This is a genomic window from Marinobacter sp. SS8-8, from assembly GCF_030540945.1.
GTDB lineage: Bacteria > Pseudomonadota > Gammaproteobacteria > Pseudomonadales > Oleiphilaceae > Marinobacter.
In genome coordinates this window covers 1-52,314 of the sequence record NZ_JASSVN010000023.1, presented here as the reverse complement: position 1 = coordinate 52,314, position 52,314 = coordinate 1, and the positions used below count along the sequence as shown (strand labels likewise).

Annotated in this window: 51 protein-coding genes; 10 read left to right on the top strand and 41 right to left on the bottom strand. The window is 59.0% G+C overall.

The window, feature by feature from the left end; all coding sequences use genetic code 11:
* Positions 1-518 precede the first annotated feature (518 nt).
* The 15 genes from QPL96_RS17460 to flhA form a co-directional block, all read right to left on the bottom strand.
* Positions 519-881 (bottom strand): DUF86 domain-containing protein, encoded by a 363-nt coding sequence (locus QPL96_RS17460; protein ID WP_303288597.1) that lies wholly within the window; start codon positions 879-881, stop codon positions 519-521.
* Positions 882-1,241: 360 nt separating this feature from the next.
* Positions 1,242-1,634 (bottom strand): DUF2802 domain-containing protein, encoded by a 393-nt coding sequence (locus tag QPL96_RS17455; RefSeq protein WP_303288596.1) that lies wholly within the window; start codon positions 1,632-1,634, stop codon positions 1,242-1,244.
* Positions 1,635-1,701: 67 nt separating this feature from the next.
* A complete protein-coding gene (locus QPL96_RS17450) occupies positions 1,702-2,190 on the bottom strand; it encodes a chemotaxis protein CheW (RefSeq protein WP_303288595.1) in 489 nt (162 codons plus the stop codon).
* Between the two features lie 147 nt (positions 2,191-2,337).
* Positions 2,338-3,087 carry a chemotaxis protein CheW gene (locus QPL96_RS17445; protein WP_303288594.1) on the bottom strand — a complete coding sequence of 250 codons (750 nt, stop codon included), beginning with the start codon at positions 3,085-3,087 and terminating at the stop codon, positions 2,338-2,340.
* On the bottom strand, positions 3,080-3,877 hold the full coding sequence (locus QPL96_RS17440; RefSeq protein WP_303288593.1) for a ParA family protein: 798 nt from the start codon (positions 3,875-3,877) through the stop codon (positions 3,080-3,082). Before QPL96_RS17440 ends, QPL96_RS17445 begins: the two co-directional genes overlap by 8 nt.
* Positions 3,878-4,071: 194 nt before the next feature.
* On the bottom strand, positions 4,072-4,854 hold the full coding sequence (motD, locus tag QPL96_RS17435) for a flagellar motor protein MotD (RefSeq protein WP_303288592.1): 783 nt from the start codon (positions 4,852-4,854) through the stop codon (positions 4,072-4,074).
* An 18-nt stretch (positions 4,855-4,872) separates the two neighbouring features.
* Entirely contained in the window at positions 4,873-5,613 is a 741-nt protein-coding gene (locus tag QPL96_RS17430; RefSeq protein WP_303288591.1) for a flagellar motor protein, read from the bottom strand.
* A complete protein-coding gene (locus QPL96_RS17425; protein ID WP_303288590.1) occupies positions 5,613-6,782 on the bottom strand; it encodes a chemotaxis response regulator protein-glutamate methylesterase in 1,170 nt (389 codons plus the stop codon). Before QPL96_RS17425 ends, QPL96_RS17430 begins: the two co-directional genes overlap by 1 nt.
* A gap of 42 nt (positions 6,783-6,824) precedes the next feature.
* On the bottom strand, positions 6,825-8,936 hold the full coding sequence (locus tag QPL96_RS17420; protein WP_303288589.1) for a chemotaxis protein CheA: 2,112 nt from the start codon (positions 8,934-8,936) through the stop codon (positions 6,825-6,827).
* 16 nt (positions 8,937-8,952) lie between these two features.
* A complete protein-coding gene (locus QPL96_RS17415; RefSeq protein WP_303288588.1) occupies positions 8,953-9,738 on the bottom strand; it encodes a protein phosphatase CheZ in 786 nt (261 codons plus the stop codon).
* A gap of 20 nt (positions 9,739-9,758) precedes the next feature.
* Complete coding sequence (gene cheY / locus QPL96_RS17410; protein WP_008173086.1) at positions 9,759-10,142, bottom strand: chemotaxis response regulator CheY; 384 nt, start codon at positions 10,140-10,142, stop codon at positions 9,759-9,761.
* 155 nt (positions 10,143-10,297) lie between these two features.
* A complete protein-coding gene (locus QPL96_RS17405; RefSeq protein WP_303288587.1) occupies positions 10,298-11,041 on the bottom strand; it encodes an RNA polymerase sigma factor FliA in 744 nt (247 codons plus the stop codon).
* 31 nt (positions 11,042-11,072) lie between these two features.
* Entirely contained in the window at positions 11,073-11,885 is an 813-nt protein-coding gene (locus QPL96_RS17400) for a MinD/ParA family protein (RefSeq protein ID WP_303288586.1), read from the bottom strand.
* Positions 11,886-11,984: 99 nt separating this feature from the next.
* Positions 11,985-13,277, bottom strand: a complete 1,293-nt coding sequence (gene flhF / locus QPL96_RS17395) for a flagellar biosynthesis protein FlhF (protein ID WP_303288585.1) — start codon at positions 13,275-13,277, stop codon at positions 11,985-11,987.
* A gap of 60 nt (positions 13,278-13,337) precedes the next feature.
* Positions 13,338-15,512 (bottom strand): flagellar biosynthesis protein FlhA, encoded by a 2,175-nt coding sequence (gene flhA / locus QPL96_RS17390; protein WP_303288584.1) that lies wholly within the window; start codon positions 15,510-15,512, stop codon positions 13,338-13,340.
* Between the two features lie 218 nt (positions 15,513-15,730).
* Between flhA and upp the strand changes: the two genes are divergently transcribed.
* Genes upp through QPL96_RS17375 form a run of 3 tightly spaced genes read left to right on the top strand, consistent with a single transcriptional unit; the run spans position 15,731 to position 18,118 of the window.
* A complete protein-coding gene (gene upp, locus QPL96_RS17385) occupies positions 15,731-16,369 on the top strand; it encodes a uracil phosphoribosyltransferase (RefSeq protein WP_303288583.1) in 639 nt (212 codons plus the stop codon).
* A 2-nt stretch (positions 16,370-16,371) separates the two neighbouring features.
* The gene (locus tag QPL96_RS17380) at positions 16,372-17,628 is read left to right on the top strand and encodes a uracil-xanthine permease family protein (protein WP_303288582.1); all 1,257 of its coding nucleotides are present in this window, start codon (positions 16,372-16,374) and stop codon (positions 17,626-17,628) included.
* Entirely contained in the window at positions 17,609-18,118 is a 510-nt protein-coding gene (locus tag QPL96_RS17375) for a hypothetical protein (RefSeq protein WP_303288581.1), read from the top strand. Before QPL96_RS17380 ends, QPL96_RS17375 begins: the two co-directional genes overlap by 20 nt.
* A gap of 246 nt (positions 18,119-18,364) precedes the next feature.
* On the opposite strand, the gene flhB is transcribed toward QPL96_RS17375, so the two are convergent.
* From flhB to QPL96_RS17265, 22 genes are all read right to left on the bottom strand, one after another.
* Positions 18,365-19,501 carry a flagellar biosynthesis protein FlhB gene (gene flhB, locus QPL96_RS17370; protein ID WP_303288580.1) on the bottom strand — a complete coding sequence of 379 codons (1,137 nt, stop codon included), beginning with the start codon at positions 19,499-19,501 and terminating at the stop codon, positions 18,365-18,367.
* A gap of 181 nt (positions 19,502-19,682) precedes the next feature.
* Positions 19,683-20,468 carry a flagellar biosynthetic protein FliR gene (gene fliR, locus QPL96_RS17365; RefSeq protein WP_303288579.1) on the bottom strand — a complete coding sequence of 262 codons (786 nt, stop codon included), beginning with the start codon at positions 20,466-20,468 and terminating at the stop codon, positions 19,683-19,685.
* A 3-nt stretch (positions 20,469-20,471) separates the two neighbouring features.
* Positions 20,472-20,741, bottom strand: a complete 270-nt coding sequence (gene fliQ, locus QPL96_RS17360) for a flagellar biosynthesis protein FliQ (RefSeq protein WP_303288578.1) — start codon at positions 20,739-20,741, stop codon at positions 20,472-20,474.
* A gap of 8 nt (positions 20,742-20,749) precedes the next feature.
* Positions 20,750-21,526 (bottom strand): flagellar type III secretion system pore protein FliP, encoded by a 777-nt coding sequence (gene fliP / locus QPL96_RS17355; protein ID WP_303288577.1) that lies wholly within the window; start codon positions 21,524-21,526, stop codon positions 20,750-20,752.
* 4 nt (positions 21,527-21,530) lie between these two features.
* Entirely contained in the window at positions 21,531-21,980 is a 450-nt protein-coding gene (fliO, locus tag QPL96_RS17350; RefSeq protein ID WP_303288576.1) for a flagellar biosynthetic protein FliO, read from the bottom strand.
* A 1-nt stretch (position 21,981) separates the two neighbouring features.
* Complete coding sequence (fliN, locus tag QPL96_RS17345) at positions 21,982-22,473, bottom strand: flagellar motor switch protein FliN (protein ID WP_303288575.1); 492 nt, start codon at positions 22,471-22,473, stop codon at positions 21,982-21,984.
* Entirely contained in the window at positions 22,466-23,464 is a 999-nt protein-coding gene (fliM, locus tag QPL96_RS17340) for a flagellar motor switch protein FliM (protein WP_303288574.1), read from the bottom strand. The genes fliN and fliM overlap by 8 nt, the downstream gene beginning before the upstream one ends.
* A gap of 35 nt (positions 23,465-23,499) precedes the next feature.
* Positions 23,500-24,009 (bottom strand): flagellar basal body-associated FliL family protein, encoded by a 510-nt coding sequence (locus QPL96_RS17335; RefSeq protein WP_303288573.1) that lies wholly within the window; start codon positions 24,007-24,009, stop codon positions 23,500-23,502.
* A gap of 165 nt (positions 24,010-24,174) precedes the next feature.
* Positions 24,175-25,368, bottom strand: coding sequence for a flagellar hook-length control protein FliK (locus tag QPL96_RS17330; RefSeq protein ID WP_303288572.1), 1,194 nt, complete (start codon positions 25,366-25,368; stop codon positions 24,175-24,177).
* A 170-nt stretch (positions 25,369-25,538) separates the two neighbouring features.
* Entirely contained in the window at positions 25,539-25,886 is a 348-nt protein-coding gene (locus QPL96_RS17325; RefSeq protein ID WP_303288571.1) for an Hpt domain-containing protein, read from the bottom strand.
* 33 nt (positions 25,887-25,919) lie between these two features.
* Positions 25,920-27,683 carry a PP2C family protein-serine/threonine phosphatase gene (locus QPL96_RS17320; protein WP_303288570.1) on the bottom strand — a complete coding sequence of 588 codons (1,764 nt, stop codon included), beginning with the start codon at positions 27,681-27,683 and terminating at the stop codon, positions 25,920-25,922.
* A gap of 24 nt (positions 27,684-27,707) precedes the next feature.
* Positions 27,708-28,013, bottom strand: a complete 306-nt coding sequence (locus QPL96_RS17315; protein WP_303288569.1) for an STAS domain-containing protein — start codon at positions 28,011-28,013, stop codon at positions 27,708-27,710.
* Positions 28,014-28,135: 122 nt separating this feature from the next.
* Positions 28,136-28,579 carry a flagellar export protein FliJ gene (gene fliJ, locus QPL96_RS17310; RefSeq protein ID WP_303288568.1) on the bottom strand — a complete coding sequence of 148 codons (444 nt, stop codon included), beginning with the start codon at positions 28,577-28,579 and terminating at the stop codon, positions 28,136-28,138.
* Entirely contained in the window at positions 28,579-29,979 is a 1,401-nt protein-coding gene (gene fliI, locus QPL96_RS17305) for a flagellar protein export ATPase FliI (protein WP_303288567.1), read from the bottom strand. Before fliI ends, fliJ begins: the two co-directional genes overlap by 1 nt.
* Entirely contained in the window at positions 29,951-30,844 is an 894-nt protein-coding gene (locus tag QPL96_RS17300) for a flagellar assembly protein FliH (protein ID WP_303288566.1), read from the bottom strand. Before QPL96_RS17300 ends, fliI begins: the two co-directional genes overlap by 29 nt.
* Positions 30,844-31,887, bottom strand: a complete 1,044-nt coding sequence (gene fliG, locus QPL96_RS17295; protein WP_303288565.1) for a flagellar motor switch protein FliG — start codon at positions 31,885-31,887, stop codon at positions 30,844-30,846. The genes QPL96_RS17300 and fliG overlap by 1 nt, the downstream gene beginning before the upstream one ends.
* Complete coding sequence (gene fliF / locus QPL96_RS17290) at positions 31,880-33,586, bottom strand: flagellar basal-body MS-ring/collar protein FliF (protein WP_303288564.1); 1,707 nt, start codon at positions 33,584-33,586, stop codon at positions 31,880-31,882. Before fliF ends, fliG begins: the two co-directional genes overlap by 8 nt.
* Before the next feature lie 15 nt (positions 33,587-33,601).
* Positions 33,602-33,970, bottom strand: a complete 369-nt coding sequence (gene fliE, locus QPL96_RS17285; RefSeq protein WP_303288563.1) for a flagellar hook-basal body complex protein FliE — start codon at positions 33,968-33,970, stop codon at positions 33,602-33,604.
* 248 nt (positions 33,971-34,218) lie between these two features.
* Entirely contained in the window at positions 34,219-35,664 is a 1,446-nt protein-coding gene (locus QPL96_RS17280) for a sigma-54 dependent transcriptional regulator (RefSeq protein ID WP_303288562.1), read from the bottom strand.
* 12 nt (positions 35,665-35,676) lie between these two features.
* A complete protein-coding gene (locus tag QPL96_RS17275; RefSeq protein ID WP_303288561.1) occupies positions 35,677-36,912 on the bottom strand; it encodes a PAS domain-containing sensor histidine kinase in 1,236 nt (411 codons plus the stop codon).
* A gap of 230 nt (positions 36,913-37,142) precedes the next feature.
* Entirely contained in the window at positions 37,143-38,594 is a 1,452-nt protein-coding gene (locus QPL96_RS17270) for a sigma-54 dependent transcriptional regulator (RefSeq protein WP_303288560.1), read from the bottom strand.
* Between the two features lie 70 nt (positions 38,595-38,664).
* Positions 38,665-38,994, bottom strand: coding sequence for an SOS cell division inhibitor (locus tag QPL96_RS17265; protein ID WP_303288559.1), 330 nt, complete (start codon positions 38,992-38,994; stop codon positions 38,665-38,667).
* A 251-nt stretch (positions 38,995-39,245) separates the two neighbouring features.
* Between QPL96_RS17265 and QPL96_RS17260 the strand changes: the two genes are divergently transcribed.
* Positions 39,246-39,758 (top strand): DUF6586 family protein, encoded by a 513-nt coding sequence (locus QPL96_RS17260; RefSeq protein WP_303288558.1) that lies wholly within the window; start codon positions 39,246-39,248, stop codon positions 39,756-39,758.
* 51 nt (positions 39,759-39,809) lie between these two features.
* On the top strand, positions 39,810-40,070 hold the full coding sequence (locus QPL96_RS17255; RefSeq protein WP_303288557.1) for a hypothetical protein: 261 nt from the start codon (positions 39,810-39,812) through the stop codon (positions 40,068-40,070).
* A 4-nt stretch (positions 40,071-40,074) separates the two neighbouring features.
* Here QPL96_RS17255 and QPL96_RS17250 read toward each other — a convergent pair whose 3' ends face one another.
* Together QPL96_RS17250 and lexA are read right to left on the bottom strand one after the other, a co-directional pair.
* Entirely contained in the window at positions 40,075-40,566 is a 492-nt protein-coding gene (locus QPL96_RS17250) for a cell division inhibitor SulA (RefSeq protein ID WP_303288556.1), read from the bottom strand.
* Positions 40,567-40,608: 42 nt separating this feature from the next.
* Complete coding sequence (gene lexA / locus QPL96_RS17245; protein ID WP_303288555.1) at positions 40,609-41,217, bottom strand: transcriptional repressor LexA; 609 nt, start codon at positions 41,215-41,217, stop codon at positions 40,609-40,611.
* A 217-nt stretch (positions 41,218-41,434) separates the two neighbouring features.
* Here lexA and QPL96_RS17240 point away from each other — a divergent pair, with 217 nt between their 5' ends.
* Genes QPL96_RS17240 through QPL96_RS17230 form a run of 3 tightly spaced genes read left to right on the top strand, consistent with a single transcriptional unit; the run spans position 41,435 to position 43,887 of the window.
* Positions 41,435-42,445 (top strand): amidoligase family protein, encoded by a 1,011-nt coding sequence (locus QPL96_RS17240; RefSeq protein ID WP_303288554.1) that lies wholly within the window; start codon positions 41,435-41,437, stop codon positions 42,443-42,445.
* On the top strand, positions 42,429-43,169 hold the full coding sequence (locus QPL96_RS17235; RefSeq protein WP_303288553.1) for a gamma-glutamyl-gamma-aminobutyrate hydrolase family protein: 741 nt from the start codon (positions 42,429-42,431) through the stop codon (positions 43,167-43,169). The genes QPL96_RS17240 and QPL96_RS17235 overlap by 17 nt, the downstream gene beginning before the upstream one ends.
* A 31-nt stretch (positions 43,170-43,200) precedes the next feature.
* Positions 43,201-43,887 carry an SIMPL domain-containing protein gene (locus tag QPL96_RS17230; RefSeq protein WP_303288552.1) on the top strand — a complete coding sequence of 229 codons (687 nt, stop codon included), beginning with the start codon at positions 43,201-43,203 and terminating at the stop codon, positions 43,885-43,887.
* A gap of 2 nt (positions 43,888-43,889) precedes the next feature.
* Here the strand turns inward: QPL96_RS17230 and QPL96_RS17225 are convergent, their stop codons facing one another.
* Complete coding sequence (locus tag QPL96_RS17225) at positions 43,890-47,651, bottom strand: translocation/assembly module TamB domain-containing protein (RefSeq protein WP_303288551.1); 3,762 nt, start codon at positions 47,649-47,651, stop codon at positions 43,890-43,892.
* Positions 47,648-49,297 carry an autotransporter assembly complex family protein gene (locus QPL96_RS17220; RefSeq protein ID WP_303288550.1) on the bottom strand — a complete coding sequence of 550 codons (1,650 nt, stop codon included), beginning with the start codon at positions 49,295-49,297 and terminating at the stop codon, positions 47,648-47,650. Before QPL96_RS17220 ends, QPL96_RS17225 begins: the two co-directional genes overlap by 4 nt.
* Positions 49,298-49,588: 291 nt before the next feature.
* Here QPL96_RS17220 and QPL96_RS17215 point away from each other — a divergent pair, with 291 nt between their 5' ends.
* On the top strand, positions 49,589-50,596 hold the full coding sequence (locus QPL96_RS17215) for a hypothetical protein (protein ID WP_303288549.1): 1,008 nt from the start codon (positions 49,589-49,591) through the stop codon (positions 50,594-50,596).
* A gap of 48 nt (positions 50,597-50,644) precedes the next feature.
* Positions 50,645-52,132 (top strand): amidase, encoded by a 1,488-nt coding sequence (locus QPL96_RS17210; protein WP_303288548.1) that lies wholly within the window; start codon positions 50,645-50,647, stop codon positions 52,130-52,132.
* The last annotated feature ends 182 nt before the right edge of the window (positions 52,133-52,314 follow it).

Below are 52,314 nucleotides of genomic sequence, written 5' to 3'. Positions count from 1 at the left end.
CTGCGAGTTCGGAGTAAGAAGAGAAACCCCGCGTCGCTACGCTCCGATGGGTGGCAGCCTTGCTCCGGTCCGGGTGGCAGGCTTCACGTGGAATGGGTGGCAACCTTCAGCGGTTTACGCAGTCAAGCACTTTTTGAGAAAAAGTGAGCTGAATAGTTACGAACACACAAGGTAAAGACACCCGCTTGGTTGCGCGGGAACAGCACCAGATGCTTGAAGGTCAGGTGGCAGTGGCGGGTGAAATCCTGGGGGCGCTGACGGTGTTGGGCGATAAAGGCGGGGTCATCAAGTGGATTGGTTATTTTATGTACAACTTTTGATCAGGACCTGGCCGGGGTGTCAACCGTTGGCTTTTGTGGGTGCTTCATAAGGCGTTTTTCTCAGCAGTGTGTTAGTGGTAATTGCATGATATTTATCGATAAAAGTCACTAATTCAATGACGTTGGTCCCTGTCCTGACGCCGAACTCTCTTTGAAGGGACTCTGGCAGAATGTCGTCATTATCGGTTTCCCATCGAATTAGTTTGACGAAGGGCCAGGCTCCGGCCCTTCGCGTAAATTGTTGAGCAAGGTTTCCGCCTGCTGGTTCAGCGCAGGAATCGCACTGGTCACGGTCTGCCAGACAAAACCGTGAGCAATCCTGTTCCTCATGCCACGCATTTGCGACCAGGGCAGTCCATCATTCTGAGCAACAAAATCTGGATCACTTGCCGAAATCTTCGTAGCCGCTTCCCCGATCTCAATAAGGCTCATGACAACAGCTTTCTGAGTGCGAAGGTCGGCCTTGAATGCCTCCAGCGAGAAGCCCTTTGTGAAACTCAAAATATCCCCCGAGGAATCGACAATGTGCTCAGGGTAATCCTCTGTTCTAAGTTCTTTCATACCGGCTTAGCCTCGCTGATTACAGAGTCCCTGAAACGTGGAGGGAGGTCACCAGGAGTACAGTTACAGATTCACTTTAACTCGTGAATAGATTGCCTTGAATACTTTGTCCAGATTCTGAATCGCTGGCCGGGAGTGTCAAGATCCGAAAGAAGTCACCGGACTGGTCCATCACATCTTCCACTCTCAGCAGGCTCAGCTCGTAAGGAGCGAGCCCCCAATACAAGGCGCCCATAATTAGGGCGCTGTTGCGCTTCCCAAATGGCGGTGCCGCATTCATATCGATCAGCCGCTGAACATCGCCTTCGTTAAACAGTCTTTCAATTGACTCTCTTCAGCAGCGTCCGTAACAGCTTTGTATCAGGCCGCCTGACGTTTTCTGAGTGCTGACACCAGTTCGGCCTCGGGACGGGAAATTCCGCAGGTGTTCATAAGATCGTCGATATCGGCACCGAGATCAACCAGCCGTGAGGCTTCATCGTAGGAGATTCGCAGCGGATCGTTCTGGCGCATTTCATCCAGCGTAGTCCGCAGCTCATGCAATTGCCGTTCGCAGGTGACCAGCCGCTGCCCTACACCCATGCTGCCACTGGTGGTGGCATGAAGCTCCCGGCCAAGGGTATCGCAACGTTCTTTCAGCGTTGCCCTCAGGCTACGTACCTGGTGTCCGAGAACCAGGCCCTGAACAAGAACCAGAGACAAGGCGACAACAGTCAGCGCCCAGGGAAGATAGGAAGGAATTTCTGCAAACATGAGGGATATCTCCCGTTAATTGCCACGGAAGGCATCCATCATCTGGCCTGTAACGGAGTGCTCCGGTTTACAGTGCCGCGATTTCCGCCCACTCGTGGTCTGACAGCATCTTGTCGAACTCGACCAGTATGATCAGTTCGCCATCCTTGTTGCACACGCCCTGGATAAACCTGGCACTTTCCTCGTTACCCACGTTCGGTGCAGTCTCAATTTCACTGGCTTTCAGGTAAACCACCTCGGCCACCGAATCCACCAGGATACCCATCACCTGATTGGCTGATTCCATCACTACAATCCGGGTGGCGTCGGTCACTTCCGCATCCGCGAGGCCAAAACGCCGGCGGGTGTCGATGACCGTAACCACGTTACCCCGAAGGTTGATGATGCCGAGCACGTAATCCGGAGCCCCCGGAACCGGCGCAATCTCCGTGTATCTCAGTACTTCCTGGATCTGCATGACGTTCAGACCGTAAGTCTCATCATCCAGCCGGAAAGTAACGTATTGCAGTACCTGATTACCCTGGGCCTGATTGGTTTGTCCGCTCGGGGATGCCATAGCGATGTGTCTCCTCTTGGGCTGCCCGGCGGGCAACCTGATCGTCAAAAAAATACCGTCAGTGCCCAATACTATAGTTAAGGGCACAAACCGTGCCAGCATGGCTCGGTTTCATTCAGTAACCGTTGTTTGCGCCAGCTGTTTGCGTCAGCTCAGATCCAGATGGTGCTCACGCTCGGCCTGTACCAGCAGGTCTGCCATGGTACGTACATCAATAAGCGCACACATCTGGTCAATCACGGTTCCCGCCAGCCAGGGGCGCTTGCTGCGAGCTGTTCGCCAGCGCACTTCATCGGGCCGGAGTGTAAAGGACTGGGCAACGCCATCACAGGCCAGTCCCCAGTCGCTGTTATCAAGCCGGATCACGAACCGGTAGTTGTCACGGGCACCGGGTGGTACCCGCCCTGCCATAATCCATTCCGCGGTATCCACCACCCGGAGATTCTGGTCCCGGTCGGGCCGGATGCCCATGTACCAGCGTGGGCTTCCGGGTATCGGCCGGATCTCTTCCTCAATCCGGTGGATGGCGCCGAGCAGAATCAGCGGTACCGCCAGTTGCAGCCCGGCGACGGTGAAAATAAGGCATTCAAAAGGCTGCCCGGACCATTCGGGGCGCGACGGTGGCGCGGCCGGCTCTGGTTCAGGCGTGGCAACGACTTTTGGTTCCGGCACGGAGGTTTCCGGTGCCTGACGAACCACTGGCCGGACAGCCTCGGCGGGCTTCGCTCGCAAAGATTTGGGCGGCTCGGGTCGAGCTGCCGGTTTTTCGGCGGTTTTCTCCGGAGCAACAACGTCCTCTCGCAACGCCGTATCGGTCGCCATATGCAGCAACTCGTCAAGATAACTGGCGATTGCGGCTTCAGGGCTCGCCAGCCTTGTCAATTTCCCGTCAGCCATGCTGACGCTCCTTCACGGACCCTACCCGGGCCATCAGGTCGTCAAGCAGATGGCTGTACGCCCGGACACCGTGAGTCTCGGCGTCCAGAGCAGAAGGAATCAAACCGGCCTGGCTGGCATCCCGGAATTTGGTATCCACGGGAATGGCAAACTGCCACAGGGATTGCCGATAGGTTTTGCGTAGCACATTGAGGCTTTTCACCGAAGCCTGGGTGCGCCGGTCATAGAGTGTCGGCACGATGGTGTAAGCCAGCTCGTTCTTCTGGGAACGCATGATCATCTTGAGCGTGTGGAGCATTCGCTCAAGGCCCTTGATGGCAAGAAATTCGGTTTGCACCGGAATGATCAGGTGCTGGGCGGCGGCCAGGGCATTGACCATCAGCACGCCAAGCGACGGCGTGTTATCCAGAAGCACATAATCAAAGTCATCCCAGAGCTGGGTCAGGGCCCGGGAGACAATCAGCCCCATGCCTTCCACGCCGATCATCCGGCGCTCCAGGGTTGCCAGTGCGGCACTGGCCGGCAGCAGGGACAGCCCCCGGCAACCGGTTTCAGTAATCAGCTGGGCCGGCAGCCCCTCGGGAACTTTGCCCTGGTGCTGGAACAGATCGAACACACTGTGGGCGATGGTGTCCGGATCGCACCCGAACCAGCTGGTCAGCGAGCCATGGGGGTCCAGATCGACAACAAGAACGCGCTTGCCCCGCTCAGCGAGCAAGCCGCCCAGCGCAACAACGGATGTGGTTTTGCCGACACCACCTTTCTGATTGGCTACTGCCCAGATTCGCACGCTTTGACTCTCCAGAGAACACATCGGTATGGCCGGATTCACAGGGGCCACAGTCCCGTTTATCGGCAGCCCCCCGGGCAACTTGAACGAATAGCAGGGGGATTTCCGGCAAGCTCTTGCCGTCGCCTTTTATGACCGGGAATAAATACACGAACCGTGCCAACGGAACCATACGCATCTGCCGACGAACGGTATTATCGCATGGCACCCCGGATACTGGCGTCGCGGGAAATCAGCAACACCACCCGCCGGTTTCTGCGCCGTCCCTCTTCCGTGTCATTCCGCGCAACCGGCTGATACTGGCCGTAACCGACCGCGGCAAGGCGCTCCGGCTCAATGCCTTCCATGACCAGCATCCGAACAACGGCTGCCGCGCGGGCGGCGGACAGTTCCCAGTTGGAGGGAAAGCGGGAGGTACTAATGGGCCGATTGTCGGTGAAGCCCTCGACTTTGACGGCGTTGTCCCGATTGTTAAGAACGGTGGCGATTTTATCAATAACTTCAAAAGCATCGTAGTGAGGCTCTGCATCGCCACTACCAAAAAGCAGGCTGTTCGGCAGATTCAGTTCCAGCCATTTGTCGCTGGTTTCCAGTGTCACAACCCCCTGGTTGATCAGTTCATCGAACTCCATGGTCAACTGGTCAGCCATGGCACGCAGGGCCTCGGTCCGGGCCTGGGCGTCCATTTCAGGGTTTCGGGGAGCTTCGGTGACTGCCGGGGGTATCACGTTTTCAGCGGGCGCGCTCAGGGACTGCTGAGGCTGCTCGCCGATCTCGATGGGTTGGAAGGACCGCTGGGGCGCGTTGAAAACCCCGGTCAGGGTTTCGGACAACACCTTGTACTTGCCTTCGTTCACGGACGAAACCGAGTACATCACCACAAAAAAGGCGAACAGCAGGGTGATGAAGTCGGCATAGGAAATCAGCCAACGCTCTTTATTGTGCAGATCGTCCTTGGGTTGCCTACGGCGCCGCATAGTCTGGCCTGCGCATGCCTACTGCAGGAAGCCCCGCAGCCGCAATTCGATGGATTTCGGGTTTTCACCCTCGGCGATGGCAATAATGCCGTCAATCATCATATCCTCGTAGCGGGTCCGCTCCCGCACGATACCACGCATCTTGTTGGCCACCGGGAAAAACAGCAGATTCGCCAGGGCGACACCGTAAATGGTCGCAACAAAGGCCGTGGCAATACCGCTACCGAGTGACTGAGGATCTTCCAGGTTGGTCATCACCTGGATCAGACCCATAACCGCACCGATAATCCCGATGGTCGGGGAATAGCCGCCCATGGCCTCAAACACCTTGGCAGATTCGAGATCCCTCTGTTCACGGGATTCCAGATCCACCTCCATAACGCCCCGGATGGTTTCCGTTTCCGCACCGTCCACCAGCAATTGCAGCCCTTTCCTGGCAAACGGTTCCGGCTCTCTCTCTGCCAGCCCTTCAAGGCCAAGAAGCCCCTGCTTGCGGGCCTTCACGCTCCAGTCAATGACTTTCCCCAAGCCATCTTCCATGTTGATAAACGGCGGAACAAAAACCCAGCGCACCTGAGTAAAGGCTCTTTTAAGCATGGACCACGAGGTCTGGAGAATCGTCGCGGCAAATGTGCCACCAATCACAATCACCGCCGCGGGACCATTAAAGAGCGAGCCCAGCGCCCCGCCTTCCAACAGGTTGCCGCCCAGTATGGCGGCAAATGCGAGAACAACCCCGAGAAGGCTGAGGATATCCATCAGCTGACACCTTCCACCAGCCGCGGTCCGATTTCGTCCAGTGACAGGACTTCATCGGTCAGTCCTGCCTTGGCAACGGCCATGGGCATTCCGTAAATGACCGAGGATTTTTCGTCCTGGGACCAGATATCCGAGCCACTCTGCTTCATCATCCGGCAGCCCTCCTTGCCGTCAGAGCCCATGCCGGTAAGGATCACGCCCAGGGTCTTGCCCGGGAAACTCCGGGCCAGTGAACCAAAGGTCACGTCTACGCAAGGCTTGTAATTGAGCCGCTCGTCACCTGGCAGGATCCGGACCCGGGCCTGTCCGCCCCGGTTCTCAATCATCATCTGTTTGCCGCCGGGCGCCAGTAAGGCAAGTCCCGGGCGAAGCACGTCGCCATCTTCTGCTTGCCGAACTTCTATGCGGCAGAGTTTGTTCAGCCGCTCGGCAAACGCCGGCGTAAAACTGGCCGGCATGTGCTGGACCAGCACCAGTGGCGCCGGGAACGACGCAGGCAAGGCGGTCAGTACCCGCTGCAGCGCCACCGGCCCGCCCGTTGAGGTACCAATGCCGACCACCGCGTAATGTTTGGCGGGGCCCCGGCGGGCATGACGCCTCGGGACTTCAGCCTCGCCTGTAGCTCCCACACCCGGGGCCCGCTCCTGAATGCCGTGGCGCTGACGCAGGATTGATTCAGGCCGGGAGCGAACCGGTGCCGCATCAATGGGCGCCCGCGCGGCAGGAGGTGGCGCTCCGTCCCGGAACGGAGCGACCGGACGGGCGCCGGGTCGGCTGCGGGCGACATCCAGAACCCGGTCGATCAGGATTTTCTGGAGCTGGCTGTTATCCCTGGCAATTTCCTCGAAGTTCTTCGGCAGAAAGTCAACGGCGCCGGCTTCCAGGGCATCCAGAGTCACTCGCGCACCTTCGTAGGTGAGCGAGGAAAACATGAGGACAGGCACCGGATGCTTGCGCATGATTTCGCGCACGGCAGAAATACCGTCCATAACCGGCATCTCGTAATCCATGGTAATCACGTCCGGACGCAGCCTCTCGGCAAGCTCCACGCCCTCCCGGCCGTTGGTGGCAGCGCCAACGACCTTGATCTGGCCGGAGCTGGTCAGGATTTCCGTCAGCCGTTTTCGAAAAAACCCTGAATCGTCAACGACCAGGACAGAAACTGTCATCCACTTCTCCTACCCATTCCATTGTCACCTGCCGGTCACGGCTTAACCGTAGTGTTGCAGCAGGCTGGGAACATCAATAATCAGCGCGATTCGGCCATCACCGGTGATCGTGGCGCCGGCCATGCCCGGAGTACCCTGGAGTGCACGACCCAGTGGTTTGATCACCACCTCTTCCTGCCCGACCAACTGGTCGACCACAAAGCCTACCTGTTTGGTACCCATGGCAACGATCACGACGTGGGCATTCTCCGGCACTTCCCGGGATCCGTTGTCACGCACCAGCCAGCGTTTGATGTGGAACAGCGGGAACACTTTTTCCCGAACCACAATGCATTCCCGACCGTCGACAACGTTGGTTTTGGTGAGATCCAGATGGAAAATCTCGACCACATTCACCAGCGGCAAGGCAAAGGACTGGTCGCCGAGCATGATCATCAGGGTGGGCATGATCGCGAGCGTCAGCGGAACCTTGATGATAATCCGCGACCCCTTGCCCAGCTCAGACTCAACACTCAATTGACCATTGAGCTGACCAATCTTGGTCTTGACCACATCCATGCCGACACCACGGCCGGAGACATCGGAAATCTGATCCTTGGTCGAAAAGCCTGCGGCAAAGATCAGGTTGTAGCACTCGGTATTGGTCAGACGATCAGCTGCATCCTGGTCGTAAATGCCTTTTTCCACCGCCTTGCGCCGCAGCACCTCGGGGTTCATGCCGGCGCCGTCGTCATCAATGGACAGCAGGATATGATCGCCTTCCTGTTCCGCCGACAGCGTAACCGTGCCCTGGCGCGGCTTGCCGGCTTTTTCCCGGACATCCGGCGCCTCGATACCGTGATCGACGGAGTTACGGACCAGATGCACCAGTGGATCGGATAGCGCCTCCACCAGGTTCTTGTCGAGGTCGGTATCCTCGCCATGCATGACCAGGTTCACCTCTTTCTTGAGGCTTCTGGCAAGGTCCCGGACCACCCGCGGGAAACGGCCGAACACTTTCTTGATCGGCTGCATGCGGGTCTGCATCACAGCAGACTGAAGATCGGTCGTTACTACATCCAGGTTCGAGACCGCCTTGTGCATGTGTTCGTCTTCGCTTGCCGCACCGAGGCGCTGCAAACGGTTCCGAACCAGCACCAGTTCACCCACCATGTTCATGATGTCGTCCAGGCGCTTGGTGTCGACGCGCACGGTGGTTTCTGCGGCCGGGGCATGCTCCCTGGATGGCATGGCCGGTGCGGCGCCGCCTTTGGTGCCCGGTCTGTCAGCGGATTTCGGTTCTTCCTTCGGTTTTTCCGCCTTGGGTGGCTCGGCTTTTGGCCTCGCCTGTTTTTGCGGCGAAGCCGGCTGGCCGCTGACCGCAGGGCTTCCGCCCTTGCCGTGGAGATCGTCCAGCAGCTTCTCGAATTCATCGTCTGTGATCAGGTCATCGCTGCCGCCGGTTTCAGTCTTCGGGGACTGTTTTTCGTCTTTCCTGCCGGGAGTCCCAGCGGCAGGCGCACCCGCAAACTGACCCTTGCCATGCAGCTGGTCCAGAAGCGCCTCAAACTCATCATCGCTGATCTCGTCATCACCGGAACTCTCGTTGTTGCCGGCTCCGGCATCGGGGCTGGACAGCGATGAGGGTTCGCCGGATGGATCGTCATGCAATGCATCCAGCAACTTCTCGAATTCGTCGTCGGTGATATCGCCCCCGCCTTCTGTCGCGTCGTCTTCCGTCGTTTGTTCCTGCTGTGGGGTGGCGGCCGGGGCGGCGCTTCCGACCTCAGGCTGTGCCAGGGCGTCGAGCGCTGTGATCAATTCGTCGGGGGCGGGCGTCAGTTCTTCGTGGTTACGGACCTGCTCAAACATCGCGTTGACGTTATCGAGGGCCTCCAGAACCACATCCATCAGCTCTGAATCCACCTTGCGCTTGTGATTGCGCAGAATATCGAACACGTTCTCCGCGGAATGGCAGCAATTTACCAAAGCATCAAGCTGCAGGAAGCCTGCCCCGCCCTTGACAGTGTGGAAACCACGGAAGATGGCGTTGAGCAGATCACTGTCATCAGGATGTTGCTCAAGGTCTACCAACTGCTCTGACAGCTTTTCGAGTATTTCGCCGGCCTCTACCAGGAAGTCCTGCAAAATCTCGTCATCAGCATCAAACGCCATGCGTTACCCTCTTCATTCAGAAACCGAGACTGGACAACAGGTCATCCACATCGTCCTGTCCCGAGACTACATCTTCACGCTCATCGGCCTTGATCTGGGGCCCGACGCCCTTTTCCGCAGATTCTTCCGTTTCCTCAATCTGGTGCACGGTGCCCGTCAGTTGATCGACGTGACTGGCCATCACCACCAGGCAGAGCATCTGTTCCTCAACCTCTTTCACCAGTGTGGTGACTTTCTGGATGACCTGCCCGGTGAGATCCTGGAAATCCTGGGCCAGCAGTATTTCCGAGAGATTGTTGTACATGGTCTCCGCGTCCGCGGTCATGCCGGCAAAGAACTTGTCGATCCGGCCATACAACTGGCGAAATTCCGCCGGCTGCATTTCCCTGCGGCGCAAGCGTTGCCACTCGTCCCGCAAGGCTGCCGCCTCGTCTCTCAATGCATTGGCCACTGGCATGGTTGCCTCGACCAGGTCCATGGTCCGGTTGGCCGCCTCACCGGTCATGTGTACCACGTACTCGAGACGGTCAGAGGCATCTGTCATTTTTGACAGCACTTCCTGTTGTTCCGCGTTTCGGGGATCTATCTGAAAGTTCCGGATCGCTTCGTGCAGGCTTCGGGTCAGTCGCCCGACTTCGCGATACAGGCTTTGATCCCTGACTTCGCTGAGCTCATTGATCAGGGTCATGGCTTTGGCATATTCACCGGCATCAACGCTTTCAGCCAGTTCGGCTGCCTGACGCCGGAGCTTTTCCGTCACCTCTGGCTCAAGGCCCCGATGATTCTTTTTGCTATCGCTCATGAGAGCCATCCGATCTCTGGTTACTGGATTCTTTCAAAGATTTTTTCAATTTTTTCCTTGAGCACCGCAGCAGTAAACGGCTTGACAACATAGCCATTGACGCCTGCCTGGGCAGCGGCAACAATCTGGTCCCGCTTGGCCTCTGCGGTCACCATCAGCACCGGCAGGGTTTTCAGGTTCTCGTCAGCCCTCACGGCCTTGAGCAGATCGAAACCGGACATGCCCGGCATATTCCAGTCAGTTACCAGAAAATCATATTTCCCGCTTTTGAGCATCGGCAGCGCCGTGTTGCCGTCATCGGCTTCATCGGTATTGGTGAAACCAAGATCACGTAGCAGGTTCTTGATAATCCGTCGCATTGTGGAAAAATCATCCACAATGAGAATTTTCATGTTCTTGTCCAATGGGACCTCCAGTTAGTAACACCCGGAATTCGTTTGACCTTTCGAGTCTAGCAGGCCGCTGTTTCAACCGCTTATTGTCTGATCTTTGCTTCGGTTGTAAAGCATCGGTTACCAAAAACTACAGTCTGCCCCGCCGCGGACACACAAAACAGTGATCAGTTGCCCGTATCCTGGCGCCAGTCCGATAAACGCCCCCGAAGTCGCAAGGCCGCCTGGCTGTGAATCTGGCTGACCCGGCTTTCACTGACGCCGAGCACCGCACCGATTTCCTTGAGGTTCAGCTCGTCCTGGTAATACAGGCTCAACACCAGTTTTTCCCGCTCCGGCAGTTCCTCTATAGCCTCGGCGAGACTGCGGCGGAACGCGTCGGACGAGAGCCCTTCGAGCGGATTATCCCGTGGCTCTGTCTGTTCTATCGGCAGTTCGCCGGATTCATTGAGCTCATCGAGACTAAAAAGCCGGCCGCTGTTGGAGTCAGAGAGGTAGGTATGGTACTCGGCCAGCCCCATGCCCAGTTCTTCAGCCACTTCCAGATCCTGGGCCTCCCGGCCGAGACGATCTTCAACGGCCTTGATAGCCTGGGAAATACGACGGGCATTGCGGTGCACGGAACGGGGAACCCAGTCGCCCTTGCGGATCTCATCCACCATGGCGCCACGAATCCGGATGCCCGCGTAGGTCTCGAAGGTTGCACCCCTGGTGGCGCTGTAGCGTTGAGCCGCCTCGAGCAGGCCGATCATTCCGGCCTGCATCAGGTCATCAAGCTGCACAGAGGCTGGTAGCCGGGCCATCAGATGAAGGGCAATTTTCTTGACCAGGGGCGCGTGCTCCTCAACGAGCTGGGAAGGCTTCTGCGCGCCTGACTGGTTATAGATTCCGAGGTTTTTCGCCAATGTCATGTATCCGGTTTTTTGTTTGACTGGATCTGATTCAGACTTCGACGAGCCGCTCCACAAAGAATTCCAGGTGCCCGCGGGGAGAGGAAGGCAGCGGCCAGTTGTCAACTTTTTCCGCCAGCGCCTTGATCGCCAGGGAGGCTTTTGCCCTGGGATAGGCATCCAGCACTGCCCGCTGCCGCTGAACCGCTTTTTTCACGGCTTCATCGTAAGGCACCATACCGACATATTGTAGTGCCACATCCAGGAAGCGCTCGGTGACCCGGGTCAGTTTTTCAAACAGGTGCCGGCCTTCCTGCTCATTTCTCACCTGATTGGCAAGAATGCGGAAACGGTTGGTGCCGTAATCACGGTTCATAAGTTTGATCAGGGCATAACAGTCGGTGATGGAGGTGGGCTCGTCGCACACCACCAGGAGCAGCTCCTGGGAGGCTCTCAGAAAGCTCACCACCGATTCGGAAATGCCCGCGGCGGTGTCTACGATCAGAACATCGATCTGGTCACCGAGTTCGCTGAACGCGTTGATCAGCCCGGCATGCTCCATGGGGCTGAGCTGGGTCATTCGCTGGGTACCGGAGGACGCCGGTACAATCTTGATGCCACCGGGGCCATCGACCAGAACGTCCTTGAGATCACAGTCACCCGCCAGCACATCCTGAAGGTTCCGGTTGGCGGTAATGCCGAGCAGTACATCGATATTGGCCAGCCCGAGGTCGGCATCAAGAAGCACGACCCTCCGGCCTTTCTGGGCCAGGGCAATCCCGAGGTTAACCGACACGTTACTCTTGCCGACTCCACCTTTTCCGCCGGAAACTGCAATCACCTGTACCGGTTGCGCTTTGCTCATACTGTTTTTTGTCTCTCGCCACGTTTAGCCAGGTGCTGTCTTTTCGGACACTCTCTGCCGGTCTGCCCGGTATCACTGTCCGGTCCCAGGCGCGCTCTGTCAGGCCCCTTCTGCGACCGCCTGCTGTTTCTGGAGGATTTTAAGCCGCTCCACGGCCAGCCGCACCAGCGGAACCGCTTCTGCGTGGTGCAGGTCTTCGGGAATCTTCTGCCCGTCTGTGTAATAGGCTACCGACAGGCCGGTTTCCATCACAAAGCCGAGAGACTCGCCAAGTGTCAGGGCCTCGTCGACCTTGGTCATCACGCAGCCCGCAAGATTTGCCATCTTATAGCAATGCCAGACGGATTTCATGATGCGCGGCTGACTGGTGGCCGAAACGACCAGGTGCGTCTTTATATTGTGATGGCTGCGCGCCAGTTCCGCCAGTTGTTCCTGGTAGCCTTTGTCCGCACTGGTCAGGCCGGCAGTATCAATCAGTACCAGATGGCGGCCTGACAACTCGTCCAGGATATCATCCAGGCTGTGGCTCTCGTCGACGACCCGCACTGGAACGTTCAGAATGCGACCGAAGACAAACAACTGCTCATGCGCCGCTACCCGATAACGGTCAGTGGTGACCAGGGCCACAGAATCGGCACCATGGCTGAGCACATACCGCGCCGCGAGCTTGCCAATGGTGGTGGTTTTACCCGAGCCAGTTGGCCCCACCAGGGCAAAGACGCCGCCCTGATCCAGCCATTCCAGGCGGGAAGTCCGTACGCCGGTGCACAACATTTTAAGGGATTGCTTCCAGCCATCCTCCAGGCGCCCGGCCTTGTGGCGGCGGGAAATTGACCCCGCCAGATCGCTACCGAGACCGAACTCCTGAAGCCGCTCGGCCAGTCTCTGCTGAACCGCACTGGTTGCCGGCACCTCAGGCTCCGGCTTACGGCCCTGCATCAGGTTCTTCAGGGAACGGATCTCCGCGCGCATCTGGGCCAGCTCATCGGAATAACCTTGCCGTGGCGCTTGCACCAACGGCTCAGGCTCATCAAAGCCGGCACCCAACGATTCCTGCACCGCAGAAAACGACGTACCTGCATAGCCGGCCCCCTGGGCGGCCCGCTTTTCCCGAACCTCGCGGATTCGCTCCCGGGACCGGCCGAGCTCGTCCTCAAGACGACGCTGCTGGTCCGCCTGCATCTCTGCCAGGCGGGAGCCGTTGGTGGCCTCCTGCGCCTGGTCGCCCAGTCGCTGGCGCGCCATGTTTTCGTCATAGTCCAGCGCCGTCACAATTTCGATGCCACCGTCAACCCGGCGGTTGGAAAGGATTACGGCGTCCGGCCCCATCTGTTCGCTGACCTGCTTGAGTGCCTCTGCCATGGTCCTGGCAAAAAACCGTTTTACTTTCATAATGCCTCTTCCTCCACCGGCAACGCCGTGCCGGCGCTGTCCGCTCTGTCATCCGCGCCGTTACTGGCCAACGGACGCCACGATTGTGATCTGTTTGTTATCCGGGATTTCCTGGTACGAGAGCACATGCAGGCGCTCTACCCCGTAGCTGGCAAATTTCGCCAGCACCGGGCGCAGAGGCCCGGAGACCAGCAGAATGGCCGGCTTTCCCAGCATTTCCTGGCGCTGGACGCTCTCCTTAAGGGAGCGCTGGAGCTTTTCAACCATGTTCGGCTCCAGAACCAGGCCGATGTCTTCCTGTCCGCCGGATTGTTGACTCTGCTGAACAGACTTCAGCAATAACTGTTCCAGATCCGGGTCCAGGGTGATTACCGGTATCTCCGATTCGTTGCCGCAAATGCTCTGGACGATCATCCTGCGCAGGGACTGGCGGGCGGCCGTGGTCAGCAGCTTCGGATCCTGGTTCTTGGGGTGCACGTTCACGATGGCCTCGGCGATAGACCGCATATCCCGAACCGGAACCTCCTCCTTCAGGAGGTTCTGCAGCACTTTCAGCAACAAGCTGATGGAAACAGTCGTGGGTACCAGCTCTTCGGCGAGCTTGGGCGAAATCTTTTCCAACTGGTCCAGCCACTTCTGGACTTCTTCGTGCCCCAGCAATTCGTGGGCATGCTTCTGTAGCACCTGATTCAGGTGGGTAGCCACGACCGTGCTGGCGTCCACAACCGTATAGCCGAGGGTCTGGGCCTGATCCTTCTTGTCCGGCTCGATCCAGCTGGCATCCAGGCCAAACGCCGGATCCTTGCCTTCAATCCCTTCCACTTTTCCGAATACCTGCCCGGGATCAATGGCAAGCTCCCGGTCCGGGTGAATTTCCGCCTCGGCAATGGTCACACCCATCAGCGTGATGCGGTAGACGTTGGGCATCAGATCGAGATTGTCGCGAATGTGAACCGAGGGCATCAGAAAGCCCAGATCCTGGGACAGCTTTTTACGCACACCCTTGATGCGGCTGAGCAGTTGGCCACCCTGGGACTTGTCCACCAGCGGAATAAGCCGATACCCCACCTCCAGGCCCACGATGTCCACAGTGGCCACATCGTCCCAGCCCAGCTCTTTGGTTTCACCCGGCGCCGGCAGTTGACGGCCCTGGTCGGAACCGGCGTCACCGCCCGGCGGAAGATCGCGGCCAGCCGGACGAGGCGCACCCCCGGCCCGCCCCGGATATACGCCTTCGTCTTCTACCGTCTGGCGCTGATGTTTCCAGATATACCAGGCGGCACCCGCGGCCAGGGCACCCAGGCCCAGGAAGGCTACGTGGGGCATGCCCGGAATCAGGCCAAGGATGATCAGGATGGCGGCGGCAATTGACAGTGCCTTGGGCGCACTGAACATCTGCTGAAGGATCTGCCCACCCATATCCTGGCTGGAAGTAACCCGGGTAACCATGATGGCGGCAGAGGTAGACAGCAGCAGCGACGGGATCTGCGCCACTAGGCCGTCACCGATGGTCAGCAGCGCATACCGCTCCATGGCCAGGCCAAAATCCAGGCCGTGCTGGAGCATGCCAATGGCGACCCCGCCAATTATGTTAATCGCAAGAATCAGCAGGCCGGCAATGGCGTCGCCTTTCACAAACTTGGAGGCACCGTCCATGGAACCATAGAAATCAGCCTCCTGGGCGATCTCCGCCCGGCGATGCTTGGCCTCCTCCTGATTGATCAGACCGGCGTTCAGGTCAGCATCAATCGCCATCTGTTTGCCAGGCATGGCATCCAGCGTAAAGCGGGCGCTCACCTCGGACACCCGTCCGGCGCCCTTGGTCACCACCAGGAAGTTGATGATCATCAGGATCGCAAACACCACCAGACCAACGGCATAGTTACCGCCAATCAATACCGCGCCAAAGGATTCAATAACCTTACCGGCGGCATCCCCCCCCTCGTGGCCGTTCAACAGCACGATCCGGGTAGACGCCACGTTCAAGGCCAGGCGCAACAGAGTCGCCACAAGCAGCACGGTCGGGAAAGACGCAAACTCCATGGGCCGGAGGGCGTAGACACACACCAGCAGGATGACGATCGACAGGGTGATATTAAAGGTAAAGAACACGTCCAGCAGGAAGGCGGGCATGGGTAGAATCATCATGCCCAGCAACCCCATCAACATGACGGGCACGCCCAGATTGCCCCGCGTCAGGGTTTTGACGTTATTAAGGACCAAAGCTCTGTCCATACCGGAAACTTCTCCGTTTAACTGCGCCTGCAAGCGGTATAAGGTCGGGATTCTGACGCCGGGGCGTCGTTCGTGAGGGTTACCGCAAGATCCGTACCACGGCCGGGGGAATTTCACGCTAAGCATTGCTCCGCCGCCTGACTCGCCTAGCCAGATACGGTATCCTTGCGCCATTTAATTGAGACACCGAAACCACAATCAGACACACAGGTGACCCCATGCCAATCCACGAGGTAAAACACCCGCTTATCCGCCACAAGCTCGGCCTGATGCGCCGCGCGGATATCAGCACCAAGAATTTTCGTGAGCTGGCACAGGAAGTCGGTGCCCTGCTGACCTATGAAGCCACCAAGGATTTCAACCTCCAGGAAAAGACCATCAATGGCTGGGCCGGCCCGGTGACGGTGGAACAGATCCATGGCAAGAAAATCACCATTGTTCCGATTCTTCGTGCGGGCCTTGGCATGCTCGACGGTGTACTCAGCCTGATCCCGGTCGCCCGGGTAAGCGTTGTCGGCCAGATCCGAGACGAGGAAACCCTGGAAGCCAGCACCTATCTGGAAAAACTGGTTGGTGAGCTCGACCAGCGCATGGCACTGATTGTCGACCCGATGCTGGCGACCGGCGGCTCCATGATTTCCACCATCGACCTGCTCAAGAAGGCGGGCAGCACCGAGATTCGGGCCCTGGTTCTGGTCGCCGCTCCAGAGGGTATTGAAAAGGTCCTGGAGAAACACCCGGATGTGTCTGTCTACACGGCCTCAGTTGACGAACGCCTGAACGAGAAAGGCTATATCCTTCCGGGTCTCGGCGATGCCGGCGACAAGATCTTCGGCACCAAGCAGAAGGACGCTTGAGCATGCAGGGCCCTATCAACGATCCGGTCTGGAAACAGGTGATCGCGGGTTCCCAGATGCTGTTGGTGGCCTTCGGCGCCCTGGTTCTCATGCCACTGATTACCGGGCTGGACCCCAACGTTGCCCTGTTCACCGCCGGTCTGGGCACCCTGATTTTCCACCTGGTCACCGGCGGCCAGATTCCCATCTTCCTGGCCTCCTCCTTCGCCTTTATCGCGCCGGTTATTGCCTCCAAGGGCCGGTTTGGCATGGAACAAACCCTCGGCGGGCTGATGGCTGCGGGCATCCTCTACATTATCCTGAGCGGGCTGGTTCGCCTCAGGGGCACCGGCTTTGTACGCCGTCTTTTGCCTCCGGTCGTTATCGGCCCTGTGATCATGACCATCGGTCTCGGCCTGGCGCCGGTTGCCGTTCACATGGCCTCCGGGCGCACCGGTGATGGCGCTACCCAGCTGATTCCGCACGACACCGCCATCTGGATCGCCATGATTTCCCTGGCGGTGACCATTATCATGTCGGTGTGGGCCCGGGGCATCTTCCGGCTGATTCCGATCATGTTCGGGGTCATTACCGGTTATATCCTCTCCGCCTTCGCCGGCATCGTCGATACCACACCGATTCAGGAAGCGGCCTGGTTTGCCGTCCCCAACTTTGTTGCGCCGGCGTTCAGTTGGGGTGCTGTTCTGTTCATGATTCCGGTTGCCATCGCCCCGGCCATCGAACACATCGGCGACGTACTGGCCATCGGCAACGTCACCCGCAAGAACTACCTGGAAACACCCGGCCTGCACCGCACCCTGCTGGGTGACGGCCTGGCCACCAGCGCCGCTTCCCTGCTCGGCGGCCCGCCCAACACGACCTACTCGGAAGTCACCGGCGCGGTCATGCTGACCAGGAACTTCAACCCGAAGGTGATGTGGTGGGCCGCCTGCATTGCCATCGCCCTGGCCTTCATGGGCAAGTTCGGCGCAGCCCTGCAGAGTATTCCGGTGCCGGTCATGGGTGGTATCCTGTGCCTGCTGTTCGGTTCCATCGCGGTGGTTGGCCTTAACACACTGATCCGCCATCAGGTGGACCTGTCACAGTCCCGCAACCTGGTTATCGTGGGTGTCACCCTGGTGTTCGGTATTGGCGGCATGGTTCTGGGGAATCTGGAAGGCATTGCGCTGAGCGCGGTGGCTGCCACCACCCTGAACCTGGTGCTGCCCGGCAGCCACGAGGCCTGGGGAAGAGCCATTTATGAGCAGAAGACCGACTGACAGCTCCGGCATCAGCTTCACTGCCCTGTATACCGGTGCCGTCTGGCACCGGCACGGGCTCTCTGACGACACCCTCGCCACCAGGAAGGGCCGCTGGCTGTACCGACTGATGACCCCGTTCGAGGCCGCCATTGGCGGCAACATCCGGACATTCCTGCTCCAGCGCCACCTGATCCTGGATCATCTGATTGACCAGGTGATCCAGGATCAGGGCATTACCCAGGTTCTGGAAATCGCCTGTGGCGCCGAGGGGAGCCGATGGTTCGGGTTATCGAGACTAGCTGCTGAGTTTGACGGCGGGTTTGTTCACCTAGCCTGCCAGATTTTGGGGGTGGCGGGTGTACGGGAAGACTTTCCAAAACCCGCTCCTTGCGGCACATCCCTGTGGCGCTTGAGCTCCGCCATCCATGGCTCCGCACAGTTTTGGAAAGCCTTCCCGCACACCCGCCGTCAAACTTCAGAGATATATTCACACATCGCAACACTTTGACTCTAAAGACGTAGGTTGAGGACCGAACAAAATGGTGGGATTACGACTTCGCCTAACCCTACGACTCTAACGATATCCGAAGGGTTCAAACGTGGGTTTGCGGGCGGGCCTCCCAAAAATGTTGGAGGCCAAGGATGGCCGGAAACAAGCGCACATGGACGTGCTCGTAGCGGTTTTTGGGAGGCCTGCCCGCAAACCCACAAACCCACAAACACCATAATCCTCAGGCTACTAAACGAACCAAACTCAAACATCCCGCCTTAAGTCAGAAGGAATCGGAAAATCAGGCATACCGGGCTTCGGTCCACGCCCCTTACGGAACTGACGAAGCTGGAAGACATAGGCGAGCACCTGGGCAATCGCCATATAAAGGCCGTCGGGAATCTCCTCGCCGATATCGGTGTTGTGGAAAACCGCCCGGGTCAGCGGGGGCGTGCGCAGGATTTCGACTTTGTTCTCGCGGGCGATTTCCATGATCTTGAAGGCAATCTCGTCGGCGCCCTTGGCCACCACTACCGGAGCGCCCATCGCCTTCTGATCGTATTTCAGGGCCACCGCATAATGGGTCGGGTTGGTGATCACCACGTCTGCCGAGGGCACGTCCTGCATCATCCGGCGCTGGGCCATCTCGCGCTGGAGCTGGCGAATCTTGCCCTTGACTTCCGGCTTACCCTCAGTGTCCTTATGCTCATCCTTCACTTCCTGCTTGGTCATCCGGAGTTTTTTCTGGTGATCGAAGATCTGGAAAGGCACGTCAATCATCGCAATGATGATGGTGGCGCAGGACAACAGGAAGAAACTCCAGCCAAGGGTCCAGAGCACGTGCTCCATCGCCGGCACCACCGACTCTTCGGAAATACTGAGCAGGTCTTCGGTGCGCAGGTTGAGGATCAGGATGGCCACGGCCATGACCAGGCCGACTTTGGCAATGGCTTTGACCAGCTCGATCAGGGAACGCATGGAAAACATGCGACCCAGGCCCTTGACGGGGTCCATGCGATTGAGTTTTGGCGCTACCGCTTTGCCGCTGATCAGCAAACCGCCAATGCCGATGGAGCCGAACACGGCGGCAATCAGGAGCATGACCAGGATGGGTGCGAGCGCCCAGGCGGCTTCCTTGGCGGAAGCCAGCAGTTCGACGCTCATGTGCCGGGTGTCAAAAATGGCGGAGCGTTCGATAACGAAGCTGTCGCGCATGATGGCTTCCAGTGAGGCGCCGAGGCTGGCGCCGAACATGAGCAGGCCGCCGGCGCCGGCCAGGAGCACGGCCATGGTGGCCAGCTCCTTGGAACGGGCGGTCTGGCCCTCCTCCCGGGCTTTTTCCAGCCTTCGGGGGGTGGCCTCTTCCGTTTTTTCCTGACTGTTGTCGTTGTCTTCGGCCATTCTCTTAATCCAGCTTGTGCCGTATCGGCAGGCGGGTCAGGCTGTCCAAAACACGCTGTGAATACGTCCCTGTACGCTTGGCTCCGCCATCCCTGGCTCCGCACAGTTTTGGACAGCCTGACCCGCCTGCCTCCGCCTATTCATCGAGGGGAGTCTGCATTCGTCTCGCCTTAACCATTTCCTAAGGCTGCCCTTGCAGCCCCCGCATGAAGTCAAAGGTCTCTCTTGTGTACTGATCAAAGTGTGGCAGAAAATTGGCGTGCAGCACCCATATGGCAAACAAGCCAAAAATCAGGCCAATCGGGAAACCAAGGGCGAAGATGTTCATCTGGGGCGCGGCACGGGTCATGACGCCGAAGGAGATGTTGACAATGAGCACGGCGGTCACGGCTGGCAGCGCCAGGAGCAAGGCGGAGGCAAACATCCAGCTGATCCGGTGGGCAAGTTCCCAGACGCCGGTCTGGCCCAGGCCCTCCATGCCAACGGGCAGGGTCCGGAAGCTTTCGATGAAGACTTCGAAGGCCACCAGGTGTCCGTTCATGGCCAGGAACAGCAGGGTGATTGTGATGGTGTAGATCTGGGACAGCACCGGCACGTTAATGCCGTTGGCCGGGTCGACCATGGAGGCGAAGCCGAGGCCCATCTGCATGGCGATCATCTGGCCGGTAACGACAAAGAGCTGCCACAGGGCGGTCAGCGCGAAGCCCATGCCGACACCAATCAGGATCTGTTGCAGGGTAATTACCACGGCGTCGGCACTGAGGGCCTCAACCCGGGGCACGGCCGGGATCATGGGTACGATAAGCACGGTCATCAGCAGCGCCAGGCCCAGGCGCACCCGGGCCGGCACCAACTGGCTGCCGAAGATGGGAATAACCATAAGAAAGCTGGCCATGCGGAACAGGGGCCAGAGGTGCTGGCCTACCCATTGGCCTATGATGTCCGCGCTGATGTCTGCCGGTATCATCCGTCAGCCGATCAGGTAAGGGATGCTGGAGATCAGGCGGTTGGCATGGTCCAGCAACTGGGTCAGCATCCAGGGCCCCCAGACGATGATAACGACAAGCGTGACCAGCAGGCGAGGCAGGAAGCTCAGGGTCTGCTCGTTTATCTGGGTCGCCGCCTGGAAGGTGCTGACAACCAGACCGATAATCAGACCCGGGCCGATGATTACGGACGACAGCAGGACTATCAGCCAGAGTGCTTCGCGCAGGATGTCGATAACCGTTTCCGGAGTCATAAGGCCCCCTATATTCCGTAACTGGCAGCCAGGGTGCCCATGACCAGGGCCCAGCCGTCCACCAGCACAAACAGCATGATCTTGAAAGGCAGGGAGATGATGATGGGCGACAACATCAGCATACCCATCGCCATGAGGACACTGGCCACTACCATGTCGATAATCAGGAACGGGATGAACAGGATAAATCCGATCTGGAAGGCGGTCTTGAGCTCACTGGTGACAAACGCCGGCATCAGGACCCAGAAGGAAACGTCCTGTGGGGTGTCGTACTGCACGTCGGAAATTCGCATGAACAGGGCCAGATCGCTTTCCCGGGTCTGTTCCAGCATGAATTTTTTGAAGGGCTGGCTGGCCTGCTCAACCGCCTCAAGAGACGTGACTTCTTCCTGCAGATAGGGCTGCAAACCCACCCGGTTGGCCTCTTCCAGTACCGGTTTCATGATGAAGATACTGAGAAACAGCGCCAGCCCCAGCAAAATCTGGTTTGACGGTGTGGACTGCAGGCCGATGGCCTGGCGAAGGATCGCAAACACCACGATGATACGGGTAAATGAGGTCATCATCATGAGCATCGCCGGCAGGAAGGTGAGCGCGGTCATCAGCGCCAGTATCTGCAGGGTCACCGAATATTCCTGCACTCCCTCGCCTTCCCCCGGCGTGACCGTAAACGCGGGAATGCCTGGAATACCGGTAGATTCCTGAGCCAGTGCCAGTGGCGCCCAGGCCAGGCCGGCGAGCACAATCAAGGTCGGGATCAGTTGCTTGAGAGTCGCGGCGCGCATGGGCCTAGTCGTTCCTCGTCGGGGCGGTCCAGGATTTGCCCATCATGGTGTGCAGACGGCGGGCAAACTCACCGGAACTGGCATTGCCGGCATCGACGACGGGCTCGTCAAACACGTGCAGGGTTCTTATCGCCGAGGGCGTAACCCCTAACAGGATCTGCTGGCCACCCACCTCAATCAGGGCGATGCGCTCCCGTGTTCCGATGGCCATGACCGAAACCACCTTGATGGCGTTGTTGTTCATGCCGGTCATGCCGTTCATGCGGCGGATGATCCAGGCACAGCCATAGATCACCGCAATTACGGCGACAAGGCCCAGACCAAGGCTGACGATGGTGCCAAGGGTATCCGGCGACCTGATCGGAGAAGTCGGAGTTTCAGTGCTGGCCGTTTCCTGGGCCAGGGCCGGAGCCACCAGCACCAATAATGAAATGCCCGGGAGCCTTGACCACATATTACTTCTGCAACCGCTTGATTCGTTCGCCCGGGCTGATCACATCGGTCAGACGAATGCCGAACTTTTCGTTCACCATCACAACCTCGCCGTGAGCGATCAGGGTACCGTTCACCAGAACATCCAGTGGTTCACCCGCCAGCCGGTCCAGTTCGATCACCGAGCCCTGGTTCAACTGGAGCAGGTTGCGTATCGGAATCTGGGTGTTGCCTACTTCCATTGATATGGTGACCGGAATATCCAGGATAACGTCGATATCCGGTGACAGGCCATTGCCCCGGGCGGGCTCGGTTCCCGTGTCGAATTCCTCCATGGGGGCCGTCTGAACGCCATTGCCGGCTGCCCCGGATTCACCGGCCTCGGCCATGGCAGCCGACCACTCGTCCTCACGGCCGCCTTCATCGCCGGATTCTTCCATGGCTGCTTCCCACTCGGCAGCCAGCTTTTCATCTTCGCTGAGTTCCTGCTCATCGTTCTTGTCGTCGTCAGCCATTGCGTCCCACCTTCAGTTGTTTCTTGACTTTGGGCAGCGTTGCCCGCTCGTGAATTCTCAGCGCCAGTTTGCCGTCACGGGTCCCCATCGTGGCTTTGTAGATGGGAATGCCGTTAGCGGTAACGGTCAGGTGCTCCGGCATCTCCACGGGGATGATGTCTCCAGCCTTCATTCTTGCGATGTCCCTCAAGGAAATCCGCCGGCGACAGACCGTGGTGTTGATCGGCACGTTCACCTCCTTGATGTCTTCCTGGAGCGCGTTGACCCACCGCTCATCCACATCATCGATATCACTCTGTACCCCAGCGTCCAGCACGTCGCGGATAGGTTCTATCATGGAATAGGGCAAGGCGAAGTGGAGTTCTCCGCCGCCACCGTCCAGTTCGATATGGAAGGTGCTGACCACCACCACTTCGCTGGGGCTGACGATGTTGGCCATAGCCGGATTTACTTCCGAACTGAGGTACTCGAAATCGACCTTGAGCACCGCATGCCAGGCTTCTTTCATATCCTCAAATACCTGATTCAGAACCATCTGGACGATGCGGGTCTCGGTTGGGGTGAATTCCCGGCCTTCGATCTTGGCATGGCGCCCTTCCCCGCCGAAAAAATTGTCCACCAGCTTGAACACCAGCTTGGCGTCCAGCACGAACAGGGAGGTGCCCCGCAACGGGCGCACCTTGCACAGGTTAAGGCTGGTGGGCACATACAGCGTGTGAATGTACTCACCAAATTTCATGATCTTGACGCCGCCGGTGGAAACGTCGGCGTTGCGGCGCATGAGGTTGAACAGACTGATTCGGGTATAGCGGGCAAACCGCTCATTGATCATTTCCAGGGTCGGCATGCGACCACGGACGATGCGGTCCTGACTGGAGAGATCGTAGGGCTTTATGCCGGAATCGTCGGCTTCTTCGTAGGTGTCAATGTCACCGTCATCCACCCCATGGAGGAGGGCATCGATTTCATCCTGTGACAACAAGTCCTGCATACTTAACCCTGCCCCTGATAGGCTTCGCCCATGCCCTATTGCACCACAAAATTCCTGAACAACACCCGTTTGACGGCGGGCTCACCCTCCTGTTCCAGCACCTGGTTCACGGTCGCCAGCATTCGCTCGGCCAGGCCCCGGCGCCCATCGGGTGTCTGCAACTCATTGAAATCACTGTTACCAAGAACCATGACCAACTGGCTGCGAATCAGTGGCAAGTGCAGCTGGGCCGCTGCCAGAGCCTGCGCATCAGTCGCTTCCAGCGCCAGGTAAACCTGGGCATAACGCTGGCGCCCCTGGGCTTGCACCGTCGTAACCAGAGCCTTGTCAATCAGAAGGTAGGTGCTGGGAACAAAGCTTTCTTCCGCAGTTTCGCCCGCCTCCCCATCGTCTTCGCCCATGCCTGGCAAACCAGCACCGAGAAACCACAGGGTGCCCACGACAGACAGCGCAATCGCCAGAATAATGCCAACCACCAGCATGATGATCAGCTTCAGTTTGCCTTTTTTGGCGGGAGCCGTTTCAGATGCGTTATTGTCAGCCATAGTGTTCGCTTTGCCAGAAATTCGTCAGAGGGAGGGTTTTTCCGTGACTTTTTCAGATTGGATGCAAAGGATGGGCCAGAAACCCTAACCTTCCCGTTCAGGACAGCAGTTTAGCGTTGCCGGGAAGGATGGGCAAAAGAGATTGGAAGGGAATGTCGGGAGCCGTCAGGCAAAGATGTCCACTTCGCCTTTCCAGCTCAGGTCAAGGTTAACCGAGTTCAGGCTGTCGTCATCCTGTTCGGTATCGGTACGTGGCGACGCCATGGCCGTACCGGAGGCATGGCTGTCGCCGGTTCCCTGGTCACCGGTCTGCTGCCGGGGCGAGTCAGAAACATCGAATCCGGCCAGAGACAGGCCCTGCTCTCCCAGCATGTCCCGCAACCGGTGGGAATGCAGTTCCAACTGGTCACGCACCACAGGGTTGGCAGAAAGAACGGTGATGTTCGCCTGCTCATTCTGAACCCGGACCTTGACCTCCATCGGCCCCATGTCGGGCGGAGTCAGGTAAATTTCCGCCACCGACATGTTCCGGGCAGTCAGCCAACTGAGTTTGCCGACCAGTTTGTCACCCCATTCAGCGCTGCCAACCGGTACATCAATGGAGGTGGCGTAACTCCTCAGCGGGCCTGCCGTCTCGGCAGCCAGCTTCGCAGCGGCACTGGTGCCGCTTGCCCCTTGCTGCGACACCAGGTCAAGGGCCGACTGGAAACGACCGGAGGTAAGTGCGGTACCCGGATCCGCGCTCCGGCCAGGGTCCGTGAGCGCCGCAGCTTTCATGGCTTCTGTCATCGTTGCATCCGATGCAGCACCGGCAGGAATCTTGCCTTTCTGACCGGGAACGTTCGACAGGAGCCCGTTGAACGGTCCATTGCCCGGTGTCAGTTGGCCCGCCACTCCGGCCGACGCCCCGGACCCGGTTTGGGGTGCGGCTGTATACGGACCGGCCTCGCCCGAACGACCGGATTGTGGGCTCAGCCAGGCCTGCAATTCGGCAAAGGTAAGCGGCAGCGCGGGAGCCTCCAGGTTTGTTCCATCCTCGTCGACTTCAGCCTCAGCAGAGGTTGAGCTCGCCGCCTCAGAGGACCCGACGGCTTCTTCATCACCTTTCACGACAGTGTCTTTGGCGCCGGAAGCCTCACGCTGGCCGGCGTCAGATTGGGCAGTCTGTTGCACATCGGTGGAATCTGCCTTGTCGTTTGGCTCCGCCTTCTGGCGATTCAGACGTTTTTGCTCCGCCTGTGACACCGACTCAAAATCGCATTTTCTTTCAGCCGTATCGCCAGGGTTGGCGGATCTGGAAGGACCGGACTCCTTCTGAATCCCGGGCGCGGGAGTTTGGGGAAGAACCATTTGGGCCATGGCAACCTCTTGCCGCTTTTGTCTCGTTGGCGCCCTCACCTTGCCGGACTCTGGCCGATGCGCGGGCGATTGTTCCACTATTGCAAAAGGCCAAGCAAATGCGGTGCCAGGGCACTCTTGTTTTATAAAGCCAGGTTGTAAAAAGCCGGGGTTGATAAAGCGGACGCCGATTAACCTACCAGCAGACTCTCCAGCCTTTGGGTTACCTGACGAAATTCCTCATCAATGGCATCCAGCAATGCCTGAGCCTCTTCCAGACGAGACTCTTTTCCGGCCATTTCAGCATTCAGGCTCAGTTCGCCGAGCCGGGGAGCACCGATATTGACACAACTGCCCTTGAAACTATGGGCTGTCTTGATGAAGGCATCGCTGTCATTGGCCTTCAGCGCCTCCCGCAAACTCCGGATCCTGTCCCGGGAATCCGCAAGATAGGTCTGTATCAAGACGTCAAATTCGTCTTCCATGACATCCTGAAGCTCAGCCAGCGCTTCCTCGTCAAGGTGTGGCTTATCACTCATGACCAACCCCCTGGTACGTTTGATGACATTTAACTAACGGGCCACATCGCCCGGGTTTGCTGCGGCGCCACTGACGTGCCAATCATAGACAATTTCAACATGATTACCCCGCTCATGAAAGCTGACGGACTCAGAAAGGCGCTTCAACAGCAGCAGACCCCGCCCGGCATATCGCTTACGCCCCTCGGGGTGAGCGCCGGATGTGGCACCCGGATGGCATTGGACATCAAATCCCTGTCCGCTGTCCTCACATTCCACACGCAGCCGGCCGCCACCCGGTTTCAGGGAATGATGAAGGGTGAAACGAATATAATGGCCCTCGACATTGCCCAGACGCCGCTTACGCTCGAGATAGTAGCGGCCAAACCCTTCCGGGGAACGCTTCCACTCCGACGGCAACTCCAGCACCCCATGTTCGAGGGCGTTGTTGTAGAGCTCCGCCAGCAGCGTATAGATCTCCCCGCTTCGCCGGCGAAGGCCCGGGACCTCCATGCAGATATGCAGAAGCAGCGGCAGCGGATTGAACTCCCCAAGGGTCTGCTCCCGGATTTCATAACTGCAACGCCACTCCGCAGGACCGGCAAGCGAGGAAGGCACCGTCCGGTCCGGCAAAGCGGAAAAGCCTGCCTGGTTGCTCATTTCCAGGCAACAGAGCGTCAGATCGTCGCCATCTTTGACCCCCCCGGTAAACTGGTAAACCGCCGACATCATGGCATCAAACGGGTGCTCACTGTTGCCGGGATGTGCCAGAGCATCCGCCACACCCTGCTCGCCAAACACGTTTCCGCTGCTGTCCGCGGCTTCCAGAAACCCGTCGGTCATCATCATCAGGCAGTCGCCGGGGCCGGCACCAAATCTCTGGAATTCCGCATTGAACCGGTCCGACGCGAGGATACCGAGGGGCAGGTGCTGGGATGGCAGCGCCAGCCGGTCACCCGAAGAGCGAATCAGCCAGCCGTCCGGCAAACCGCCGTTCCAGACCTGAATCTGATTGCGCTTGAAATCCGCCTCTATCATGGCACCGCAACAGAACATACCGGTGGGAAGAATGCGCCTGAGTTTCTGGTTGATCTCCCGCAACACATCCTGGCCGTTGAAGCCTTTGCTGGCCATGCCGTAAAAGATTTCCGCAACCGGCATGGCGCCAATGGCGGCCGGCAAGCCATGGCCGGTAAAGTCTCCCATGAAAATGAGCATGCCGCCGGCCGGTCTCGGAGACGCAAACAACACGTCGCCATTAAAAATGGAGTGCGGCGACGCATGGTAGCGAATGTTGCTCGCGTCCAGGCAACCGGAGTGGGCAACGTTGTCGAATACCCGCTTGGCAATTTCCTGCTCTTCGGTCAATTGCCGGTTTCGCTCCCGGATCAGGTCCCGCTGGTCAGACAGGGCCTGGTGCATCAGCCGCATCCGGTTGAATGCGTTGATCTTCGCTTCGATAATGGTCCGGTTGTAGGGTTTTTCCAGAAAGTCATCGCCGCCGGCCTCCAGGCACCGGGCCAGCGCCCCGGCCTCCGACAGGGACGTCAGGAAGATCAGCGGAACCAGCCGTTCGCCAGCCAGGGATTTGATCTGCCGGGCAGCCTCCATACCATCCATCACCGGCATCAAGGCATCCAGTAGCACGAGATCCGGCGCATCCTGCCGGAACAGGGACACGGCATCGAGGCCATTCGAGGCATCCAGGACTTCGTGGCCCAGGCGCTTCAGAAGGGTTTTAAGGATGAGGCGATCACTGTCCGAATCATCGGCGATCAGGATTCTGAGTGGGCGGTGTTCTGCAACGGCATCATCCATGAGAGCTCCGGCGGTTCGCACGCATCAGCGAATATTGAACAGTTGCTCGAAATTGGAGATGGAGAGGATTCGCCGGACGTCGTTATTGCAGTTCTCAATTACAATGCGGGCGCTGTCGCCGCCGGCGTAATCCCTGAGCAACAACAGCATACCCAGCGCCGAGCTATCCAGGTAGGTTGTATCCGACAGGTCTACGACATAACTCCGGATGTCTGGGTCGCCGTGCTCGTAGGCATTCCGGAACGCCTGGTGGGTACTGAAGTCAAAGCGCCCCTCAATTCTGATAACAAGGGTCCGGCCGCTTTGATCGCGGCGCGTCTGAATCGACATTCCAAAACCTCCAAAGGCGTCAAGAGCAGCATTTAACCGGCCCTACCCACCGGATCTTCCTCGATTAAGGATAGCTGAGTAACCTGAAATTGCATCCGCATTTGCTTGATGCAGGACAAAATTCAGCGCTGCCGCCGGCTAAAGGCCCGGCCTGCCGCCTCATCCGAGAGCTTCTGGTCACGAAGGTCCTGTTCTGCGCGTTCCTGTTGTCGGCAGGTGTCGATGTATTTTTCCATGCCCCGGCGCCGTTCCCAGGCTTGCCGCCATTCCTGCCTGCGCACTTCAAACACTTTCTCCGCTTGATCCAACTGCACCTGCTGCTGCCGGATCACCTGGTCAAGTTGCGCAATGAAGGCCTGCCAGGCCTGCAGGCGAGCCACCTGCACCACCCCTTGCTGGCTGTTCCTGATCTGCTGGCGATACTCCTGCTGGTAGCGGTTCAGGTTTTCCACCCGTTCGCGCTGCTGGTCAACCAGCTTGCGGGCTTCACCCATCCGCTCCAGCGCCTCCTGCTCTTTGCGCGCCTCGAGGGAAAGAACCACTGCCAGCCGCTGTGACCTCAGCATCAGCCGTCACCTGCACCGCTGGCGGGATTCGGTACGGCAGATTTGCGCCGCTCAGGTGACCGGCGCTCCGGCACAACCGCCAGCAACTGTTCGATACTGTCTTTCAGCGGTGCGCTCTCGTTCAGCCCCTGCTGCAGAAACTGTCGCATATTGCCGATGTGGGTAATGGCAAAATCGGTTTCCGGATCGGAACCTTTGACGTAGGCACCAACGGATATAAGGTCCCTGGCCTGCTGATAGCGGGAATACACCTGTTTGAAGCGCTGGGCCCGGGCAAAATGCTCGGTGTCTGTGACCTGGGGCATCACCCGGCTGATCGAGGCTTCCACATCGATTGCCGGGTAATGGCCCTCTTCCGCCAGCCGGCGGGACAGCACAATATGGCCATCGAGAATTGCACGGGCGGCATCGGCGATCGGGTCCTGCTGGTCGTCGCCTTCGGTCAGTACGGTATAGAACGCGGTGATGGACCCACCACCGGGGCGGCCATTACCGGTTCGTTCCACGAGCTGCGGTAATTTGGCAAACACGGATGGCGGGTAACCCTTGGTCGCAGGGGGCTCACCAACGGCCAGCGCGATTTCCCGCTGCGCCTGGGCGTACCGGGTCAGGGAATCCATCAAAAGAAGCACTCGTTTGCCCTGATCCCGGTAATACTCGGCAATCCGCGTGGTCAGCATGGCCGCGCGCAGGCGCATCAGCGGCGAATCGTCCGCCGGCGAGGCCACCACCACCGAGCGCAAAAGCCCTTCCTCGCCAAGGATGTCCTCAATGAACTCCTTGACCTCACGACCCCGCTCGCCAATCAGGCCGACCACCGTGATGTCGGCATCGGTAAACCGGGTCATCATGCCCAGCAGCATACTCTTGCCCACGCCACTGCCGGCAAACAGGCCCAAACGCTGCCCCTGGCCAACGGTCAGCAAGGCATTGACGGCGCGAATACCGACATCCATGGACTGGCGCACCGGCGCACGGTTCAGGGGGTTGATAATATCGCCAGCCAGGGGTACCCGCGCTTCCGCCTGTAAGGGCCCCTTTCCGTCAAGGGGCTCACCGCTGCCATCGACCACCCGGCCCAGCAGTTGCGGGCCCACCGGTACGCGGCTTGCCGCCGACAGGGGCACCACCCTTGCTCCCGGCCTGAGGCCCTCAATCGCGGTCAGGGGCATCAGGTAAACCCGGTCGTCCTCAAACCCCACAACTTCGGCTTCAACATTGCCAGTACCCTGGCCAAAAATCACACATCGGTCACCCACCACCATGGGACAGCCAACGCATTCGAGGGTCAGGCCGACCATCCGGGTCAGCCGCCCGGATAACTCGGGTTCGGGCTCATTGCCCAGAAAGCCCCTGAAGCGGCTCAGGCGGTCAGCGAGGTTCGAGGTCATCGTCTTCATCTTCATTCTGCGCCGGCTTCGGGCCTTCCCCGGAGTCCTCCGGCTCCCGCGAATCCAGGACATCGCGATGGAAACCGGTCAGATCCTCCATCAGCGAATCCAGTTCTTCGGTTTCTCCGCTTTCGCTCTCGCTCTTCTGTTGGTCCAGCATGCTCTGAACGGCTCGCTGGAATCGCTTCTCCACGGTGAAATCAACCAGGCTATGGCGAGTCTCCACCCTGCAGCCACCGGGCAGGATGTTGTCATCTTCAATCACCGAGGCGGATGTTTCGAGGCGTGCAGTAACTTCCCGGACCATTTCGCAATCTTCCGGATGAATATGGATGCGGATGTTTTCTGCCGTGGAAGGAAGGGCATCCAGTGCCCGGCGAACCACATGCCGAATCTGGGAGGAATCGATGGTAAGCTCCCGGTAGACTACCGCCCGCGCCAGCACCGTGGTGAGATTAACCAGAACGGTTTCCAGCTCGTCTTCGTGGCGCCGGATGGGCAGCAACAGCTCGCCCAGCAGGTGCTCAAGCCGGTCGAGTTTGGTATCAATTTCCTTGCGGGTATCGTCGTAGCCCTGGCGCCTGCCCTGCTCCCGACCTTCTGCCAGCCCGGTTTCCGTGCCTTCCTGGCGACCCTCTTTGCGTCCTTCCGTGAGCCCGGCCTGATAGCCCTGCTCCCGGCCTTCGTTATAGCCATCTTCCCGCGCGGCCTGGCGGATCTCGTCAATGTCGGCCGCCGTCAGGGGTTTGACGTCCCTCTCCTCTTCCCTGGCCACTTCGTTGCCACCTGCATCCAGCAAGGGCAGCTCCCAGCGCTCATAGGCTGTCAGCTGCTCTTTCGGAATCCGGTTGAGGTCACGGGTGGAATCTTTCATCACATCATTTCTTCGCCAGCGCCACCGAGGGAGATTTCACCGGCCTCCGCCATGCGGCGTGCGATGGTAATGATGTCTTTCTGCGCGGATTCAACGTCGCTGACCTTGACCGGCCCCTTGGCCTCCAGATCATCCTGAAGCAGCTCCGCAGCACGCTTGGACATGTTCTTGAAGATCTTTTCCTGCACCTGGTCGTCGGCACCCTTGAGCGCAACCACCAGAACCTCCGAAGACACTTCCCGCAGCAGCGCCTGGATACCGCGATCATCGACCTCCTTGAGGTTGTCGAACACGAACATAAGATCTTCGATGGTGCTGGCAAGGTCCGGATCCATGTCCTTGATGGAGTCCATCAGGTTGCCTTCGATGCTCCGGTCCATGAAGTTCATGATATCCGCCGCCCGTTTGACGCCACCGATCCGGCTGGTCTGCGAGGCCGCGCCACCGGAGAACTGCTTCTCCAGAATATCGTTCAGTTCCTGCAACGCCTGGGGCTGGATGCTCTCCAGCGACGCCACTCGCATCATTACGTCAAGGCGGACTTTTTCATCAAGGGTACCAAGAATTTCCGCTGCCTGATCGGGATCCAGATAGGAGATAACAATGGCCTGGATCTGGGGGTGCTCGTAACGAATGATGTCACCCACGGCCCGCGGCTCCATCCATTTGAGGGTATCCAGCCCGGTGGTGTTGCCGCCGATCAGGATGCGGTCAATCAGGCTGGCGGCCTTATCGTCACCCAGAGCCTGGGTCAGCATCGCCCGGATGTAATCGTCATTGCCCACGCCCAGACCGGTCTGGCCGCCCACCGCATCGACAAACTGATTCAGTACAAAGGTCACGTCGTCCTTGCTGACGTCTTTCATCTGGGCCATGGCAACGCCGACACGCTGCACCTCTTTGGGACCCATATGCTTCAGAACCTCAGCGGCATCGGTCTCGCCCAGGGACATCAGCAAAATGGCCGCCTGCTCAACCCTAGGAATCTTCCGCTGGGGTTTCTGCGGTGCGCTCGCACCCTGCTGATTGGCTTGCTCAGTCATCGACGTTCACCCACTGGCGCATTACCTGCGCGACCCTTGCCGGGTCTTCCGCGATCAGGCCCTTAAGTGCATTCAGTTGCCTATCATAACTGTCGGTTGCGCCCGGCAAAAGCAGGTCATCCTGTGAGGACATGGCCCGGCGCAGCTCATCGCCACCTTCAATCCGGTCCAGGCCACCATAGCCGCCGTCACCGGACTCCATGCCCCGCCCCCGCTGGCCACCGCCAGACAGGCTCTTGAGGGTCGGGCGCAGCAGGCCGAGCACCAGAACCAGAATAACCAGCCCGGCCAGCACCTGTTTCATCAGATCCCAGAACCAGGGCTGCTCCCAGAATCCCGGGGCTTCGACGAATTCTACGGCCTCTTCCGGCGCGAATGCGGTATTCATTACGGTAACACTGTCGCCCCTTGCCGCTGAATAGCCAACCGCATCCCGCACCAGCATGCTCAGGCGCTGCAACTCCTGCTCAGGCCAGGGCTCATAGCTGACCTCACCGGTCTGGGGATCGACTACTCTCATGTCGTCCACGGCCAGCGCTACGGTAATTCGTTTAATCCGGCCGAGCTCCTGGCGCATATAGCTGACCGTGCGGTCCATTTCATAATTCCGGGTCGACTCGCGGCGAACATTCACCGGTGGGGGCGCAGCGCCTTCGCCATTTCCAGCGACCACCTGCTCTGGCACCGTCACATCTGCCGGAGGCTGGTTGGCCAGCGCACCCGGAACCCCGCCCGAGGCCCCGGCTGCGCGCTGCTCGGTAAGCTCCCGTTCACTCCGTACGACTTGCTGCTCCGGATTGAAAAGTTCTTCAGCCTGCTCTACAGAAGAGAAATCAAGATCCGCGGAAACCTCTGCCCGATACCGGCCATCGCCGACAATCGGTGAGATCAGCGAGGCGACACTGCGCGTCAGCCGTTCTTCAACCCTGGAGGTGTAGTCATACTGTTCTGCCATCTTGTCAGCATCAGTCTGGTGGCTTTTCTTGCCGGTGAGCAGGTTGCCGTTCTGATCCACGACAGTCACGTGTTCCTTGCTCATCATAGGAATGCTGCCAGCAACCAGATTCATGATCGCGCTGATCTGCTCCTGCTCCGGCCGGCGACCGGCGACCACTTCGAGAAACACCGAGGCAGAGGGTTCTCGTGCATCACGGACGAAAACCGAACGCTCGGGGATGGCCAGGTGAACCCGGGCATTGCGCACACCTCGCATGCTGGCAATGGTGCGCGCCAGCTCACCCTCGAGACCCCTGCGGTAGCTGATGGTTTCCATGAACTGGGAGGTGCCCAGGCCACGCTCCTGATCAAGCAACTCGTAGCCCATGGTTTTTCGGTCGGTCACACCCTCGGCCGCCAGCTTCAGCCGCGCGTTGTAGACCTGGTCCGACGGTACCAGCAAAGCGCCGGTCCGCGGGTCCATTTTGTATTCGATGCCATTGCTTTCAAGGATAGAGGTAACGTCCTGCGGGTTGTAGGAGGACAGATCCCCCACCACGGGCTGGTAATTTGGCTCCTGAGCCCAGAGCACCACGGCCAGCCCCAGTGCCACGCTGGCAGCAAGACCAACCATCAGGCCAATCTGGCGCAGCAGGTTCAGCCGGTTGAACCCGAGGAGCAGATCACTCCGGCTCTCCGGCGCATCGCCGTCCCGGGCTGCCGGAACATTGGAGGCATTGGTTTCTGCGGGTACGCTGGCCATGACTCTGCTCCGTTATCAGATCGGCATGTTCATAATGTCTTCGTAGGCCCGGACCACCCGATTGCGTACCTGGGTCAGTGCTTCGAAGGAGACAGAGGATTTCTGGGCGGCAATCATAACACGGGTTATGTCCACATTCGGGTCACCCATATCGTAAGCAGTGCGAAGACTACCCGCGGTTTGCTGGAGTTCATTCACGTTGTTCACTGCCTTGCCCAGCATATCGCTGAAGCTGGGAGTTTCCTGGGTTTCCTGAACCTGGCGGGGGCCGTCGACGCGGCCGCGAACCGATTGATCCTGCTCGACTCGCTGGTTCTGCATCATTTGCGAACGCAGGGACCGGATATCGGACAAAACGCTGTTGATGTCGGCGCGCTGAACCATCACTCTCTCCTGGCTCCGTCCTGCCACGGACGGAATTGCTCTCGGGACTCTGTTGCTCTGATTTAAGCAATACGCACGCCAACTGAAATTTATTATTTTACGTCATACAGTTACGATATATTCCCTGGGTGACAGGGGGATCAATGACGGACTTTTGACGACACCGCGCGTTACCTGGACCCATGGCACAAAGGATAAAAAAACGGCACCCAAGGGGGTGCCAGTGAAGGGGTTAGTTTTGCAGTGGGTCAGGCCATGGCCATCTCGGCATCCAGATCAATCCCGGCATCACGCATCTGGGCCAGTTTGTACCGGAGTGTTCTGGGGCTGATCCCCAGTTGCTCCGCGGCCCGGTTGCGTCGCCCATGCTCTTTCCGGAGAGTCTGGATGATAATACGGAATTCCTGCTGTCGCAGATCATCGCCCAGAGACCCCGCTGCCTCAGAGGCTTCATCATGCCGCGGCTGCGCTGCTGCAGCCACGCAATGACTGGCAGCCTCCTCCACCGGCCGGGATTGGGAGGTGTCAACCGGTGCTGCGCTGTGCATATCCGGCCGGCCGGTAATACCAAGCTCCAGACACAGATCACCGGCGTGAATCACGTTGCCCTGATGCAACACCAGGGCACGCTGAATGGCATTATCCAGCTCCCGGACATTCCCGGGCCACCGATGATTCACCAGAGCGTTCCTTGCATCCGGTGCAAAGGTGATCCCGGCAAGCTTCATCTTCCGGCAATGCTTTTTCAGTAGCGACGCGGCCAGTGGCATGATGTCCAATGGCCGCTCCCGCAGGGGCTGCCAATGCATGGGGAAGACCGTCAGCCGGTAGTAAAGGTCTTCCCGAAACCTGCCTTCGCGAACACAATCTGCCAGATCCCGGTTGGTTGTAGCCACCACCCGCACATCCAGGCTGATGGTCTTGCGACCGCCCACACGCTCCACTTCCCGCTCCTGCAACACGCGCAGCAGTTTGGACTGAAGCCCCAGATCCATTTCCGAGATTTCATCCAGAAGAAGTGTGCCGCCGTTGGCCTGCTCAAACTTGCCCGGTGAAGAAGCCACCGCTCCGGTAAAGGCGCCCTTCTCGTGGCCAAACAGAATCGCTTCCAGCATATTCTCGGGAATCGCCGCGCAATTGATGGCCACAAATGACTGGTCGGCCCTGGGGGACTGTTGGTGGATAAAGCGGGCAAGCACTTCCTTACCGGTTCCGCTTTCGCCGGAGATCATCACCGTGGAATCACTGCCGGCCACTTTCGTGGCGAGCTGGAACATGCGCTTGCTGATCGGGTCTTCCGCCACCGGCTCATCGCCGGATTTCTGGCGTCCGCCGCCTACAACCTTGGTGACCGCATCCACCAGGAACTGCGGCTCGAACGGTTTGACCAGATAATCAGTGGCGCCCGCCTGCATGGCAGACACCGCATCGCTGATCTGGCCATAGGCGGTGATCAGCATCATCGGCAAACCGGGATACAGACGCAGCACCTCAGCCAGCAGCTGATGCCCGGACAAACCCGGCATGTTGACGTCACTGACCACCATATCGACCGGGGACTCCGCCAGCCGCTCCAGTGCCTCACTGGCGCTCGACGCTTCCCGGACGCGGAACTTCGCCAGCTCAAGCGTGGTGACCAGTGCTTCCCGCAGGTCATGGTCATCCTCAACAATCAGAATCTGGGCCTTGGCCATGGTTGCCTCCGGTCAGTATTTGCTATGCAGTTGCGGTAAGTGCAGAGTGGCGACAGCACCGCCCTGCTCCGGCGATTCAAGAGAAAACCGCCCCTGATGAGCCTTGATAACTGCCTGCACTACCGCAAGCCCGAGACCGGTGCCATGGGGTTTAGTGGTGTAGAAGGCCTCTGTCAGCCGGTTTGCTTCAGCGGACCGAAAACCCGGACCGTTATCCCGAACCCGGATCACCAGTTCTCCGGCTTCCTCCGCTACCTGCACAGCAACGCGGCTGGCGCCGGCTTCAAGACTGTTATTGACAAGATTGGTGCAGGCGCCAACCAAAGCGTCGCGGTTACACATCAGTCGGCACTCATCTGAAACCTCAGGCTGGAGGGTCACCTCCGCACCGGGAACCGGCCTTATCCCTTCGACCGCTGAGGCCAATGCCGAAACCAGTTTGCCGGCAGAGAGCTCCTCGGCCAGCCGGGTTTCACCACGGGCGAAAATCAGCATATCCCGCACCTGTTGCTCAAGATGAGTCAGGCGGGACATTAAACGGGACGCACAACGCTGGCGCATCTCTTCATCCAGGTCTTCCTGGCCGAGATGGCCACCGTAAAGGATGGCGGCTGACAATGGCGTGCGAATCTGGTGAGCAAGCGAGGCCACCATCCTGCCCATGGCAGACAGTCGCTGGGCGTGGGCCAGCTGTGCCTGCAAATGGCGGGTTTCAGTCAGGTCGGTGAGCAGAATCAGTTGCCCGGGCTGGTTTTCCATGGTCCGGATTTCGATGCTGACCCGGCGGCCATCCTTCAGCGACACCTCGTGACCGTCATCCCGGCGCGGCGCAAAGCAGCGCCGGATCACGTCAACCCAGCGAGCACCGCCCAGGGGCTCTCCCAGCAAGGCGATGGCAGCGGGATTGGCCTGGGTCACCACGCCCTGACTGTCGAGCACAACCACACCAGCGGGCAGCGCATTGAGCAGGGTCGCTAGCCGGTCTGCAAGCTGCTCCTTTTCCTCCAGCTCCTGCTGGCGCTGCAGCGATTCCTGGGTCAGCTCACCGGACAACTGGTTAACCCGGGACTCCAGAGTGCGGTAGGAGTCGGTGATCTGGCGTGACATCCGGTTAAACAGTTCCAGAGCGGAATCCACCGCCTCATGGCCCTGCTGCGGAAACAACGCTGTAACCTTGTCGTTAACGTCCGCCGCCGCGTTGGCCTTTGCGCCCGCTTGGGACTGAATAACAAACTGTGCCTGACTCATAACCTGACTCCCCGATCAGCCCATCCGCCTGGGCCCTAGTGGTCGGATGCTTCGTTTGCAGGCTATTAAGCCAGCACTGTGCCAACTTAATTTTTTTTATATATTTCAGATAGAAAGAGAATCACCTGAAAAGGGGATGCCAATTTTACGTCGGCCAGAAACGAGAACGGCGCCTCAGGTTACGAACCTTTGGCGCCAATCCCGGAAACGCGGTCACCCCAAAAAAAGTTTCAGGACTCTTCGGACTCTTCCTCCCGAAGCCCGTACTTGCGCACTTTCTCCACCAGAGTGGTACGACGGATCCGGAGCTTCTCAGCGGCCCGTGCGACCACTCCGCCCGCCTCATCAAGCGCCTGCTGGATCAATTGCCTCTCAAGGTTGGAAAGGTAGTCCTTCAGGTCGATTCCGTTCACCGGCAGTAACGCCGGGGCGTCCAGCCCCACCAGCCCGGGAACACCGGAGGGCATTCCCGTGTCCTCCACCGGCCGGTTTTCGTCGTAATCGTCGACATAGCGGAATTTCTTGGGCAGCTCCTGGACACCAATCACACCGTAGGGGTGCATAATCGACAGGCGCTCGACCAGGTTAGCGAGCTCACGCACATTGCCGGGCCAGTCATGGCGACAGAGACTCATGATCGCTGCCGAATTCATCCGCAGGGATCCGCGTTTCTCCTTCTCCATCCGGGAGATCAGCTCGTTAATCAACAGCGGGATGTCCTCTACCCGTTCACGCAACGACGGCATTTCGATTGGAAACACGTTCAGCCGGTAATACAGATCTTCCCGGAAATCGCCGGATTCGATCATGTCTTCCAGATGCTTGTGGGTGGCGGCAATGACCCGGACATCCGCCGACTGAGTGCGATTGCTGCCTACCCGCTCGAACGTGCGCTCCTGCAGAACCCGCAGAATTTTCACCTGCATATTGAGCGGCATATCCCCGATTTCATCCAAAAACAGGGTGCCGCCCTCTGCCAGCTCAAAACGCCCCACCCGCGCGGTAATCGCCCCGGTGAAAGCGCCTTTCTCATGGCCGAATAATTCACTTTCCAGCAACTCGGCCGGAATGGCGCCACAGTTAACCGGTACGAACGGTTTGTCACGGCGGGAAGAATGATAATGAAGGTTGCGGGCCACCACTTCCTTGCCGGTACCAGATTCACCGGTAATCAGGACACTCACATCCTTATCGGCCACCTGCTCCATCAGTTGCCGTACATGCTGAACCTTGCGACTGGTGCCCACAAGGCTTCGGAAAAGCTGCAGGCCTCGCTGCTGACCGCGCTCCCGGGAGCGGCTGAACTGATCCCGGTAGACCTGCGCACGGTAAAGCGAATCCACGAACTTGGTGTAGTTCAGCGGCCATTCTATGCGGGCAATAATACGGGCGCTGTCATCATCGGCCACACCTCTGAGCTCCGGATGACCGAGCAAGAGCAGAGGAACCCCCTTAACCGCCTTGCACAGAGCTGTGATGTTGTCGGCGGCGCCGGCATCTTCGCCGTTCACCACCGCCGTGGAAATATCCGACAGGCTCTGCTCGTCGCCACTTCTTAAAAGCGCCTTTGCCTCCTCGCCGGCAAGGACCTGCTCCTCACCAATAAACTCAAGAATGGTGACCATGTCCCGCAATCTTGAATCATCCTCGCTCAGCACCAGCACTTTGTTATTTTTAGACATTCAACAGAATCTCTTGAGGGATTTGTGCGGTATTTAAGACTGTAAGAACGACTGAGTCAATTTTATGACGCTATTTTGACGGATTTGAGGAAATATTTCGATAGGCCCTGGCTGCGCTGCGGTTCCGGTTGACACCTTTGAGACCCGCTTCCGCTTCCTTGCGGGCAATGCGGGCGAATTCATCCGCAGCGTCAATAAACTGCTGCAGCTGCTCCAGCCGGAGCCGCACCGGCTCCGGCTGGAGCTCTCCAGTCTCCAGGGCAGCCATCAGAGGCTCAACCACCGGCCGAACCTTGTTATTCAACTGTGCCATGGCGTCCCAATCCCTGTCCGCCAGCGCGCGACCAAGACCTGCCATCAGCCGGTCAAGGTGTTCCAGTTGAGCCTGAGGGTCTGCCATTGAACTCTCCTTTCAAATCAAGGTCCCGCCAGGCCGTCGGTGCAGTACCGCTCCGCCGTGAGGTCGTATGTTGTTTCTATGGTAGTCCAGAATACCGGCTCACGGTAACAACTGAATATTGCAAATCCTCTCTGCTGCCTTTTGCGCCACCATTTTTCGAAAGACAGCTGCAGAAATTTTCTGCCAGAAATGGTAAGGTGGAAGATTAATTTTCCAGGGTTAGGCCCAGCTACTGGGATTGCAGGTATTTCATGGCCTCACAATGGCATTCACTGGTTTCGCAGAAACTGTTCCTTGCCCGGACATTGCTCGGTCAACTTGACCGCGCAATGGCTCCGAACAATGAGCCCGCACCCAACGAAGCAGAACAGGCGTTACGTCGCGAAGCGGCGATACAGGGGGCCACGGAGTTGCTCTTGAGATCCAGAGGCCTGCTGCTGGTAATGATTGCCCGGCTGTACCAGAAAAAGTCTGCAGAGCCTTCAACACTGGACGAGCTGGCCAAGGCAATCGGAGAGGAGTCCAACGAAGTAAACCGGCTGCGGGAGATTGAGCGCAGCGCCGGAAGCTGGTGGAACCATCTGGATCAGCTGGAAATGGCCCAGGGCCGGCCGCCGGCAACCCGAAAAACAGTCAGTACGGAAAATATCATTGCGGTATCGGCCGACTCAGGCCCGGACCGGTCTGTCCCGGCGCTGCTGAAAACACTCAATGCCCTCAAACACTTTGCCGACGATCTGGAAGAACAGCATAGCGAGTGGTAAGCGCAGAAGCCTGGCCATTATCCGGATCTCAACAACTGAAAGGTTTACTGAATGTCACCATCGTTTTTTGAAATCGTACAATTGACCAATGGCGACTATGCCCTGCGCCGCATCGACGATGACAGCGTACCGCTGGTAAAGATCTCGTTCTCGGAAGAAGCGCGGGAAATGATGGAAGACCGCGACCTGTCCGTTGCCAAGGCAATGATCGCCGCGGGCATTGAAGCTGTCGGCAACATTGCACAGGATATCGACTGGGAAGACGACGAACCGGACACCCCGGACCCCCGACCCTCCTACACCCTGCACTGAGCGATTAACGCTGCCTTAACACCACACCGTGGCTGTTACCCTGTGCAGACGCCTTTTGCAGGGAATCGTAGGCAGCACGGCCCAGTTTCCGGGTCCACATGACAACCGCATGGCAGGTACCTGCGCTCAGGGCGCGCTCAGCCAGTTCCTGCGCAGGGTAATCCGGGGTTGAGCGGAGCACCAGCAGCTCGCCGGCAACAATCCCGTGCATTTTCTGCCATTTGCTGACCAGTGCCTGAGGTGGATCAATCCACGCCAGCCAGCGGTTCTCCTGGTTCAGTTGGGTCAGCATAGGCAGCAGCAACTGGAAGTTTTCCACCTGCCCCTGCGGCAGGATGATTTCAGTCACATTTCCGGTAGCAGGCGCTTCCATGGCCTCCGGGGCGCGTTTGGCGCGAACGCCGGAACGTCGCTCGCGGGCGACAGTTGCCGGCACTGAACAGGGCAGAGCGTTGTGTTGGTATGCCGGATTCTGGTTAAAGCTCAGTTGTTCCATATGTCACCCGCTTCTCAATAAATCCGTGGTTATCCGGCCTGATCAGTGAAGATCAGAGCGGCGGATAACCCCCACACCCAGACCTTCAATGAACAGTTCCTGCTTTTTCAGGTCCACTTCAATGGGCGCGAACTCGTCATTCTCTGCGATCAGGTAGACTTTCGAGCCTTCCTTGCGAAAACGCTTGACCGTGACCTCATCACCCACCCGGGCAACCACCACCTGGCCGTTATGGACATCCCGGGTACTGTGAACCGCCAGCAGATCGCCGTCCAGAATACCGATGTCCTTCATGCTCATGCCTCTAACCCGAAGCAGGTAATCAGCCGGGGGTGAAAAGAACTCCGGCCGAAGAGCGCAGTGATCCTCAACGTGCTCCTGCGCCAGTATCGGACTACCAGCGGCCACCTGGCCAATCACCGGCAACCCCAGATCCTCTTCTGCCTCGGGCAGACGGATGCCCCGGCTGGCGCCGGGCACCATTTCTATGGCGCCCTTGCGAGCAAGTGCCCGCAGGTGCTCTTCGGCGGCATTTGCGGAACGAAAACCCAGCTCGGCTGCGATTTCGGCCCGGGTGGGCGGATAGCCGGTCTCATCAACGTATCGGCGGATGATGTCCAGTACCTGGGATTGCCTTGCTGTAAGCTTCATTGAGCGACTCCGCTTGATCAGGGCCGGTATGTCCGTTCTGAAACGGAAACCCCGAGGGGCGCCGGCCAGCCTGTTTTTATATACAGTCATTCGACTATATACAGTGTTTTATCCAGTGTAAAGCCAGCACCCTGATTTTGTTGCCAGTGCTTAAAGATGACGATCAGCACCGGTGTGATATGGTGAGACCATGACTCACTACCTACCAGGGAGCACCATGACACGGACCAAGGCCTGCAGGATGCCCGACGTTCTGAAAACCGCAGATGGAAAGGAGCGCAGGGTTGGCGTTGAAATTGAAATGTCCGGTCTGGGCTACGACCAACTGGTCACTCTTGCGGCAAGGCTTCTGGGAGGAGTACCGGTCCTCCGGTCACGGTACGTCACATCGCTGAAGACAGAGCTGGGTGAATTTACGATTGAACTGGATTCCGCCCCCATCAAGGATCTTGACCTGGCCGATGAGCGGCTTCCCCGTTCGATCCGCGAATTGGGCGGCCAGGCCATGGATGTGATCGACGCTGCTGCGGAAAGGATCGTGCCGCTGGAAATCGTCAGCCCACCGTTACCATTTACCCGCCTGGAAGCAATCGAATCCCTGATTGATAATCTCCGGGAGGCCGGCGCCCTTGGCAGCCGTGAAGCGATCTACTTCGCCTTCGGCCTCCAGCTCAATCCCGAATTGCCGGACCTAAGGCCGGCAACGCTGGTGCGTTATTTCCAGGCCTTCACCCTGCTGTACGACTGGCTCAAGGCCAGGCACCAGCTGGATGTCAGCCGCAAGTTCACGACCTATATCGAACCCTGGCACAGCCGGTATACCGAAAGGCTCATGGCAGACGACTACCAGCCGGAACTGCCGCAGCTGATGGAGGATTACCTGGAGTTCAATCCAACCCGGAACAGGGCCCTGGACCTCCTGCCCCTGTTTGCCCATCTCGATCATGAACGGCTGGATCACCACGTCCGGGACCCGAGAATCAAAAGCCGGCCAACCCTGCATTACCGGCTGCCGGATTGCGATATCAACAACCCGGACTGGCATTTCTCATCCGTCTGGAATGACTGGGTGGTGCTCGAGCAATTAGCCAGTAATCCGGACGATCTGTCGGAGATGCGCGCGCTGTTCCGTGAAAGCGGTAAACTCAACCTGCATAATCTGACCCACAGCTGGCAGGAAACCACCGGAAACTGGCTGGCCAGGAAGGGCTATGTCTGGGCCGCCTGACAACCCCGGCAGGGAACCGGAAATACCGGGGCTGACCATCGGCATCAGCGGCCCCGCAAGAAAGAGCCTGGCACACCGGCTGATCAGCCTCGGCCTGAGACTGCACGGGGCCCGGACCTACTACATTCGTCCAGGCTCCCGGGTGGATGTCTCGCTCCTGGACGGGCTGGTGCTCTCCGGCGGCACCCATGTTCATCCGGAGCGCTATGGCCAGGAGCCGCAGGTAACCGCGCGCTATGATCGCAAGCGGGATACCACCGACCAGGCGCTGCTGGAGCAGGCGGAAGAAATTGGCATACCTGTGCTCGGTATCTGCCGCGGCGCCCAGTTCATCAACGTTTTCCACAACGGGTCCCTGTGCCAGAACGTGACACCTCTGCGAGTGAACACACGGCATCGCCCGCTGTTGTTACCACTACAGACGGTTCGCCTGGTGGAACCCAGCCGGCTGCGGCGGATGATGGATTCCCCGGTGATCGGTGCCAACCGGATTCACAGCCAGGCCATTAAGCGCCTGGGGTGCAACCTGCGCGTTACCGCCGTCGACAACGATCTGTTTGTTCAGGCCATTGAAAATACCCGCGGCCAGTGGCTGATGGGCATTCAGTGGCACCCGGAGTATTTGCTTTACCACAGCGGGCACAGGCGCATCTTCCGCAATTTTGTGGACGCCGCCCGCCGGTTCAAACTGGCACGCCTGGAACCGGATACCGGCGAGGCGTGATATCAATGCGGCATGCACAGGAGGAGCTTCCATGGCCGAACAGAACCAAGCGTCCCGTTTTCTTCTTACCCTGGCACTGATGGTGCCGGCTCTGACCCTGGCGGGGGAAGTCACCCTTTCCGGCGAGGGCAGTGTTCGCTACGAGCCGGACAGTGCACGGCTTCAGTTTACCGCCAGCGCCGAACATGCACTTGCGCAGAAGGCCACGGAACAGGTAGCGGCTCTGGTGACTCAATGGCGAGAGGGCATCAGCCGCTATCGGGACCGGCTCGGGGAATATTCCGACTCCACCGTCAACCTTTATACCCGCACCCTGCCCCCCGAAGTACGGGGCGAAGAACCGCAAAAGCAGGCCGTGGCCTCCCAGACCATCAGCTTCAGCATCAATGACCTGACGCTGCTTAACCCTTTGTTGCAGCAGGCCCAGGCTCTGGGACTGGACTATAGCCTGGGACCCCACCAGTTTTTCCACTCGGATGAAACGGGCCTGGAACAGGAGGCACTGGCCAGGGCCATTGCCGACGCCAAAGCCCGCTGCAGTTTCGTGGCAGGCCAGCTGGACCAGGCCTGCGGGGATGTCGTGACCATCAACGTCAATGGCGGCCACCGCCCCGCGCCAATGATGATGGCGGAAGCCAAGGCAATGTCCGATACCGTATCCAGCGTGGGTGAACGGGAAATCCGGGCTTCGGTCAGCGCCACTTTCGAGCTGGACTGAGCTCAGAAATCCCGGGTATAGAAGATATCCAGAGAAGCCGCCAGGCCACTGGCGGCTTCCATGTAAATATTCTTGCCAAGGTTATACCGCAGCGCGATGGTCGTGATTGGCTCGAAAATCCCCACACCATAGCGGACACTCAGTTCGTCGGTCAGATAGCCACTGGCCACCACCGATGTCTGCTCACCCGAACCCGCTGCCTCGAGCGTCAGTTGCCGAATGCCAAATTCCTCACCAATCCGCCCTGTAACCTTGTTCGCCTGGGTCAGGCCCAGCGACAGCGCCGCCCGGCTCATCTGCCCCTCATCGCCCCGGCTCTGGGGTGCCCTGCCCAGGATGACATAGGACAGCGCGTCTGTCTGCGGCATATCGGGATTGGAGAAGACTTCCGTTTCAGGCGACTGCACGGGGCCGCTCAGGCGAATACCGGCAACAACCGTATCAACGGTACGTACGGCTTCAATGTCCAGGTAAGGCTGGGTCAGATTACCGACAAACAGCAGCCGGGCCCGCCTCAGCTCAAGCTCCTGGCCGTATGCTTGGTACTGGCCATTAACCAACTGAAGTGTCCCGCGTGTGTCCATGTCATTACCGATCCGCAGAGTCCCCTGAAGATCACCGGTTACCCCGAATGCCGCGAAGGTGACCTTGTCTTCGCCCACCACAACCTTGACATCCATGTTCAGGGAGCGAACAACGGGCTCCTCCCGTTCAACACCCACAATGACTTCATCCTCCGACACCGAAACCGCCTGCTCCGGCAACCCCTTGATTTCAATAGCACCTCTCGGAACCCCAATGGCTCCGGATACCTGAAGGGATCCCTCCCGGAACTCAAGAGTGAGGTCAGGCTCCACCTCCAGTTGGGCATAGGGCTCCAGGTTAAACGGCAAACGGCTGCCGGAAATGTTGATTTCACCCCGGGGTGCCTGCTGCCAGTCGAACTCACCATCGATGATCGTCCGGCTTCTGGAATTACTTTGAATCCGGCCGCTGAGCCTGGCGGAATAGCCCGCAAACTCAAGGCTGGCAACCACCTCTTCCATTGGCACGGGTAGCCGGGGATCCGACACCCTGCCGTTGGTCAGGTTCAGCGCCCCGTTTACAGCGGGTCCCATCAGGGGACCGGAGATACGGCCTCTCCCATCCACCCGGCCGGCAACGTCCTGGAGTCCGGAGAGCAGACCGGCGAGGGCAATATCGAGTCCGTCGAGCTGGAAGGTTCCGTCAACAATACGATCTTCCGAGTCTGGATCCAGCCCCATGTCAAGGGCAACGTCACCCAGCTTCGGGCCGGAGAGACGGGCCGCCAGACTGGCCTGCCCGGGCTTGAGACCAACTTCAGTTGTCAGCGCATCATAGGAAAGGGACGCCCATTCACCATCCACCAGCAACTGAAACTCGCCGTCTCCGGCATCAAGGAAGATCCGCCCATCAGGCCCGGCACCGGTGGTCGTAAAATTGACTTCGCCGTTTATCCGGGCATTCCAGCGCAGGGTCTCCGGCAGCAGGGGCGCCAGCGCCTGCGCCGGGAACCGGTCTATACGATAGCCAAGACGGGGCACGGGAAGCAGTGTCTGATCGTCAGCACAGACCGCGCTCTGCTGCCAGCGCCAGCAGTGATTGCCAAAGGCAAGCTCTCCTCCTGTGCTGTAGTCCAGGGCCGCCGGCGACTCCAGTTGCCAGCGCTGGGATTGCCCCGGAAGGGCGATAACACCCGTGGACAGCGCCCCCTGCCAGGTCCTCCAATCCGCCCCGGCGCCACCCTCAAATCCGAGCTCCAGATTTGCCTCGGTGTGGCTGGCGCCGATGGTCAGCCTGTGCTGTTGCTGTGTGCCACTCGCGTCCAGGACAAGCGCTTCCAGTTCCTGCCCGAACGCGTGGATGTTGCCCGCCTCTAACTGGCTCATGAGGCGAAGGCCAGATTCCAGGCGCGCCTCCAGATTCAGGTTTTCCACAGAGAATTCATTCCGCCAGCGCAGATCACGGACATTTGCCGTCAGCTCGCCGGTCGGGTCTTCCAGCGTACCTTCTGCCTTTAGCTTTGCCTCCAGACGACCCGCCAGGCCGGACAGCAATGCTTCGGGCTCTGGCATGCTCAGGGCCAGGTCACCGCGGATGTTGTTGCCCCAGGTTCCACTCCCTTCCAACTGGTTATCCCCCACTGACAGTTCCAGACCCGACAACTCCCAGCTTCCCGAGGAGGTATCGAGGCGGCCTGCCAGGACAGCCGGGTGGGAGCGCCAGTCACCTTCCAGATTCCAGCCCGCATTCATGGCGGGAATCGAACCGTCCCGGAGCTGCCCTTCGGTTGTTACATCACCGCTGAGACTGGCTTCGAGAACCGGCACCCAGTACCCCGGATTGAACCCCTGAAGCCGAAGCGCCGCCTGCCAGGCAAGGGGCCCGGAAAAATTCACCGACCCATTGCCGGTCAGGGAGCCTGCGCCGGTGCTGACCATCAGATCGGTCAGTGTGGTTTGCTGCCTGTCGCCGTCTACGGTCGTCGATATTTCGGCGCTGCCCTGAGGGCCATCCACACCTGCGGTCAGTTCCGCGTGGTAGCTTCCCTCGCGCCAGGACGCCGAGCCATCCAGCGAGCGAAGCAAAACCGCTGGTGGTTCAAGGCCGGGAACCAGGGTATACCAGGGAAACCCGCGCAATCGTAAATCCGCATTGGCAGCCAGGCCCTCGCGCCAGCCCACAGTGCCTGTCGCCACTGCGGTATCCTGACCTGTCCCGGCCTCCCGGTCAGTGGCCAGCTCAATACGGATATTCCTTGCACCCTGAGCAGTCACCAGGCCTTCCAGAGAAAGCTGAACCGGTCCGGTTGTACCTGGCAGTCTGGCCTGCCCGCGGGTACGGAAGCCTTTCTGCAGACTGCCATTGGCTTCGACAAACCAGTCCTTGAGGGTGAGGGTCGCGGGCAGCGCCTCAACCGCCAGGAACTGCTTCGAAGTCACCCTGAGCCGCACTGGCAGCGCCGGATCGAGTGGCTCGACTTTGCCCGACAGTTTGGCAGCCAGATAACCACGACTGCTGCCCGTGACTGTCAAATCCCGGACGCTGCCCGAAAGCGTGGCATCCAGGGTCCAGTCGTCACCGTAGGGCGGGGGCAGATCTGCCGTGACCTGCAGGTTGACGGGCCACTCCCTGCGGGTTTCGATCCGGCCCGACACAGCAACGGTGTAGTCATCAAGCTGATACCAGGCATGGTCAATGTTCCAGTCGGCCCCGGAACCACCGGCATCCAGTTCAAACCGGTCCCATATCCTGGTGCCATTGAAGTTCAACGGACCCATTCTTACGTTGCTGATTTTCAGGCCCAGAGGCAGATCAACTCCAGGCAGGGTTATTACCCCACCAGTCCCGGATTTTTCGGCCGGAGGCAGTTGGCTAAGCTCGAGCTTTTCCGCCTGCAGCGTTTCCAGACACAACTGCTTACTGAGCAGGCACGAGGGCGACCAGCCCACCAGCGGCCCCTCGACAATCAGCTCAACCCCATAACCCCGCCATTCCAGGTGGTCGGCCTGCCATTGGCCGAACAGCGAGCCGCGGTCATTTTCGGCCTGCAAGCCCGGAATCTGGTCAATCACCCAGGCGGTACCCGTCTCGGATCGCAGGGCAAACAGGACAGCCGCCAGCAGCAACACCGGCACCAGCAGCAAGATGCCCAGCCCTGGAAGCAGCCAGGACCGGAAGCGACGGGGCCTGGCCTGCGGCGCCTGATTGTTGCCATCCGATGTCTCCGGTGTCTGCGTCACAGCTCGGGCCCCATGGAAAAGTGAATGCGCCAGCCCCCGCCAAACTCAGGGTTCAGCCCCTTGGCAATATCCAGCCTCAGCGGCCCGACCGGACTGATCCAGCGAATGCCAGCACCGGCGCCGGTCGCCAGTGGGTCGCTTAAGTTGTTGATCGCGTTACCGTGATCCACAAACAGGGCTGCGCGCCACTTGTCGGCAAACTGGTACTGGTACTCGCCACTGCCAACCAGCAGGTAACGCCCGCCCACCGGCACTCCATTGTCGTTCTCCGGCGACAGGGTTTCATAGCCATAGCCACGGACACTCTGGTCCCCCCCCGCGAAGAACCGCAACGATGGCGGCACATCCTCGAACCGGCTGGTAGCCACCAGGCCTGCCTGAAACCGGGCGAGGAATCTGTGCTTGTCCGCCAGGGTATACAACCCCTTTGCCAGAGTATTTACGTGCAGGATATCCACATCGGACAGTGCTGCCCGGTGGGAACCCGTGACATCGAACTGCAACCGGTATCCCCGGGACGGATCCAGCGGCGAGTCGGTATGAATTCTGGAGTACCCGGCCCCCGGCAGAAGAAGCGTGCTCGTGCCCGTCTCATCGTTTCCGATGTTGAAACGCTCACCCTCCCAGCGCAAAGACAACACCTGCAACCAGCCGTTATCAAGCTGGTGCTGCCACTGCTGCCCCAGGGTCAGAAGTTCCGATTGGACATTCTCGATATCCTCCCGCTGATAGCCAGCGGTGAGTCGGATCAGATCGGTCATCGGCGGGTCCAGCGGCAATTCATACCAGGTGCTCAGGTTCTGTCTCGGCACGGAAAACTCGGTCTCGGCACCGCGCTTGTGGCCCATGGGATTGACCCAGTGCTCCCTCAAGGTACCCCGGAAACGGGGGCCCACATCGGTCGAAAAACCGACACCCGCCGCCACCGAGCGAGCCTCCCGCCTGGTGAGCGCAACACGCACTGGAATGGTACCGTTTTCGGCACGGGCCGGAGAGGCGTCAATATCCACACCACTGAAGTAGCCGCTGTTCTGCAGGTTGCTGTTGAGTCTGGCAATTTCGTCGGAATGGTAGGGGGTACCCGGCTCGAAGGTGACGAACCGCCTCAGAAGACCGGTTTCAAACCAGTGGTCTTCCTCAAACGTAACCTCGCCGAGACGGTACCGCTCGCCGCTGTCATAAATCAGGGTAATCGCGGCGCTCCGGGTTGCCGGGTCCACTTCCAGGGTGCGGGTGACAAACCTGCCATCAAAATACCCCCGGCGGCGGGCCCGTGCCTGGAGGGTATCCCGGAGGGTTGCGTACTGGCCGTGATTGAGAATATCGCCTTCTGCGGGGTTAACCGGGAGATCGGCACCAAACCGCTCATCAGACGCCGCCGCGCCCCTGATTTCAACCGTCCGGGAGGTCACCCTAACGGGCTCTCCGGGACGAATGGTCAATACAAGCTTTACGGCTGTGTCTGCGTCACCTTCCTTATACTGCCAGTCAACCGTCGGGCTGTAATAGCCCAGGGCCCGCAACGCCTGCCGCGCCTGACTGACCGCCGTGGGAGCATACCGGCGAAGGTTTTCGGCACTGCGGCCTTTCACGTCACCGATAAAAGCCTCTGCATTTTTCCTGAGGTCCGGGTAATCTCCTTCCATCCGCACGTCCACCTGTTGCCCGGACGCCCACGCAGGTATGCAAAAAAGCAGAGCCACGAAAAGCCGGACCCGGCCCGAATTCACAGCTTGGTAGATTGATAGCATCCGGCTATTTCAGTGTTGGTGGTAACAAGAAGAACTTCCGTTCAAGCGTGGAAGTTTAATGGCGCACGGTCAAGTTAATCCACCTTTGGCCAAGCGGCCTCCGGGCGCCGACTTCAGGGCGAATCGTTTATGCCACTGAAATAAGCTAACCTGTCAGTTACTTAGCTACAAACCGGACCCTGGCGAATGCTGAAGATAAATCGGGAGAACCTCAAATCCAGCCATCAGCTCATCTGGTTCATCATCGATTTCCTGATGCTGGGCCTGCTGATGATCAACCTGGCGTTTATCATCTGGGATTCGATCTACAGCTTTGTCGCCATTCAGAATCTTCTGAAAGAGCAGGCACCGGCCATCCAGTCCCTCTACCAGCCGATCCACGAACGATTCATTTTTTACGACCTGGTCTTCGTCGCCATCTTCCTGGCCGAATTTTTTGTCCGCTGGGGCTACGCGATCAAGGCCGGGGTCTATGACCGCTGGTATTTTTACCCCTTTATCCACTGGTATGACCTGGTCGGCTCCATCCCCGTCGGCAGCTTGCGGTTCCTCCGTATTCTCAGGGTGATTTCCATCGTCTACCGCCTGCATCAGTACAAGATCATTGATGTGACCAACACCAAAATCTACCGGTTCGTTAACTTCTATTACGAAGCGCTTATGGAAGAACTGTCGGACCGGATCGTCCTCAAGGTGCTCAGCGGTGTGCAGCAGGAGGTCAAACGGGGTTCCCCATTGTTCGACAGAATCCAGCAGGACATTCTCTACCCCCGGCGAGACATGCTGTGTGACTGGATTTCCATGCGGGTTGCCGAGGCGGCCCAGGAGGGGTATGTGCCCAACCGCGGGGCTCTGAGAAGCTACCTGGAAGACAGGGTCGATAAGGCTCTTAAACAGAACCTTGAGTTGTCACGGCTGAAATACCTTCCGGTGGTTGGCTCCACCATCCAGGAAACCCTTGAAGAGGCCGTGGGGGACATCGTTGCCCATGTCATCCATCAAATTCTGGAAGACCTCGCCTCGGCTTCCAACCACGCCTTCATTGAGGACATCGTAAATGTTTTTCTGCCGAACCCCGATGAGGTACGGGAAGACGAGACTCAGAACGAAGCTCTGATCAACCTGATTATTGACGTCATTGATGCCATCAAGGGCCAGGTGAACGTAAAACACTGGCGTGATGAATTACCCTGAACAACAAACCGGTATTTATCTATTAAATCCACAATAATGGGAAGATCCATGGATGCACCGCACCTTCAATTGCACTATCAGCCGGCCCGTGAACTTCTCGGACGACTGGAGGCCGGGACCCTGAGCAGCGAAACACTGGTTACCGCCCTACTGGGCAGAATCCGGGACCAGAACCCTGCCATCAACGCGATTGTGACGCTGGATGAACAAAACGCACTGGCCAGCGCCCGCGAAGCGGACAGACAACGCGCAGCCTCTGCCATGAAAGGCCCGCTGCATGGCTTACCACTTACCCTGAAAGATACCTGGGAAGTGGCAGGCATGACCTGTACCGCGGGTGCACCGGCGCTCAGGAACCACCGGCCGGAAACCCATGCTGATGTGGTGCAACGCCTGAAGGACGCCGGGGCGATCATTCTGGGCAAGACCAACGTGCCGATCTATGCCACCGACCTGCAGAGCTACAACAAACTGTTTGGCGTCACCAATAACCCCCACAATCCCACCCGCACCCCCGGCGGGTCCTCCGGGGGTTCTGCTGCGGCACTGGCGGCCGGCATGACGCCCCTGGAAGTGGGCAGTGACCTGGCGGGCTCCATTCGAACCCCTGCGCATTTCTGCGGAGTATTCGGCCACAAGCCTACGCGCTCGCTGGTTTCCCTCCGGGGCCACATTCCCGGCCCGCCCGGCACCCAGTCCCGACCGGATCTGGCCGAGGCCGGCCCCATGGCCCGCAATGCCCGGGATCTCGAACTGCTGTTGAAGGTCATTGCGGGGCCCCGACCTTCAGAGAAGCGCAGTTGGGCCCTGAGCATGGCGCCGTCAGAACTGCAGACCCTCGATCAGGCCCGGGTCGGCTTATGGCTGGAAGACCCGCTGTGCCCAGTGGAGCATGAGCTCACCGAGGGATATCGCACCCTGGGCAAGTCCCTGGCCGACAGGGGCGCCCTGGTGACCGACGCCCGCCATCCCCTGCTCAGCCTGGAGCATATCCTGCCCGTATACTTTAACCTGCTGGGCAGCCTGCTCAGCACCTCCCTGAAACCCACCCAGCGCCGGCAGATGAGATGGATCGCCCGGCTCGAACCCTGGCTGAAGTTTCTCGGACCCATGACCCCGTTTATCGGTGAGTACGGGCGAGGTGTGAATCAGCCCGTTTACCAGTGGATGGCCTGGAGCGAAAGGAGGGAAAAAATGCGGGCGCAGATCGAATCCCTGTTTCGGGAAGTCGATGTACTGCTGACACCCATAACGCCCACCACCGCCATCCGGCACGATCACTCACACCCGGTTTTCAAGCGCCGCATCACTGTCGCCGGCCAGCCACGGGCCTATATGGACCAGTTCTGCTGGATCGCCTTGGCCACCCTGCTGGGGCTGCCGGCCACGTCGGTACCCATCGGCCTTACCAGGGATGGCCTGCCATTCAATGTGCAGGTCATCGGTGCGCCGGGGGCAGATCTGACCACGATCCGGTTTGCGCGGTTGCTGGAGGAGGCCGGGCTGGCAGGGTTTGTGAAGCCGGAGGGTTCCTGAAAACCTCGCGGTTTCCGATAGGGTCTGACGAACACTAACTGTATAATAAATGAAAGTTTACCGTAACTATTCAGCTCACTTTTTCTCAAAAAGTGCTTGACAGGGTTTTTTCTCAAATCCCGGGAATTTCGGCCGCGCCCGGGACGTTGCGGTAAAGGGGCGCTCAAGTCGCCTGTCAACCC

Bases quoted from the DNA above. Each gene is read 5' to 3' on its own strand.
- QPL96_RS17240 (WP_303288554.1), top strand. From the start codon at position 41,435: ATGACACGGACCAAGGCCTGCAGGATGCCCGACGTTCTGAAAACCGCA.
- lexA (WP_303288555.1), bottom strand. From the start codon at position 41,217: ATGAAGCTTACAGCAAGGCAATCCCAGGTACTGGACATCATCCGCCGA.
- flhA (WP_303288584.1), bottom strand. From the start codon at position 15,512: ATGGACAGAGCTTTGGTCCTTAATAACGTCAAAACCCTGACGCGGGGC.
- QPL96_RS17300 (WP_303288566.1), bottom strand. From the start codon at position 30,844: ATGAAAGATTCCACCCGTGACCTCAACCGGATTCCGAAAGAGCAGCTG.
- fliJ (WP_303288568.1), bottom strand. From the start codon at position 28,579: ATGCTGAGGTCACAGCGGCTGGCAGTGGTTCTTTCCCTCGAGGCGCGC.
- fliN (WP_303288575.1), bottom strand. From the start codon at position 22,473: ATGGCTGACGACGACAAGAACGATGAGCAGGAACTCAGCGAAGATGAA.
- flhF (WP_303288585.1), bottom strand. From the start codon at position 13,277: ATGAAAGTAAAACGGTTTTTTGCCAGGACCATGGCAGAGGCACTCAAG.
- QPL96_RS17330 (WP_303288572.1), bottom strand. From the start codon at position 25,368: ATGGCCCAAATGGTTCTTCCCCAAACTCCCGCGCCCGGGATTCAGAAG.
- QPL96_RS17420 (WP_303288589.1), bottom strand. From the start codon at position 8,936: ATGGCGTTTGATGCTGATGACGAGATTTTGCAGGACTTCCTGGTAGAG.
- QPL96_RS17210 (WP_303288548.1), top strand. From the start codon at position 50,645: ATGGATGCACCGCACCTTCAATTGCACTATCAGCCGGCCCGTGAACTT.
- QPL96_RS17270 (WP_303288560.1), bottom strand. From the start codon at position 38,594: ATGTCTAAAAATAACAAAGTGCTGGTGCTGAGCGAGGATGATTCAAGA.
- fliQ (WP_303288578.1), bottom strand. From the start codon at position 20,741: ATGACTCCGGAAACGGTTATCGACATCCTGCGCGAAGCACTCTGGCTG.
- QPL96_RS17255 (WP_303288557.1), top strand. From the start codon at position 39,810: ATGTCACCATCGTTTTTTGAAATCGTACAATTGACCAATGGCGACTAT.
- QPL96_RS17375 (WP_303288581.1), top strand. From the start codon at position 17,609: ATGAGCAGAAGACCGACTGACAGCTCCGGCATCAGCTTCACTGCCCTG.
- fliP (WP_303288577.1), bottom strand. From the start codon at position 21,526: ATGCGCGCCGCGACTCTCAAGCAACTGATCCCGACCTTGATTGTGCTC.
- QPL96_RS17215 (WP_303288549.1), top strand. From the start codon at position 49,589: ATGCTGAAGATAAATCGGGAGAACCTCAAATCCAGCCATCAGCTCATC.
- motD (WP_303288592.1), bottom strand. From the start codon at position 4,854: ATGCGGCGCCGTAGGCAACCCAAGGACGATCTGCACAATAAAGAGCGT.
- QPL96_RS17445 (WP_303288594.1), bottom strand. From the start codon at position 3,087: ATGGCTGACGGGAAATTGACAAGGCTGGCGAGCCCTGAAGCCGCAATC.
- QPL96_RS17280 (WP_303288562.1), bottom strand. From the start codon at position 35,664: ATGGCCAAGGCCCAGATTCTGATTGTTGAGGATGACCATGACCTGCGG.
- QPL96_RS17430 (WP_303288591.1), bottom strand. From the start codon at position 5,613: ATGGATATCCTCAGCCTTCTCGGGGTTGTTCTCGCATTTGCCGCCATA.
- QPL96_RS17320 (WP_303288570.1), bottom strand. From the start codon at position 27,683: ATGGATGATGCCGTTGCAGAACACCGCCCACTCAGAATCCTGATCGCC.
- QPL96_RS17380 (WP_303288582.1), top strand. From the start codon at position 16,372: ATGCAGGGCCCTATCAACGATCCGGTCTGGAAACAGGTGATCGCGGGT.
- QPL96_RS17400 (WP_303288586.1), bottom strand. From the start codon at position 11,885: ATGAGCAAAGCGCAACCGGTACAGGTGATTGCAGTTTCCGGCGGAAAA.
- flhB (WP_303288580.1), bottom strand. From the start codon at position 19,501: ATGGCCGAAGACAACGACAACAGTCAGGAAAAAACGGAAGAGGCCACC.
- QPL96_RS17315 (WP_303288569.1), bottom strand. From the start codon at position 28,013: ATGTCGATTCAGACGCGCCGCGATCAAAGCGGCCGGACCCTTGTTATC.
- QPL96_RS17265 (WP_303288559.1), bottom strand. From the start codon at position 38,994: ATGGCAGACCCTCAGGCTCAACTGGAACACCTTGACCGGCTGATGGCA.
- fliI (WP_303288567.1), bottom strand. From the start codon at position 29,979: ATGAAGACGATGACCTCGAACCTCGCTGACCGCCTGAGCCGCTTCAGG.
- fliR (WP_303288579.1), bottom strand. From the start codon at position 20,468: ATGATACCGGCAGACATCAGCGCGGACATCATAGGCCAATGGGTAGGC.
- QPL96_RS17250 (WP_303288556.1), bottom strand. From the start codon at position 40,566: ATGGAACAACTGAGCTTTAACCAGAATCCGGCATACCAACACAACGCT.
- QPL96_RS17260 (WP_303288558.1), top strand. From the start codon at position 39,246: ATGGCCTCACAATGGCATTCACTGGTTTCGCAGAAACTGTTCCTTGCC.
- QPL96_RS17450 (WP_303288595.1), bottom strand. From the start codon at position 2,190: ATGGCATCCCCGAGCGGACAAACCAATCAGGCCCAGGGTAATCAGGTA.
- fliF (WP_303288564.1), bottom strand. From the start codon at position 33,586: ATGGCCAGCGTACCCGCAGAAACCAATGCCTCCAATGTTCCGGCAGCC.
- QPL96_RS17325 (WP_303288571.1), bottom strand. From the start codon at position 25,886: ATGAGTGATAAGCCACACCTTGACGAGGAAGCGCTGGCTGAGCTTCAG.
- QPL96_RS17235 (WP_303288553.1), top strand. From the start codon at position 42,429: ATGTCTGGGCCGCCTGACAACCCCGGCAGGGAACCGGAAATACCGGGG.
- QPL96_RS17405 (WP_303288587.1), bottom strand. From the start codon at position 11,041: ATGACATTGGCGAAAAACCTCGGAATCTATAACCAGTCAGGCGCGCAG.
- QPL96_RS17335 (WP_303288573.1), bottom strand. From the start codon at position 24,009: ATGGCTGACAATAACGCATCTGAAACGGCTCCCGCCAAAAAAGGCAAA.
- upp (WP_303288583.1), top strand. From the start codon at position 15,731: ATGCCAATCCACGAGGTAAAACACCCGCTTATCCGCCACAAGCTCGGC.
- fliM (WP_303288574.1), bottom strand. From the start codon at position 23,464: ATGCAGGACTTGTTGTCACAGGATGAAATCGATGCCCTCCTCCATGGG.
- QPL96_RS17275 (WP_303288561.1), bottom strand. From the start codon at position 36,912: ATGAGTCAGGCACAGTTTGTTATTCAGTCCCAAGCGGGCGCAAAGGCC.
- QPL96_RS17425 (WP_303288590.1), bottom strand. From the start codon at position 6,782: ATGACAGTTTCTGTCCTGGTCGTTGACGATTCAGGGTTTTTTCGAAAA.
- QPL96_RS17455 (WP_303288596.1), bottom strand. From the start codon at position 1,634: ATGTTTGCAGAAATTCCTTCCTATCTTCCCTGGGCGCTGACTGTTGTC.
- QPL96_RS17230 (WP_303288552.1), top strand. From the start codon at position 43,201: ATGGCCGAACAGAACCAAGCGTCCCGTTTTCTTCTTACCCTGGCACTG.
- fliO (WP_303288576.1), bottom strand. From the start codon at position 21,980: ATGTGGTCAAGGCTCCCGGGCATTTCATTATTGGTGCTGGTGGCTCCG.
- QPL96_RS17220 (WP_303288550.1), bottom strand. From the start codon at position 49,297: ATGGAAGGAGATTACCCGGACCTCAGGAAAAATGCAGAGGCTTTTATC.
- fliE (WP_303288563.1), bottom strand. From the start codon at position 33,970: ATGGTTCAGCGCGCCGACATCAACAGCGTTTTGTCCGATATCCGGTCC.
- QPL96_RS17460 (WP_303288597.1), bottom strand. From the start codon at position 881: ATGAAAGAACTTAGAACAGAGGATTACCCTGAGCACATTGTCGATTCC.
- QPL96_RS17415 (WP_303288588.1), bottom strand. From the start codon at position 9,738: ATGAGCGATAGCAAAAAGAATCATCGGGGCCTTGAGCCAGAGGTGACG.
- fliG (WP_303288565.1), bottom strand. From the start codon at position 31,887: ATGACTGAGCAAGCCAATCAGCAGGGTGCGAGCGCACCGCAGAAACCC.